Genomic DNA, 57,671 nt, shown 5'->3' with positions numbered 1-57,671 from the left:
CAGTACTGGTAATATCCCGGCGTCTCAAGATCCAGCTGCCCTTCCTGCATTTTGGACTCCTGGATACAGAAAATATCAGCATCCAGCTCTTTAAATACGTCCTGGAACCCTTTCTGCACGCAGGCCCGGATCCCGTTTACATTCCACGAAACAAACTTCATGATTCAGCGTCCTCCATCAATATCTAAGGTTCTGTATTCCTAATAATATACCTTCCTCAGGAACAGGCCTCTGGCCGGCGCCAGAAATCCTGCCAGGCTTCTGTCCTCTGCCGCTATCACGACCGGCAGCATGGAGCCGTCCCTCTTCCCGGCTCCCACTTCCAGAAGCGTCCCCGTCATGATCCTGACCATATGATACAAAAATCCGGTTCCATAATAGGTAATGCGGACTTTTTCTCCATTCCGGACGATCTTGATGTTTGTCACCCGGCGCACCGGATCTTTACAGTCTTTGTCATCCGTAAAGCTGGTAAAGTTCTTTGGTCCGATCAGATAATCAGCCGCATTCCGCATAGCTTCTATATCCAGCTTCACCGGATAGTGATAGCAGTGCCGTCTGGAAAACACATCCGGCTTTTCGCGGCAGTCAATATAATATTCGTACTTCTTTCCCTTTGCACTCTTTCTGGCATGGAACCCGTTCTTTACCAATTCTGCCTTTACGATACGGATATCCTCCGGCAGATACCGGTTCAGGGAATCTTTAAGTTCTTTCGTGTCATACAGCTTGGACAATTTCACAGACGCCACCTGGCCTCTGGCATGAACGCCGGCATCCGTCCGCCCCGCGCCGTCCACGTGTACCCGATAGCCTACCAGCTTCCCAATGCTCCATTCCAGCACAAACTGGATGGTATTGTCAGTCGTTGCCTGACGCTGCCACCCCTGATATCTGCTGCCATCATAAGAAATGGTCAATTTGTATGTTCTCATCTTCTATATCTCACCCAATCTTCGATCGTTTATTCCAAAATCTTCTTCAACTCATCCATAAAGGTATTTACATCCTTAAACTCCCTGTATACTGATGCAAATCTGACATATGCCACCTCATCCAGCCCTTTCAGTTCTTCCATAACAATCTCGCCGATCTTGCTGCTTGGAATCTCTTTTGCTTCCATACTGAAGATCTTCGTCTCAATGCGGTCCACGGCTGCCTGGATCTTCTCAGTCGGCACAGGCCTTTTGTAGCATGCGCGGAGCACACCGCTTTCAATCTTATCACGGTGATACTGCTCTCTGGTTGAGTCCTTTTTTATCACGATCAGCGGAATCGTCTCCACTTTCTCATAGGTTGTAAACCGCTTTCCGCACACATCGCAGGAACGGCGTCTGCGAATAGAGCAGCCGTCATCGGCAGGTCTGGAATCTATCACTCTGGTGTCCGGATGATTACAATATGGGCATTTCATTCTAGCATTCGTTCCTTTCTTTCTCAGACAAAACAATCCATTCAATATGCATCTGTATAATTACTAGTATATCTGCCCGTCATACAGAAGTCAAACTACTTTTTGCCATGTCCCTGTACTTTTTATCGCGGCTTTCCATTTCTTTCATGAATCTCTACCAGGATAATATCCGGTCCTATCTTTTTCACACAGGCATAGGGAATCACATACTCTTCCCCGTCACAGAAAAATCCGCAAAGTTTACCGCTTTTGGGCACGATCAATGCCTCAATCCTGCCCGTACATTCCTCAATGATCAGGTCTGCCACAAACCCGAGACGCTTGCAGTCGCAGGCATTGATCACCTCTTTTTCCTCCAGTTCACACAGCCGCATACCGCCACCGCCTTTCCTTATGGCCATAGCTCTTATGTTCTGCCGGAACGCTCCTTTTGACCATTCCGCAAAAATAAGCCGCATATACCGTTGCTTTAGTATATGCGGCCGCTTCTTGTCTGGTTATGCAGACATCACTTTTTCACTTTCAAATGCTTTTACGATGACTCCTGTCAGCACTCCGCCGATCACCAGTGTCTCTACAAGAGTTACTGCATACTGTGCAAGAGTTGTCTCCTGAGTCAGGATCCCCTGCAGCGTAAGTGCTGTATTATAAAGAGGTATCATATAGCTGGACGAATCTGTCTCTCCAAAATTAAACATTGTCACAAGCCCGATCACCAGGATCAACATATAAGCCGGCATCACATATGTACTGGCTTCTTTTACCGATTTGGCAAACACCGAGAAAAGTGCAATGATACTGGAATACAGGAATGAGATCGCCACCAGCAGGAAGGCCAGCATCAGGATCTGACGGATACTAAGCTGGATATTCAGATCTCCCGCACCTCCAAAGCTGTCCATCATCATCGGCGCACAGACTACCATGGCCGCCACGTAGATCAGCGAAGAAAGTCCGGAAATCACCATCAGGGAAAATACTTTTCCTAATACAATAGAGCTTCGTTTGATCGGAGAAACCAGCAGGCTTGCCATCGTTCCCCTTTCCTTTTCTCCGGCGATCATATCCGTACCGATCCCCATGGCTCCTGCAAACAAAAGGATGGTGATGAAATACGGGAGCATCATGCCGATGGCTCTGCCGCTTGCCTTCTCCTCATCCTGAATATACATCTCGTCATTGTCTGCGTTGACCTGGAAAACTACCAGGCTCTCCATATCGCCTACCCGCTGGGACAAAAGCGTCTGGCGGTAAGTTTCCAGCACCTGCGTCAGATTGTCTGCCGCCTGGGTGGAATACTCCTCTGACGGGTTCTGATAAGTCTTGATCTGTGGGATCTGATCTCCTTCCTGATAACCAGCTACTGCCTGCTCAAGATTTTCCGGAAATTCCACGATCAAATCCGCATCCCCGCTTAAAATCTCAGCTTTTGCATCCTCCATCTGCGCATCCGTGTCAATGGCCGTAATATTACACTTCACTCCGGAATTCTCCAGAATCTGCCGAAAGGATTCTGGCTCATTCATCATATATACATTTGATATGTGAGATTCAATATTGTTCTCCATGTTGGAAGCAAGCACATTAATGATCGACAAAATAGCAATCATGATGATCACCGGCAACAGGAATACGGAAAAGATCATTTTTTTATCCCTGAAAATCCTTGCCAGTTCTTTTCCAAATATCTGTCTGATCCCGCTCATACTTATGCCTCCCCCTTTCTGTCCTTGTAAAACTCAAAAAATGCGTCCTCCAGATCCGAGGCATTGGTCTGAGTCAGCAGCTCTTCAAGTGTACCTTCCGCCACCTTGGAGCCATCGATGATAATGCCGATCCGGTCACACAGCTTTTCCGCTTCTGACATGATATGGGTAGAAACGATCACCAGCTTTCCCTCGTCGCGCAGCTTTTTCAGATAGTCAGTCACACACCTGGCAGTAATGATATCCAGTCCGTTGGTAGGTTCATCAAATATAATGATATCCGGATCGTGTACCAGACTGACTGCAATGGCAGCCTTCTGTTTCATTCCTGTAGAAAGCTCCTTGATCTTTTTCCCTGCAAACTCCTGGATTCCAAAATATGTAAACAGTTCTTTTCTTCTTCTTTCGATCTCCTGTTCCGGCACCCGGTGAAGACGTCCGAAGAAACGGAACATGTAATCCACGTCAAACTGGTCGTCCAGCTTAATATCGCTGGTCAGAAATCCGATACAGTTACGCACCTCTTCCGGCTCTTTGCGCACCTCATGTCCATTGACATAGATTTCTCCCCCGGTGGGCCGGATCAGCGTGGAAATACAGCGGAGCGTTGTCGTCTTCCCGGCCCCGTTCGGTCCCAGAAGTCCATAGATTTCTCCTTCTTTGGCTGTCAGGTCCAGGTGGTCTACCGCCGTCTTCCTGGGATTTTTTGTCTTGGCCTCTGCCATCTGTTTTTTGCTCAGCTTAAATACCTTTGTCAGTTGTCTGATCTCAATCATAGCTCTCTCCTCTTAATCTTGAAATCAATTTGTATTATTATGTTGGTACAATCGTACTGCTTTCCGGTTCATTTGTCAAGAAAAAAGGATGGAAAATTTTTTCCCATCCTTTTACATCTTCTTTACAGTTTATCCTTCCAGGCTGATCACAGATACCGGGCAGGCATCCCTGGCCTCCTCAGCCGCATATTCATATTCCGGCGCCACCTCCGCATACGCTTCCGCTTCTCCGTCGTCATTAAACCGGAACACCTCAGGGCATGCGGCCACACAGGCTCCGCAGGCCACACATCCATCCTCTACCTGAGCTTTCATATGGGTCATTCCTCCTTGTTTTTCGGATAGTATGCCCTGTATGCCTTATTTTTAAACATTTACCTGCCAATCCAGGTTCCGGTCTTGCCCTTTAATGCATCATTCAATTTGTCAAAAGATGTGATCAGCGCAGTCCTTCCTTCACCCTTTTCGATAAATTCTGTAGACGCTCTGAACTTCGGCAGCATGTTGTAAACACCAAAATGCCCTTCTTCCATATACCGCTTTGCTTCCTCCAGCGTGATCTCGCCCAGCTCTTCCTCCTCCGGTCTTCCCATGTTGATCTTCACCTTCTCCACGCTGGTCAGGATAATCAGCATATCGGCTTCCACTTCTTCTGCCAGCTTGCCGGCCGTAAGATCCTTTTCAATAACCGCGCTGGCGCCTTTCAGATGATTATCCTGCTGCAGGACCGGAATTCCTCCGCCTCCGCAGGCAATCACCACCTGGTCTGCATCAAGAAGCGCCCGGATAGCATCGATTTCAACAATCTTTCCCGGATTCGGGGCCGACACGATCCGCCGGAATCCTTTTCCCGGCTCTTCCACTACATAATTCCCTTTTTTCCGTTCCTGGCCTGCCTCTTCTGCATTCATGTAACGTCCCAGCACCTTCGTAGGCGTATAAAACGCCTCGTCATAGGGATCTACTACCACCTGTGTCAGGATGGTGCTTACCGTCCGGTAGATGCCCTGATCAAGGAGTGCTTCCCTGATCCCGTTCTGTAAATCATAGCCGATATATCCCTGGCTCATGGCAGAGCACACAGACATAGGCGCCGCCGTATAGTCCTGATGTGCCTTCCCGAATTCATTCATCGCTGTATGGATCATCCCTACCTGCGGCGCGTTACTGTGGGTGATCGCCGCCTGATAACCGGCCGCTACCATATCCGCGATGACCTTCGCCGTCTTCTTCACTGCTTCCTTCTGTTCCGGCAGCGTCGTTCCAAGCGCCCGGTGCCCCAGCGCCACCACTACTCTTTTCTTCATAAGCAATACCTCTGTTTTCTCATACTGTTTTATTGGCCTTGATATGATTAAAATTATAGGATGGATCCGTTAAAATTGCAACTATTATCCCTTTTCTCTAAATATGTTCTTGCAATTTCTTTCCGCCATCCATATAATTGTATTATATCATTAATACAAACGGAGGAGTTATGAATTACGAAAAATTATCGCGACAGGCTCTCAAATGCATGTATGTCGCCACTGCCGCAGGCAGTATCCTGACTCTTGCGATCCTTGGAGCTGTCAACTATTTTATCTTTTTCCCAAAGGATCTTGATATTGCAAAATCGGCCTCTCTTGCCGCTGCCCTTCTGATACTGATAAACATGCTGGTCAGTCCTTATTTCCGCTATCACCGCTATCGGTACCGGATCGATAAAGAAAGCATCGATATCCACGAAGGCTACCTGTTTACCAAACGAAACATTGTGCCTATCGAACGGCTCCACAAGCTGCAGACCACAAAAGGTCCCATAGATCAGTTTTTTGGCGTTTCCACTGTAGTCGTAACTACTGCAGGCGGCGATGTGGCTATCCGTCTCCTGGACGAGAAAAAAGCAGAGGAAATCGCTGACAGCCTGAGGCACCGCATCAACCAGATCGTAACAGAACAAAGGAGCGATTATGGAAACACCTATTAAATTCCGAAATCACATATCCATCGTACCAGAGCGCATGGGCCGTATGCTGGTCTTTCTTGCAGCCCTTTTCTTTGGCAGTCTTGTGCAGAATCTTCCGGATCTCCTGGAGGAAGCCCGGAGCCTGTCGGAGGACCGAAACACCTTCCTTTTGACCCTCGGGGGAATCCTCCTGCTTTTTCTTTGCTTCCTGGGTTACCAGCTGCTGATCTGGGCAAAAACCTGGATCTACGTTTCCGAAGGCACCCTCGTTATCGAGCGCCGTACCCTGAACCGGAAAGTCCACACCATTGCGGTCCGGAACATTTCCAATATCAATACCGAGCAGAATCTTTTTGAGATGCTGATCGGCACCAGCAAGCTGAAGCTTGACACCAACAGCCTGTCCACGGCAGATAAGACCGACGTCAGGATCGTGCTGAAGACTTCCGATGCTGAAGCGTTCCGCTCCTATCTTCTATCCCTCCTTCATCCGGACCAGACAGATCCTGCGGAAGGGGAACACGGCCCGGAGCACTTACGCCCCGCCGGACCGGATACGTATGACATCCATGCCGGCCTTACAGATATCTGTGCCCATGGAATTTTTTCCATCAGCCTGCTTTCTGTTCTGGTACTGGCCGGCTGCGTCCTTGGAACCATCGGCGCCATTTCTGACACTGTCCAGACCGGATTTAGCGGAAACGGCCCTGTCGGCTTTCTGGTTTCTCTTCTTCTCGTCCTGGGGATCTTTTTTTCCGCACTCTGGGACATCCTGCGGGGATTTATCCAATACTATGACTTCAGGGCAACGCGTGCCGGAGACCGGATCCTGATTCAATACGGACTGCTCAAAAAGTCTTCCTATACAATCCCGGTGGATAAGATCCAGGCCCTGAAGCTTAACCAGTCACCGCTGGCCAGACTGACCGGACGCTATATGGCCGAGATCATTAATGTAGGCATGGGCGATGAAGCTTCAGAACGCAATTCCTTCCTGGTGCTCTATTGCAAAAAGGATATTCTTCGAAAGCGGCTTCTCAAACTCCTTCCAGAATTTTCCGGAGCCCTGGATGCAGATATTTCCCGTCAGCCCCGGTGTGTCTGGAGTGTGTGGCTGATCCCCGCCCTCCTTTTTGCGGCAGCAGCTTTTGCTTCCTGCCGGATCCTTCCACTATTTCTGCCGGTCCGGACACTCTTCTGCGTGGTTGCCGCAGCCGCAGCTGTCCTTTTCATGCTGCTCCTCCTGATCCTGCGTTATTACACGGCCGGAACAGATTTACAAAAAGACTATATTGTTCTCTGCAACGGATATTTCGGCCGTCATCTGATGATGACTGCTTACCGTCATATCCAGTATATCCAGCTGGAACAGAGCCCTCCTGCAAAATGGGGTCATATCAGCAAGGGAACCCTTTATCTCCTGGCATCCAGCGGAAACCAGGCGCAAAATATTCCTTTTTTCTCCGAAAAAAAGATTTCATTCCTCCGAGAAAGGCTCTTGCATCCGGAAGCTTCATCGGGGTATACTAATCCTATCGAAAAAAAATAGCTTACACAATGGAAAAGGGGAGAAAAAGAATGATCAAAACAGGCGTTGTACACGGAAGATTTCAGCCTCTTCATCTAAAACATATGGAATATATCCTGGCCGCAAAAATGCGCTGTCAGAAATTATACATCGGTATTACCAACCCGGACAGTCTCCACACCCGTGATTCCGTCCATGATATCCATCGTTCGGAACGTTCAGCCAACCCGCTGACTTACTTTGAGCGTTATGAGATGATCCGGGGCGCCATGGCAGAATTCCGGGTTCCGGAAACGGAATACGATATCCTTCCGTTCCCGATCAGCTGTCCGGAATACCTTCTTCAATATGTGCCAAAGGACGCCACTTATTATATGGGACTTTGCGACGAATGGGACGATGAGAAATATAAGATACTGAAGGACCTGGGCCTGAACATCGAAGTTCTCTGGCATAAGACCCTGGCCGAAAAGGGCGTGACTGCCTCCTGGATCCGAAGCTGCATTGCCACGGATCAGGAGTGGACACATCTGGTACCGAAAAGTGTCTCCCTCTATCTGACCGAACACGGACTGGACCAGCGCATCAAGCGCCTGGAACAGATGCGGATGGATGAAAAGAATACAGAATTGTTATAAACGTATATGATTTTAAAAGGCAGACTTTTATGAGTCTGCCTTCTTAAATCCCAGTACATCCTGGATCGTATAGAACCCGGCCGGCTTGTCCGCAAGATAGGCCGCACAGTCACAGGCTCCTCTGGCGAAGCACTCCCAGTTATAAGAGTGATGAGTGATCTCCAGTCTTTCTCCCATACCGCCGAAAAATACCGTATGGCTGCTCGGGATATTACCCGCGCGCAGAGAGTGATAGCCAATGGTCCCCGGAACTCTTGGGGACTCCCCCTTCTCTCTTCCATATACAGCAATATCGCCAATCTCTTTTCCCATGGCATGGGCCATGATCTCGCCCATTTCCCGCGAGGTCCCGCTGGGCACATCTTTCTTCCACTGATCATGCATTTCCAGGATCTCAATATCCACATCGTCCTTCAGGATCGATACTACAGTTTCCAAAAGCTTATTCATGACATTTACCATCTTAGACGTATTCGCCGCATAAAGCATAGGAATCTTTTCTGCCGCCTCTTTGAACTTTTGGATCTCTTCTTCTGTAAATCCGGTAGTACCGCAGACCAGAGCCTTTCCATGTGCCACAGCCTGTTCCAGCACGTCCATAGCCATTTCTTTGGTAGAAAAATCAATGATCACATCACAATTATCGATCACAGATTCCAGGTCGTCCGTTACCGGAACTCCCAGTTCCCGGCCAACCATAGCCACGGTCCCCAGATCCGCGCCAATATAGTCCCTCCCTTTGGGGCCTACGCCTGCCGTCAGCTCAAAATCCTCTCTTTCGGCCGCCACCTGGGTGATTAATTTCCCCATTTTCCCTTTTGGGCCTATTACGATTACTTTCATAGCATTTTACTCCCTTTCTGTAAAATATTTAATCCATTGAAATTATCATATCATAAATTTACCGGAAACTGGATAAAATAGATAAAAATACAAAAAACACTTGCAATATCCGACATAATTCGAGTATAATGTTATTTGTTATCGGGGTATGGCTCAGTTTGGTTAGAGCGCACGGCTGGGGGCCGTGAGGTCGCAGGTTCGAATCCTGTTACCCCGATTTTTCTTTATTCACAAGACTTTTGCATTATTTGCAGAATATGTAAATCTTAAACTGTCTTATCTTTTTGTTCTTTGTCCTTTCGACAAATTACCGAGGCGTAACAAAGTAATATATCTACCCAGGCAGCCGAGGGGCGTGCTGGTTCCCGATCCGAGTCTTGCGGAAAGGGGAAATACTTATGGATACATATGAAGAATTTATGATCATTCTGGCTGTAGCCAACTTAATCGTATCAATTCTGAATTTGAAAAATAAGTAAGCCGCCCTGCATCTTTGGTCGGATAGGACGGCTTACATAATGTAACTGTTTATTCGCCGGATCGGGTAGCTTGCACCTACCTGTCGGCTGTCTTGTTAGGTATATTATAGCAAATATGCTTTAAAAGTCAACTGCCCGATACTGCTGATACCGAGCGCCCAAAGAAGCAAAACCGCATATTTATAGGCCTTACAGCTGTTTGCCTAAATACGCGGTTCATAAAAAAATGGAGTATACGGGATTCGAACCCGTGACCTCCACACTGCCAGTGTGGCGCGCTCCCAACTGCGCTAATACCCCATCTCTGTTAGTATAGCACAGCGCACGCAAAAATCAAAGCACTATTTTAGTAAATCCAGCAGCTCGTCTTTCGGCTTATAGCCCATATCCCGCTTCACCATCTCGCCGTTTTTGAATACCAGGAAAGTAGGAATTGACATAACCTTATACTGTCTTGCCAGCTCCGGCTGCTGATCCACATCTACTTTGCAGATCTTTGCATCTGTCACCTCATCAGCAATTTCTTCTACGACAGGCCCCACCATCTGGCAGGGGCCGCACCAGGTTGCCCAGAAGTCTACCAATACCGGAACGTCTGCCTCCAGAACCTCCTTCTGAAAATTTTCCTTTGTCAAATGTAATACTGCCATTTTATTTCTCCTCTCTATATCTTCTTTCGCAGGAACCTCCGTTTATATTTCAGTTCCGCATAATCCGTGATTTTTTTGAGATAGACCGTATCGGCCGCACCGCCGGCAACCCCTACCACCGGGATTCCCTGCAGGAACTTCATATACAGAAGCGCCTCTGCCAATGCAGCAGCCGTCTCTTTACTTTGCTCCTTCCGTCCCTTTACAGTTTCCCCGATTCCGTTCTGGTCTATCCATGCATTCAGCAGGCTGTTATTTCGCTCCAGCTCCTCTCCTTTTTTAAGAGCTGTTTCAATCATTTTCAGGATAAACCATTGCTCCTTCTCGCTTTCATATTCAAAACCATAGCTTAATGCAATCTCGTACACACTTTTTAAAATAACCGCAGTAAACAGCGGTATATCCGGAAGGCCGATTCCCAGAAGTCCAAGCCCTACGCCTTCCACGCCGGAGATCATGAGATTTTTCATCCTGGTTCCCTGCGACTGTCTGCCAAAGGCTTTCACTGTTTTTCGGCTTTCTTTTAAGCCGGCGGCATATTCCCGGACCTGGTAGTCTGTCTTCTGCTGGTCTTTATTGTAAGTCTTTTCGATCAGTCCGGTTCCCTTTTCAAATACCAGATCAAATGCTTTTATAAACGCCGTATTCAAAGTTTCTTCCAGCTTTTCCGGGATCTTTTCCTCCAGCTTCTGCTGAAGGGCCGATGACGTCTTTTCTTCTCTTCGGCGCATCAGATAGCGGGCTTCTTTCTTTTTCAGCGCTGTCCATTCTTTTTCCCATCGGTTTTGACGAAACATCCTGCTTCCCCCTACGTTAACCTTTCAATCCTCTGCCCGGACCGGCTTTGCAGGTATTCCCCTACCATCCGGAACTCATCCAGGTAAATACAGTTTGCAAGCTCCCCGCTTTCCACCTGCTTCCGGCACTCCTCATAGTCCATCCAGATCACTTCCTCTACTTCGGATTCCTGGAGAGTCAGATCCTTGATCTCAACAGGCTCTGTATAAAGGTAGACCGAACTTAATTCATTGTCCCGGAACATTTTTCCATAAAACTCAGCCTCAAAAGCACCGTGATGTACACCGATAAATGTAAGGTCTTCTGCCTTCACCGTAAGCCCCAATTCTTCTTCCATTTCGCGCACGGCTGCCGGCAAAGGCTCGTCCCCAGCCATAATATGACCGGCCGAGGAAATGTCATAACAGCCCGGATTGGAATCTTTACAGGCGCTTCTTTTCTGAAGCAGCACGTCATATCCGCTTTCTTCATTTTCCCGAACGATCCACATATGGACGGTTCCATGAAGGCTGCCTTCCCGGTGAGCCACGCCCCGCTCTCTCACAATGCCGGTTTTGCTCCCGTCCGGATTCAGGATATCAAACAACTCCATGGATTCCCCGTTCAGAGCCGCATCCACCAGCTTGTCCTGCCCGTCATAGACCAGCTTTAAAGAAAAGAAATCCTGGTTCTCATCCAGCAGTCGGAAGAATATCTTATCCCCTTCCCAGATATTCAGCTTCCAGACCTTTTCGATATCCACCCATTCTAATTCCCCCTCATCACAGGGAACCGGCTCCCCTTCAAACCCATCTGCGGTAAACAACGACATATATTCTGTCACTCCGTTTCCGGAAACAAAGGTCACGATCCCTCGATATCGGTAGGAGGTCAGGGTATATCCGGTCTCCTCCTTCACCTCGCGGAGCACGCACTCTTCCGGGCTTTCATCTGCCTCAAAGTGTCCGCCCACTCCGATCCATTTATCCTTGTTGACATCATTCTTTTTCACCGTCCGGTGAAGCATCAGGTATTTCCCGTCTTTTTCGATATAACAAAGTGTACTTAATCCTGTCATTTTCTGCCTTCTTTGCTGTCTTCTTCCCTGTATTCGTTCCACTATCATACTACTGCATTTTAAGGGCATGCACAACTTAAAATTCTATGAAATCTTTTGACGGACAAATGCTATGTTTCTGTCTGTTTTGTGTTATACTTGCTTTACTGACATCATCAGGGAGGTATTTTCATGAATCGCACCATCAGCTATGACATTGACAGCCATTCCGAGGGGCTTCGGGTAGAACAGTTTCTCCGCCGCAAGGGATATTCTGCACAAAATCTTTCCACTATCAAGCGGATGCCGGAGAGCATCCTGGTAAACGGAGTGCATTATTATATGAAGCAGGCATTAAAATCCGGAGACCGCCTCCTCGTCAGGATCCAGGAAACAGAAAGTTCCAGGAATATTCCTCCAGTCTGCGCTCCTCTTTCCATCGTCTACGAGGATGAAGATCTGATCGTAGTCAACAAGCCCGCCGGGATGCCGATCCATCCTTCCCTGAACAACTATACCAACTCTCTGGCCAACGCCCTGGCCTGGTACTACCAGCAGCAGGGGAAACCTTTCATTTTCCGGTGCTGCAACCGGCTTGACCGGGATACCTCCGGCCTCACCGTCGTCGCAAAACATCTGGTCAGCGGAAACATTCTTTCCACTATGACAAAGAAAAAGGAGGTCCGCCGGGAATACCTTGCCGTTGTCCGGGGACATATCGCCCCGGAGTCCGGAACTATAAGTGCGCCGCTTACCCGCAAAGAAGGCACGATCATTGAACGGGTTGTGGATTTTGACCGGGGCGAACCTGCCGTCACTCATTACCACCTGATCCAGGAAGCCAATGGACACAGCCTGGTGTCTCTCCAGTTGGAGACCGGCCGAACCCATCAGATCCGGATCCACTTAAAGCACCTGGGCTTCCCACTTGTGGGAGACTACCTTTATAATCCTGACATGGAGTATATTAGCCGTCAGGCACTTCATTCTTTCCGGCTTTCCTTTCCGCATCCGATCACCGGAGAGGTCATGGATTTTACGGCCCCGCTGCCGGAAGATATGAGAAACATCCTGACAGAAAGGAGCAATCTTTAATGAAAAAACCGGACTTCTATTATATTATGGCCTTTAATACCACTACTGATGCCATACAGGCAGAAACCTATGCAAAGAACCGGATCTCTTCCACCATCATGCCGGTGCCCCGCGAAATCAGCAGCGGCTGCGGCCTGGCGCTCCGTTTTATGGAAACAGATGAACAGAGCATCCTTACATTCTGCAAGGATGCCCCACTAAATGGTTCACTGTATCGAATGGAAACAAGACGGGTCAATGGCCGTCATCCCATCAAAAAGATCCTGCCTACAGAGTGATCACCTGATCCACTCCCGCCGGCCCCAATGCCGCATATACATTTGGGAAGCAGCCAATCCCTGCCGGTGCGATCAGTTTGTCCGCAATATCCCTTTGATAACAGCATCTGTCACATGCCATCAAAAGCATACCGGTTTTCTCACTGAGTGCTTGAAGTCGGGCCGCAATGTCAGATCCTTCCACCAGCATATAGGCATTGTCAAAGAAGAACATCATTCCTGCAACCTCTGCTCCATGCCGATCCTCCTCCAGCTGAGGAATGATCATGTTTTCCAGAATCTCTCTTGCATACACCGATTCCAATAAATAAGCTACTTTCATATCAGTACCTCCTACATAATTGAAATTTTTTATACTTCAAATGTCGCCTTCGCCTCTTTTAAAGCTCTTTTTATATCTGCTTTGATGACTTTGTCTGGGTCCAGCTCCATATCCGTAACATATTGATCAAATTCTGCACTACTGCAGAAAAAATTCATTACGTTTCAGCAGGAACCCGCCCAGTTTGAAATCTCGCCAAGAGGGAATGTCAATGCCTGAAGTGTTTTGGGTTCGTAACTTTCCACTTCGCCACTTTTAATCTTTACATACACTGGTTTCCCACATCCTGCACATTCTGAAAAAATCTCCGTGTTCTGATGAAGCGTAAAGGCAGATCCAATAGCATCTATAGCACACATTGCAAAAAACTGCCGTCCGTCTTCCAGCACAACCCGATGGCTCGTCTCCAGTGCAGAAATCGGATAGATAAAATTTACATTTTTCTCTTCGTCGATTACCATGCCATCCCGTTCTATCAAACGTTCGATAATCTTCTCATATTCTTCATGGCTCATCTGCAATGCACAGACAGCTTCTTCCTCATCTCTTTCCAGATGAAACGCCCGTTGCCGGTCAATGGTAAACTGTATCACATACAGTCTCAGCTGGTTTTCTCTCTCCGTAAATTTTTGGTGCACATTCTGTGTCATTTGTTCCTTAACCTTTCTTCAGCCTTTCCGCTACTCCTTCTTCTATTTCTTCTGTCCGATGTATAAATTCCATGATATCCTTATCTTCCTGCGTATAAACCGCCCCATTCAATGCAGTTTTCAGGATATTTGTGAGTTCGTCCACATATTCATGATATTTCGGCGCCGTACGGTTCCTGGGCCTTGGCAGATCAATCTTCAGATCCTCCATGATCTTCCCATGATCCCTGGACATCACGATTACCCGGTCGCTTAAATATACAGATTCATCCACATCGTGAGTGACCATAAGAGACGTCACCTTTTTCTGCTGCAGGATACTTTCCAGCTGCACCTGCAAAAGCTGACGCATCTGGAAGTCCACAGCTCCCAAAGGCTCATCCATCAGAAGGATTCTCGGATCACATGCCAGCGCCCGCAGAAGAGCCACCCTCTGCTTCATACCGCCGGAGATTTCATGGATATAATAGTTCTCATATTCGGTCAACTGCGCCATAGCCAGAAGGTCATTCAGCCGTTTTCTTCTTTCTTCTTTATCCAGCTTCATTTTCTTCATAGGATATTCGATATTTTCTCCCACTTTCATCCATGGAAACAGTGCGTAATTCTGGAACATGAACGCCCGGTCTGGTCCTGGCTTTGTCACTTCTTCACCATTTACCTTGATAACTCCGCCGCTTGGCTTCTGAAAACCGGCAATGATGGTAAGTGTAGTAGTTTTCCCGCATCCGGAAGGCCCAAGAAGCGATACGAACTCTCCTTCCTGCACCTCAAATGAAACATCTTTTAATACCTGGTTCTCCGGTTCTGTCTTTCTTCTCCCTTTAAAGCTTTTTGATATCTTCTGTACTGAAATTGACATATAATTCGGCTCCTGTTTCTTTTAAAAATAATGTAAAACTACTGCGTTTCTCTTACTGTTCCCTTTTTCATCCATTTTACCAATGCATACCCTGCATACAGCACCAACACGGCACTGCATATACTCTGGGCCCACTCCGGCAGGGAAAGGGTCATCTGATTTGCATATGAAATCGTATGCTGCGCCGTATCATAATCCAACACCGGTTTCCAATCCGGCATCAGAAGCCGGTTCGTGATATATCCCACTGTATTGGACAGCACCAGTACCATTCCAAAATACATCCACATGGCACGTTTCCCGATTGTCTTATGGATTGTCAAAAGCTCTGGTATGTTTGTCCCTGCTCCCGCCATCAGAAATGTAATTGCAACTCCCGGGGCCGCACCGCTGGCAACCAGTGCAGCAATAAAGGGAATATGCCCTACTGCGCACACATACATCAGAGCCGCCACGATCGTAATCCCAAATAGGGACACATATCCCGGATTCCCCAGATAGTCCTGGATAAAGGACTGCGGGACAATGTTAAAAAGCAGTGCGGCAACCAACATTCCCGTCACGGTATATTTACTTACCATTACACTAAGCTCTGTAAAAGACCATCGAAGGCCTGCTTTTATCTTATCCAGGAATCCCGGTTCTTCGAATTCCAGCTGTATCGCAGAAGATGAGGTTTCTTCTTCCTCCCCCGCAAGAGAGATCTCCCTTTCTTCCTTTTTCTTCATGCGGATATGCAGTTCATCCCCTGCAAATCTATTTGCTATCACGCCAATGATCATGGGTACTACGATACCGGTGATCACGTAAATGATCGTGATTTCTTTTCCCAACAAGCCAACGCACAGAATCAGCGCAGCCGGGTTCAAAACCGGATTACTGATCATAAAGGCAAGCGTCGGCCCCAGATATGCCCCGCTGTAATACAAACTGATCCCCAGAGGGATTGTTCCGCAGCTACATATCGGGACAAGACTCCCGGAAAGCATCCCCCAGAACACGCCGCTGACTCTTTTGGATCCAATGGCAGTTTTCTGAATCTTTTCCGGCTTCATAAATTCATGCAGAAGCCCGGCAAGCATAAAACTGAAAATCATCCAGCCCGAAGAACCATTCAGCATGTCCCATGCCGAACGGAGTGTACTGATTATAAATTGTACAAAATCGCTGATCATAACTCCAGCGCCTCCTTAAATGCCGCGCGCACTGCCGGTTTCGTCAATTTGGTTATTGCTTTCTTTTCATTAATCACCAGCATACTTTTTGTGACTGCGCCGTATTTCGGAATATAGTCAAAGTCCTTTCCTGCTCTGTAAATCTTCACATGGACCTTTCCCTCATATTCCTTCCCAAGGACTTGAACCAAGTCCCCAAACACCTCACATCATGCGCAGGCGCTGATATATTCGATACACGGTTTTTCCATCTGTTTCACCCATTTCTTTCTCAATGTTCTGTATGCAGAGTTCATTATAGCCTGAACCTGGTCTTTTTTGTCTCTTTATCAAAAATCGCAATACTAATTTATACTGTTATTCTGATCTGTAATATTCTGGCAATACTGCCTGAACGCTTTGATGACACTGGATACCGGATGGGTCATAACCCGGTCTCTGTGATACATCAGATAAAGCTGCCTGGATGTTTTAACCTCCGGAAATTCAAATTTCAGCAATTTTCCCTGCTCTACTTCCTCAGCCACGGCAAAATTGCTGACAAAGGCAACACCCAGCCCCTGTTTCACTCCTCTTTTCACCATCTCTGAAGATTCTACCTGAACAGCAACCAGCGGTTTATCCTGGAGTCCCAGCGCCCGCTCAATACTTTCTGCAGCCAGCTTTGTACCACTTCCCGATTCACGCGCCACAAAGACTTCTTTTTTTAGTCTTTCTACCGGAAATTTCCCGTTAAGCCGCTGGTATTCCACCGTATTGGGTGTGACCAGGACGATTCGATCCTGAATCAGCGGAATACACATACATTTTTCATTGGTACTCATAATACTTCCAACTCCCAGATCCGCCTCAAAACGCAAGACAGACTGGATAACCTTATCGCTGTCTCCTTCGCAAAGCTTGTACAACAGATCCGGGTATATCTTCCTGGAATACTTCAGAAACTGCGGAAGGATATAATTACAAGGAACCGATGAAGCCGCCACCGTCACTGTTCCCTGCACTTTGCTTTCACTTTTGCCAAGCTGGGCAAGCGCTTCCTTTTCTGTCTCCAGAAGCCGAACAGCATAAGGATAAAAGATCAGCCCCGCTTCTGAAAGCACTACATCTTTGGTAGAACGTACCAAAAGCTGAACACCCAATTCGGATTCCAGATGCTTAATATGTGTACTGATCGTTGGCTGAGATAAAAAAGTCTGTTTTGCGGCCCCGGAAAAGCTTTTACAATTCACGACGCTGATAAAGCTTTCAATATATTCCAGTCGCATAGTATCCCTCTTTTCATTCCTGAAACTTACTAACTACTATAGCAATCATGATCGGATCATGTCTAATTGATTATCCATATGATGGTATTAAACATTTCTATCTTCGGCTAAATACTCTTCAAAACTTACAAAAAGCCTGAAGTCTAAAACCACAGGCTTTTTGATCGTCTATCTAATTACTCTTCCACATTTTCGTTCAGGTATGGTGTCGCAGTATCAGAGATGTCAACCGCATCCTCATCAGAAATACCATCAACTTCCTTCGCTGCATTGTACCAGTCTTCAAACGTCATGCCCAATGGGAATATATCATCAACCTCTTCAGCTATAAATTCATTAAAATCCTTTATTCCGGCATCCTCAAAAATCTGCCCGGAAAGTTCAAGTGAGCTCTGTGCGTCCGATGCATTGATAATGTCTTCTTCCGGTACAGACGGATTTGTCCACTGTCTTTCAAATTGCTCATCATTTATCATATTCTGCTCAGACCACTGCCATGTAATCGTCCGTCCTTCTGCCACCGTCTTCATATACACGGTACGAAGTCCTACATAAGGATCCACATCAAATCCATCTGCAAACATCATAGCCGCATTGTATGGATGAGTATACAAATATTCAACCGCAAGCATATGGGCGTAGATCATACGGCGAGACAGCTCTGGACACTTTTCTCTGAATTCTTTACTCATGGCATAACTACAGCAGGTGCCGGCATTTTCATCCGTGAGGAGTTCTCCATCTTCCAGGTTGGCCCCCCAGCTGATAGCCATGATCTTTCCAAATCCTTCAAACTCTGCAATTGATGCATAGGGATCACAGCAAGTAAATGCATCAATCTGTCCTGCTTTTAGTGCAAACATGGCATCCTGCTGTCCCATAGTCACCAGATCATAATCTGCCGACTGAAATGAGAATCCATATTCCTCAGACCATTTTCTCCATTCAGAATCTGTTTCCGGCTCTGTGAGACATCCAATCGTTTTCCCTTCGATAGATTTAGGATCATTTACGTCAATAACATCCGGGTTCACAACAAGGTACCTGGAGCCGCCGATATGATTGGCCGAGGCCTGAAATACCGGGGAATCCTCTGCCATGAGATTTTTACTGAAAAAAATGTAACCAACATCCATGGCTCCGCTCAGCAGCGCATTTACAGTTTCTGCCGACTTTGTAATATTCACATTCACTCCGAGTGCTTCATAAATCCCAGCCTCATCAGCAATAATTGAACAGCACATATGATCGCAGTTAAAATATCCCATTTCCACCACATAATCCTTTTCTGTGTCATTCAACTCTCCGAATTCGAAATCAGCAACAGCTTCCTCCGGATCATAATCTGTTTGTTCAACATCTACGGTGGCTGTTTCCGAGCTGCTGTCATGACATCCGGTGACGAGAGAAAACGACATTGCAGCAACTAATAACGCGGCAACAACTCTTTTTTTCATAACCTTTTCTCCTTCGTTCATTAATATTTTATAACAACATAAATAAATGATAGCAAACCGCAGAAAAAATCAAAAGCAGAGGAGAGAAATATTGGTATTTTAAATAAAATTGCGGATTATTATTCCGAAAACAAATAAGTTTTTACCTTTCCACTTCCTGTAGCGGTAAAAATTCCACTGCTGTTCCCTGCAGCCAATCTTCTTCCACCCCCAGCTTCTCGGCAAGATATTCCGGATCATTTAATTTTTCTACTGCTCTGTTATAGCTGACTACAAAATCAGCGAACGCTTCTGTCTCGACAAAATCCCTGTCTACGACCAATACATAAGAAATATAATCCCCGTCTGTCAATGGCTTGTACGGATATTCCGGAATGTCTGCCGCTTTAGTTAAATCCTGGATCACCGCATCAATCTGCTGGTTTTCTAACGTATAGAGGAGCCCTTTCTGTGTTACCTCCTGAAACTCCTGGATCTGTGGGTAACTCTGTTCTGCCAGTGTTTTCTCTGTCTGTCTCCCCTGGCTGATCCCCACTGTTTTCACATTTTCCCAGGAATCCTTATAAGAAATCACTTCTGCATTCATGACAACCGGTCCATAGATCATAACGTTTTCGTTTTCTTCCACCGTATGCCTGGCCACATGACTGCAGTAAAATGCCATATTGATTTCTTCCGCACTCAGTGCCCACTGAGCAATATTACTTCAACAGTCCTGAAAAGATGTACTTTCCAGTTCTTTATAAATGGCATATTCTTCGCCCAGATTCTCCACCGTTTCCTCCATCAAGATCCCGGAAACATCGTCTCCTGCACCGATACGAATCTGTGCTTCTGGATTTTTTTCTCTCTCTTTTGGAAACACTGCTGACACCAACAGACCTATAAAAACAAATCCTACAATAAAAATTGCAATCTTTTTGCTGCTCTTCATACATCATGCCTTCTATCCGGTAATTAGTCATTGATAATTATATCTTTATTTCCTATCCTCTTCTGTCTTTATAAAAAAACGCAATATTCGACAGTTTTTTTATTATTTTATCCAATATTTCTACTATAACAGTTCAATTTTTGCTATGCTTTTTTTGATTGTGCAAGCTTTAGACTATAATGATCGTGAAGGAGGTGAAATATTGGGAGACAACAAACAAGTGGATCGTATGATACATGCCACCCAGAATAAGGACCGACGGATCTGGAAAAAATTCGGCGGAAAAAATTACAATATAGGCGCTATTATTTCTCTGATCATCATCGCCCTGATATGGTTTTTTGCCGCACATGCTGTAAATTCCCCGTTTATTTTCCCGTATCTGGAAGATGTACTATATCAGATCGTATACTCACTTACAGATATGTACGTTCTGGAAAACCTGGGAATTACGATGCGCCGCGTTATAACCGGTTCGGTCTATGCATTCGTAATCGGTTTCCCACTTGGAATGATCATGGGATATTCGCCTCGGCTCCTGCAATGGATGTCCCCGTTTATCAATTCATTGAGACAGGTTCCGATCATGGCCTGGGTACCGCTTGCCATTGTATGGTTTGGTATCGGAGACGGACCTACACTTTTTTTGATCGCATTCAGCGGTGTCTTCACGATCATCCTAAATACGATCGCCGGTGTACAGGATATCAGCAAGGATTTTTACAATGCGGCAAGATCCATGGGTGCAGGCACGCTCAGTATCATCAAAGACATTGTGATCCCCGGCTCACTTCCAGGCGTGCTTACCGGCCTTAGACTAGCCATCGGCCTTGGCTGGATGTCCGTTATATGAGCGGAGTTCATTGCGACAAGTGCCGGGTTCGGTTACATAATGGTGGAAGCTCAGACACACCTTGAAACAGCAACCGTGATCGCATATATGATCATCGCCGCTGTAATCGGGTTCTTAATTGATACTCTTTTAGTTCTTTTTGAAAGAGTTCTGTTAAAGTGGAGAGCGCAAATATGAAAAACAAGGGCGGATACAGGGGCATGGCCACCAGGTTGCTCCCGCCTGAAATATAAAAAGCCACTGCTTAATACACAATCGTAAGCAGCGGCTTTCTTTTTTACCTGGATTAGAACCTCTAATCAAAAGGCCCTATCAGCAGTCTTCCATTCCTTCCCCAAAAAGATTTACCGGCGATCCGTCTACCACCCGGAAGATACCATATCCTACATTCGATCCTTTCTGTCCCTGAAGGATAAATTCTATCTCATCTTTCTGGTCAATGTCCTGGAACTTAATCCTCTGATTTTCTACCGGGGCCGGGATCGGATCCGAGCCTACATAGTTTTCGCCATCTCCGGAATCCACCATGACCACAAGCCGGATATGTCCTCCATCAACCAGCTGTGTACTGGCATCATGTTCATGATCCGCCTCTTCTTCCGGCTGATTAAATATCACAACCAGATCACTGCATCCATCGTTTGTCAGATCCTCCTCACAGGCCACCAGTACCTTCGCCTGTGGATACAGCTTTTTAAACTCCTGCAGTATTTTATTATCTTCCGGAACATTTTCCGCATAATCCAGATCACGTCCAACTCTTGAGCCATCTTCATATACGTTTACCTCTCCGTCTTCCGTTCTGGCCTGGTTATCTTCATATGTCCGCTCCAGCTTCTGTCGAACTCCAAATCCGGCAAACACTATCAGGGCAACTATAAGGGCTTTGCCTCCAAGGCCTTTCATAAATGATTTTACAGCTTTCACTCTGTTCCCTTTCGTATTGTTTGTCCATTTACAGTTTTAAAATTTAATCACGCATTACATTCTATCTGCCATCAAAACGAATGTAAAGTATTTAAATTATTTAAAAACGTAATATTTTATTTGAGAAATATTGACTTGTCAAGTATTACTCCCATTTCATTGCTTTTCATGATCCATGCATGCTATTTTATTTATTAAGAGTTATTTTATTTGAATTGGAGGAGGAAAACCGTGCCAAACGAATTACCAAAGAACTTTGAAGAATTTGCAGACGCCCGCCGTGCGGGCTTTCTGAAGATGAAAGAAGTAAAAGACCAGGGGAAACAGGTGTGCGGGATGTTCTGTCAGTATACCCCGGCAGAAATCATCCATGCAGCCGGCTTAAAGCAGGTCGCTCTGTGCGGGCGCAGCCATTTACCCATTAAAACCGCCGAAACAAGGCTTCCGGCTAACCTTTGCCCGCTCATTAAGGCAAGCTTTGGACATGTCATGGAGGACAGCTGTCCATTTGCATATTTTTCAGATATTGTTGTGGGAGAGACTACCTGCGACGGAAAGAAAAAAATGTATGAGCTTCTTGGAGAATATAAACCGATGCAGGTGATCCATCTGCCAAACATTCCTGATTATGACCGTTCTCTGGAAATGTGGGTTTCTGAGATTCGTAAATTTAAAGAAGGTTTGGAAGATCATTTCAATATCACAATCACGGATGATATGCTGAACGAATCGATTATCTGGAATAATAAGCTCCGGACCCAGCAGGCACATCTTTATGAATTAGGAAAGTATGATCCGCCTGCTGTCACCGGTGTCGCAATGAATGATGTTACCGATGGATTACAGTTTATGTTTGACGATGAAGCCAAATATGAAAAGATATCCAACATCATCGAAGAATGTGAAAAGAACTGGCACGAAGGAAAATATCCGGTTGAGCCGGACCCGACACGCCCCAGACTGATCGTTTCCGGAGGCGGATATGTGGCGACAAACGAAAAGACGATCAATGTTATGGAAGAACTGGGCGCATCTATCGTCTGCTACGAAGGATGCTGCGGGATCTCCTCTCTTCGCCGCACTGTAGATGAAGATACCAGCCGCGATCCGATTGTCCGTATTGCAGAAAAATATCTGGAGGTTCCCTGTGCGGTGGTCTCTCCCAACACAAGACGCATGGAGCAAGTCGCCGATACCATTGATGAATGGCATGCTGATGGGTATGTGAGTATCACGCTCCACTCCTGTAATCCGTTTGCCGTTGAGACAGAAAACCTGAGACGTGTATGCGAATCCAAGGGAATCCCCCTGTTACATATCCAGACAGACTTTACACCCGGTGATGAGGCTCAGATCCGTACCCGTATCGAGGCTTTCCTTGAAATGATCCGTGAAAACAAGAAGGAGGCGCTGGCTCATGAATAAACAAGAACTGCAGAATCTGATCTCCAGCTGCCATGCAGCCGGCAAAAAGACCGCAATCTCTTTTTGCTCACACGTTCCTCAGGAAATTCTGGAAGCAGCAGGCATCTGCTCTCTCCGGCTTCCTTATGTAGATGGCGTAAATGATTCCGCTTCGCAAATCCTAATAAGCAACGTCTGTCCGATCGTAAAAAATGTATGCAATGTCTGCGAAGATCCTGCTCTTGCCAAAGCAGATCTGATCTTTGCAGAAACCTCCTGCGATGGAAAGAAGAAGATGTATGAACTTCTTTCCGATCAGAAACGGCTTTATTTTTACCAGGTAGGACAGGGCGCTGACAGAGAATATGTCAGACCTTTGATCAAGTCAGAGGTAACATATCTGATCAAAGAGCTAAAAAAGCGCTTTGATATCGATATCACAGATGCCTCCATCCGCGAGGCCGCAAAGCTTGTCAATGCAGAAAGAGAAAGTATCCTGAACCTTATGGCTATCCAGAAATCAAATCCTCCCGCAGCATGGGGCGGAGAGATTTTCAAAGCTTTGGAAGAACACCGGATGCTTCCTGATATCAAAGATCGTATCGCTGCAAATAAGCGCACAAGAGAAGAGCTGCTTGCAAAAGAAAGCCCAGTACATAAAAGCGCAAGGCGGATCCTTGTTACCGGCTGTCCCATGAGCGGCGTTTATTCAAAAATCGTAAATACGATAGAATCAAACGGCGGTGTTGTAGTTGCTTTTGAAAACTGTGAGGTTTTAAAGTCGGCGATCCGTCACTTTGATACCGAAAACGAGGACGTTCTGGAAGCATTTGCCGACTGTTATCAGAATACCGCATGTGCGATCATGTCTCCGAATACCATTCGTTTTGACCTGATCCAACAGCTGGCAAAGGACTATCAGGCAGACGGCGTCCTGGACGTTACCCTCCAGACCTGTCACCCCTATACCGTTGAGCGTGACAAAATGATGCGTCTTTGCAAAGATACGATTAAAATCCCATATATGGCAGTAGAGACGGATGTGTCTGATTCTGACGTCGGACAGCTGGCGACCAGAATCACGGCATTCATGGAAATGATCTAAAACCCTGCTTCTACACCGGCAGGCTTGCCCGCACACACAGCGCCCCATACCCCACCTGGGGATTGGGATATTCCGTAAATCCGGGCAGGGGTCTTGCGCCTCTTTGCAGGTAAGCCTTCACTTTTTCTCCATACAGATAAGGATCATTGCCCCGGATAATGCCCCATTCCATCAAAAGCGCCGCCCCTCCAGTCACAAACGGCACCGCAAACGAAGTCCCGGTAAACTGTGCATATCCGCCCCCTGCCGCCACTGTAGTTACATCCACCCCCGGCGCCGCCAGATCTGGTTTTACATCCGGATTCTGCCAGATTCCTCCTCTTCCGGAAAAGTCCGCATAGGCAAATGTTCTGGAATTGTAAGCCCCAACGCTGATGACCCGGGCGGCGGTGGACGGGATCGTAAGTGTCGTCTGGCTGGATGGCAGCAAAAATCCGGTTCCCTGATTCAATACATTTTCACTGGGGAGCCAAAGGGAATAATTCCCGGACACAATCCGGACCGGCGTCAGGACAATTTCCCATACGCCAGCTCCAACATAGGCTTCCCGAGGAAGAAGCTCTACATAGATTTCCTGTGCAGTACTGTAGGGACTTGGCTCTCCGTAGTATAAAAGAATCTCTGTCTGCTCCACCGAAAATCTCTGCGGGCCAAGCCGTTCCTGAAATGGGCCAACCTTAATTCCCGACGGGCTGATCAGTGCGATTTCAGCTTTGTCTGTATAATTTTTCCAGATCTGGATGCTAAAACCTGTCTGCCGGTTTTCTACCGCCAGCCGGATCACCTCTTCTTTCCCTTCTGCGAGCACCCCCGCGGCATGGCCTGCACTGGCCGCTTCATTTCCGGTCCCGATACAGATCACGTTTTTCCAGATATTTGCCATGTCATCAATAAACCGTTCTAACAGGGATGTTCCGTCGTGAGATCCATAGGTATTTCCAAAACTGATATTAACCGCAACCGGCATCTTAAGCTCCATGGCCTTCCTGATCACAAAATCAATCCCCCGCATCAGCTCAGTGGTCCTCGGAAAGCCATCCTGCCTTGCCCTTCCCATCTTAACCACAATAAGCTCACTCTCAGGCGCCGCCCCGGCATACCTTCCTCCGCTTCCCCGGCCATTTCCGGCTGCGATTCCCGCAACCGCTGTGCCGTGTCCCGTGCTGTCCACGCTGGGAACGATACTGACACGCTCCCCAGGCTCCTGCTTTTCCAGAGCCTCATTTATCTCTTGCTTTGTATACACTTGTTCCAGCTGCTGATCCCAAAGTGCGATAATTCTGGTAGTGCCGTCTTCCTTTCGAAAATCCAGGTTCGCATAGTCAATTCCCGAATCAATCACTCCTATCAGGACTCCTTTCCCGAACAAAGAAAAACGAGAGTCCTGTACAGAATCAATACAGGAAACTCTCCTTCCATTTTCCACTTCAAAAAAAAGCCGTTTCGGCTTCTCTATATACTCCACTTCCGGCAATGCCGCTAATTCCCGAATCCTCTCCTCGCGGATCCTGACAATGGCATATTCATTTAAAAGCTCCGTAATCTCCTCCGCCAAAGGGGCAGCCGCTTCAAGACTCCCGGAATATTTGATGATCAGCTCCCAGGTCCCTGCCTCCTGGTCGTACCCTGTTTCCAGCTCCGGCGATCTTTCTCTTTCAGCCGGAGTCGCATCCATTGCCAGGTTTAAAATGTTCTCTATCTTCTGGTTTTCATATACCCTTTCCATAGCAACAGCCATGCACATACCTCTTCCATCTTTATCTGATGTATCGTATGCTGCATGGCTGCTGAAATATGTCTGATTTAGTTAAATCCTACCAGTCTTCTGGCCACACTGTATGCCAGGGAGGAAATTTTTCTGCCGGGTTTTCCCGGAATATTCATAGTCTGTCCAAGAATTCCATACCGGATTTTCAAAAATACCTTCAGATCTTTCTTTTTCAGATAAGTCCAGAGTTCCTTTTTCTTTGCCAGATTCTCCTGCTTTTTGGAACGGATCAGCAGGATAGATGAGACAGTCATCATGATTGCCAGATAGTTGATCATATAATTCTTAAGCTTCTTGCTGGAGATCTTATTCAGATCATACATATCGATCATCGTTTTTGTCACATATATCTGCTGGTCAACCCTGCTTATCATAACCTTTTCATTGACAGACTGGTCTTCCCTTCCAATATAATAGCGGTAAAAATCCACATCCAGATAGTACATCTTTCTAACATGCGGAAGGGGGTAATAAACATAAATGTTATCTACATAGAAGGTGTGCTTGGGAAGCCTTAACTGGATCAGCTTCAAGAGATCTGTCCGGTAGATTACCGAATGCATCAGTATATACTGATCGATACGGAAATGTCCGATATCCTGCCAGTGAAAAATCTCATCCTGCGGGAGCACATTCCGGTAGTGGATACATTTTTTGTGCTCCACTCCCACCTTTTCATATACATAGTTGGAAACCAGCATATCGATCTCTTCTCCCTCATCCTGGAACCGGCGCAGCAGAGCCAGGATTTTGTGAAGCGACTCTTCATCTACCCAGTCATCACTGTCCACTACTTTAAAATAGGAGCCCGACGCATGAGTAAGACCTGCGGTAACCGCATCTCCGTGACCGCCGTTTTCCTTGTCTACTACCCGGACAATATCCGGATATTTCCCTTCATACTCCCGGGCTATCTTCAGGGTATCGTCTTTGGAGCCATCATTGACGATGATGATCTCCACATCCTCGCCGCCCGGCAGGATACTTTCAATCGCATGTGCCATATAGTCCTGTGAGTTATAGCAAGGGATCGCAAATGATATATACTTCATCTCTCTTTCGTTCCTTTCTTCATCTGTGCTATATAGTATAAATCATTTTTCCCGATTTTCCAATGTAGAATTCCTCTATGTTCATAATTTGTTCATTTATCTTTCAAAAATCTTTCATTTCTATATCACCATTTCTTCACAGCTGTCGCTTATACTAAAACCATCAAAACAAACAAGACGTTTCGCAGTTTATGATTGAATAAACTTTTTCATAATACATGCCGGGGACCGAGCCGATCGGTCACCCGGCATCCTCCCTTTTTAGGAAGAATTCTATAGCTTTTGTTTTCTTTTCCTGAATACCCAGCCCGCACTTCCCGCAGCCAGGACTCCCACGCCTGCTCCCAACGCAATCTTCCAGCCTTTCATACTGTCGTTTCCCTTTGGCTCCGTTCCTTTATCGGTTACCGGCTCCCCTGATTTTGTTTCCATTCCCAGTGTCTCCTGAATTGGCTTTAAAATCTGCTCTGCAAGCGTAGCCTTTGGTACGATCTCAAAGCTGATCCTTTCCACGGTCTGATTGCCAGCCTGGTCAACTGCCTTTACAGATACTTCATAGCTTTTTTCTTCCTCTACCGTATATTGATATATTTTACTATGCCCGCTGGTCGCCTGCCGGATTCCATTAATCCGGATTTCCTGGATCGTGTCATTCTGATCGCTTACTGTTACCTGGAAAGTATGTGTTTCCTCATAAGCCTCCCCCTCTTTTAAATCTTTGAAAACGATCTCGGGCGCTGTATGGTCAATGACAAATTCCGCTTTCGCCGTGCCCACATTTCCGGCTGAATCTACAGCCTTCAATTCCAGGATATGCAGCCCTTCCCGAATCACATGTTTCCCCAGGGGATACAGCTGTCCATCCAGTGTCACAGTGCATGTAACGGTAGTAAAGTCCTGGATCAGCTCTCCATAGGTGTGATCCAGCCGAAAGCTTTTTTGATATGTGCCGTCCAGCTCGTCTATATAACGTATGACCGGATTGTGCCGGTCTATTGTAAACCTTCTTGCTGCAGACGCTATATGCCCTGCTCCGTCAGCAGCTTCCATCCGGACCTGATAGCTTCCGTCCTCCTCAAGCGCCACTGTCCCGGTTTTTCCCTCTGCCGTATCGGTCCAGCTCTCAACTGTTCTTTGTTTTACTCCTCCATCCGGAGCCTCCCAGTCAACAGTCCCCAAAACTGTACGAAACACATTTTCTTCCTTGGCAGCAAAGTGAAGTTCCACAGGCTGACTGGTAATCATATAATCCTGTACTCCTGTAATAGACACTTCCGGCGCTTCTCCGTCAATATAGAGGCTGCATTCTCTGAAAGCTCTGTTGCCTGCCAGATCTACGGCATATATCTCCACATCTACCGGACGTGCTCCGCTGGAAAAGGTTTCTATCCTAAACACTGCTCTGCTCTGGTCTGTCCATCCAACAGCTCCTCCGTTGGCATAACACGAGATCTCCGCCACCTGGCTTCCATCTTTTCCGTCATCCGCCGCCACAGACAGATCCGTACCGGCATCATACCACACCTCCGTCCCGTTTAAAGTATCCAGCGTTATTTCAGGCGCTGCCGTATCGATCCATAAAGTTCTTTGAAATCTATATTCCTCCAGTTCCGTTCCCTCTTCATCCGTCATCCATACCATCAGCTTGTTTTTCCCTTCTCGCAGCTGCTCCGGGCCTAATACTGCCGATGCGCCCTTTTCCTCCAGCACCTGCTCTATCACTTCTCCGCCGCCATTCTCCAGCCGGCACCAGGTTGCTCCCGCCTCGCTGATATGCCGGACTTCTATTTCCGGATATGAGACATAATATCCATTTTGCCCATCCTCCCCCAGCACCGACAGCTCATATTTCTCAACGACAGGCTTCTCCTCCGGATTTTCCTGCTCATTTCCGGTATTTCCCTCTTCTTCTGTTGCATAGCTGATCTGATCCTGCTGCCAGTACAAAAGACACAGCACCATCAATAAAGCCACAATGCTCTTCACTCTCCGACCCATACTTCTCCTCCTTCTACTCTGATTCCATATTCCTTCTGCAGCTTTTGAAATTCTTCACTGTCTTTCAGTGCCGGATCCTGCCCCAGGTACTCCCGGATCGTCTGTGCACAGACTGTTCTGTCAATGGATGTATCCTGGCAGAGCAGGCGGATATGAAGCAGCTTTAATATCCGTTCCTGCGGGAATTCCTCCACCGCCCGGATGCAGATTTCAAGCGCCATATCTCCCCTTCCACATTCTTCATAAAGTGCCGCTGCTTTTCCAAAATACTCCAATCTTTCCTCATCCTCCCCGGCAGTTTCCAGAAGCTGTGCATACATGTCCGCCGCCGCTTCGTATTCTTCAAGCTTTTCACGGGAAGCCGCCATCCCCGCCCTGATCCTTTTAATCTCCTGTTCCTCCAGCCTTTCATTCTCCAGACATTTTTCCCCCAGACGGATCGCCTCTTTTGCTCCATCCCTGGTATCCAAAAGCAGGTATCCCTGAAACGTGCAGCGGCGAAACTTCAGGGCTTCCTTGGACTTCCCATCTTTTTCTGCCCTGTCCGCCTCTCTCTCCAGCTTCTCAAGCTGCATCTGTAATGTCTCCTTTTCCCCGAAATGTTCCGGATCTGTAAATGCGGCTGCCACGGCTGCTAATGCTTCGGCTTCTGTGGAACTGTCCTGTATGGGCTTCAGGGTATCCAGCACCTTCTGATAATCCTCCAGTTCCAGAAAGTAGGCAAACGCCAGTTCCATGCGCTCATCCAAATGTTCTGCATCTGTCTCTTTTTCACTGTCTGCAGAGATTTTGCCGTTCCCCCTCTCTTCCGATTTCATCGAGGCATCCTGGGTGCGGCTTGCCGTAATCCCGACCCGGCAGGCCGCAGCCAGTACACACAGCAAAGCAGCCACGGCAAGGATTGCCCGGGATTTACCTGCTATATTTGGTTGTTTTTCCTGATAAATAGGGATATACTTCCGGATTTCCGAGATATTCTGGATTTGCTTTTTTGAGAATTGGTTCAGACAATGAGATGTCATTTTTCGGAGCCTTCCTGTCTCCTTCCAGTTTAGCTTGGGATCTGCTTCCGTCATTGCCAACAGATACTGTACGGTTTTTCCAAGTCCGTAGGCGTCAAGACTTACAGATGCCTTTCTATAGTAGGGCATTCCGGGCGGCAGAAAATGTTCCCGGATATTTTTCTTCCTCATAAGACGGAGCATCTCTTCATTAGAGCCAGCCTCCATGTCAGAAAAATATAATCCTCCCTCTTCCGACACGATAATACTATAAGGATTAACATACTGATAACAGGGATGATTTCTGCATTTATGAAGCATTTCAAGCTGACGCTCCAGGTGCAGGATCCACTCCAGCAGCAGTTTCTTTGGTATCCTGGGATGCTCCTTGATATACCATGCCAGCGGCCTTCCCCGCACATACTCGGAACTGATGTAGCATGTCTGTCCATGCTCGATCAGACGCAGGACATCATAACCTTCTTTGACTGCCAATCATATCACCTCATTTTGTTTAAAACTGATTATTGGATAAATACTGAAATAGTGAAATGGAACATTTCATGAACTCTGTTAGAATTTCGAAATTGATTTAGAGTAATTTATATATTACTGGATTTGGCGAAAAAATACAAGTAGAAATTTACAGGCGGCAAAGAAAAATCTGCCGCCTGTAAGCTTTGATTTTATTATTATCTGTGGCTTAATTCCTTTGGTGCATACAGGTGCCGCGGAATCCCGTCTACCATAACCGGAGATACATCTCCCTGGATCAGCGGGCGCACATAAGAGATAAACTCATTTGTAACATAGGTTCCATCTTCGTTTACCCACTCTCTTGGCACCAGTTTTTCGTCATTAGCAATCTTGTGTACGTCTTTTACCTCTGTTCCGCACTGATACGGATCATCGGATAATCTCTGCAAAACAACCATCTTTCCGGAGTCTCCTTCGTCTGCCGCTTTGACAGCCGCACCGCCTACCTGGTATGCCTCCAGTATATCTACACGGGAAGCCGCATGAGAAGCAGAACGCTGAAGTGTGCTCAACTCAATGGCCCGAGTCTTACATCCATGCTCACCCGCAATAAAGCTGGCAAGATAGGATGCTGTTCCAGACAGCTGTTTATGCCCGAATGCGTCTACAAAATCAATGCTGTTGCCAAGCTCGCATACATAGGTCCCGTCCGGAGTACGGATACCTTCGGATACGGCGATCACGATGGACGGCTTTTCTGCGATCAGTTTCTTTACCTTTTCGCTGAATTCCTGTATATCAAATGGGATCTCCGGAAGATAGATCAGATCCGGTCCTTCGCAGTCCTCTCCTCTGGAAAGGGCGGCAGCGCCTGTCAGCCATCCGGCATTTCTTCCCATAATCTCTACAATCGTTACAATTCCCTTTTCGTACTCCAGGCAGAAGCTATCCCGGATGATCTCTTTCATAGATGTGCCGATATACTTTGCAGCACTTCCGTATCCCGGCGTATGATCTGTCAGCGCCAGGTCATTATCAATAGTCTTCGGACAGCCGATAAATCTGGTGGTATGGCCGGTAATGATCGCATAATCTGATAATTTCTTGATCGTATCCATAGAGTCATTTCCACCGATATAGATAAATGCCTCGATATCTAATTTATTTAAAATATCAAAAATTTTCTCATATACTTCTCTGTCTTCATGGATCTCCGGCAGTTTAAAACGGCATGACCCAAGAAAAGCGGCCGGTGTTCTCTTCAGGAGCTCCGCATCCAGCTCAGTCTTGATATGGTCGGAAAGGTCAATATATTTTTCCTCCAAAAGTCCCTGAATACCATGGAGCATCCCGTATACTTTATTGGCTCCGCGATCCTTTGCGGTACGGTAAACTCCTGCAAGGCTTGAATTAATAGCGGCAGTCGGTCCGCCTGACTGTCCTACGATTACATTTCTCTTCATAATGATTCGTTCCCTTCTTTCCTTCAAATTGCGTCGATAGTACTATTTTAGTATATTCCAACAGAAATGTCCACAAAAACCATGAATATTTCGTCAATTTTACAAATCATTTACTCTGTTCTTCCGGCTGATTTTCCGGATGTGACACCTTCCTCTGTGCATAGGCATAGCCTCTCATACATCCGTTGCCATCCACATCCAGTACCTCTCCATCTTCCGTCTCCACCGTCATAAGACAGCCATTTCTGCATCCGGTACATGTCATTTTTAAAATTTTCATTATTCCTACTCCTCGTCCTTTGCCCAGTGATATGCACAGCGGACGGCTTTGTTCCATCCTCTGATCTTATTTGTCCGTTCTTCTTCTTTCATTTCAGGCTCGAAGATCCTGTCTATGGCCCAGTTTTCTCTGACTTCCTCCCGGCTTTTCCAGTACCCTGCTGCAAGACCGGCCAGATACGCTGCACCCATGGCAGTGGTCTCGATACATCTAGGCCGTTTTACCGGCGCATTTATGATATCCGCCTGCGTCTGCATCAGGAAATTATTGGCGCTTGCTCCACCGTCTACCCTTAACGATGTCAGCCTGATGCCGGAGTCTGCTTCCATAGCTCCCAGCACATCGTTCACCTGATAAGCCAGGGATTCCAGTGTCGCCCGTATGATGTGATATTTGTTGACCCCCCGGGTAAGCCCGACGATCGTGCCGCGGGCGTAGGGATCCCAGTGCGGTGCGCCCAGACCGGTAAATGCCGGCACTACATAGCATCCGCCTGTATCCTTTACCTTCTGTGCCATATATTCCGAATCCATAGCGGAATCTATCAGCCTCATCTCATCTCTCAGCCATTGGATAGCGGCTCCCGCCACAAAGATAGAACCTTCCAGCGCATATTCTACCTTTCCGTCCAGCCCCCATGCGATGGTAGTCACCAGCCCGTTTTCCGAAAACACAGGCTTTTCCCCGGTATTCATCAAAAGGAAGCAGCCTGTCCCGTACGTATTTTTCGCCGCTCCCGGATGGAAACAGACCTGCCCGAACAGTGCGGACTGCTGGTCTCCTGCCGCTCCGCCAATCGGAATCGGCCCGCCAAAATAGGAGCTGTCTGTCATTCCATAAATATAGCTGGACGGCATAGCCTTGGGAAGCATAGAAGACGGAATACCCAAAAGCTTCAGGATTTCCTCGTCCCACTCCAGAGTATTGATATTAAACAGCATGGTCCGGGAGGCGTTTGAATAGTCCGTCACATGGACTTTTCCCTTTGTCAGCTTCCAGATCAGCCAGGTCTCAACCGTCCCAAATAACAGTTCGCCTCTTTCGGCCCTCTCCCTTGCGCCTTCCACATGATCCAGAATCCACTTAATCTTAGTCGCCGAAAAGTATGCATCTATGATAAGCCCTGTCTTTTTCCGGATCATCTCCGTATAGCCCTTCTCTTTCAGCTGATCACAGTATTCTGCCGTACGCCTGCACTGCCATACGATAGCATTGCATACCGGCTCTCCGGTCTTCTTATCCCATACGATGGCCGTCTCCCTCTGATTGGTAATACCCAGCGCGGCAATATCCTCTGACGAAGCGCCAATCTTAGTCATTGCCTCTACCGCTACTCCAAGCTGCGTAGACCAGATTTCATCCGCATTATGCTCTACCCATCCAGGTTTTGGAAAATACTGGGTAAATTCCTTCTGCGCTACGCTTACGATTTCCCCCTTTTTATTAAATAATATACATCGGTTGCTGGTTGTTCCCGCATCCAACGCCATTACATATTTTCCCATTGTACCACCTCTTTTTATTTTTCTTCCAGTCCAAGACTTACCTTTCGCCCGATTCCCTTAAGTTCTTCCGGACTTGCAGGTACGGTACGCTTTGTCTCCAGCCGCTTCCTCTTTCTGTACGCAGTGGGCGTCATACCATTTTCCTTTTTAAACGCTTTGGAAAACACAAGGCAGCTGTGATATCCACAGACCTCCGCCACTTCCTCGATAGACAGATCTGTAAGCGCAAGTTGCTCCCTTGCCTGTGAAATCTGAAACTTAGTCAGAAAATCTTTCGGTGACATTCCCAGATTATCCTTAAACAATGTATATAAGTAACTGCGGTTTACATTCATATGCTTTGCAATATCCGCTACGTTCAGCCCCCGGGAATAGTGATTGCGGATAAATGTCACGGCTTCCTGTATATAAACGCTCTCTTTTGAGATATCTACACAGGAATCAATGACATCATCTTCTGTCAACGCCGAAAAGAAATCATAAAGCTGGCCCTGGAGATAATAAAGATTTGCCACCGTCACCCGGGTATGCTTCAGCATTTCCAGAACGATCTTCTTCAGCCTTTCGCCCTGTTCATACTGGAAGATCAGCTGGCTGCTGTTAAGCCCTATATCCTGGATATATTTTTCGGCCTCTGTTCCTCCAACACCGACCCAGAGATAACTCCATGGTTCATCCTTGTCCGCCTGATAAAATGTCAGCGTCTCCGGCTCGATTAAAAATCCCTGTCCGGCGGAAAGCTGATACTTCCGCCCACCCACCTGATATACACCCTTCCCCTCCAGGATATAGTGGATGATATAGTTTGGACGGGTCGCCGGCCCGTAGCTGTGTCTGGCCTCACACTGCGCATATCCGCAGTATACCAGATGAAAATCCTTGAACTTAGGCTCCAGCAGTTCTAATACATATGAATCCTCCATGCTCGTTCCTCTCATGTTACAAAATCGATATTTATATCTATCATACCGGGATTCCCGGCAAGAATCAAGGAAGTATCAGTTTTTCATTATGATTTCTTAATATCAGTTTAAGAAATTTTCGTTTTCTTTTAGGGAATCAACATACTTTGGACATATTTCTCTTTTATAATAAGACTCAGATAGTTGAACAAGACATCAACTATCTCCCCCTCATAAAGTAAATGCACTTGAAATTGATTCGAGTGCTGCACTTTCTCTCTCATTCCTTTAGATAACTATAACGACAACGGTGAAAGCCCCGGATAATCTCCGGGGCTTTCGCTTGTCTTCATTTCTAATTCCAGAAATCCGTTTTGTCTGCCAGCTGGATATCAGCCGCTTTAAATACCGGATTCTTTCCCGCCTTTTTCTGCTTTCTGTAATCATTCAGGCACTTCACTGCCGGACCTCCCAGCAGAATGATCACCGGAAGGTTAATAAGAGCCAGGAATCCCATGATCACGTCTGCCGTACTCCAGGCAACACTGAATTCCATAAGCGCTCCGCCGAACACCACTACAGTTGCAAAAATCCTGAAGGCAATGAGCATCCTTTTGCCCGGCTTTTTATCGCACAAATATCCAAGCCCCATCTCTGCATAAAAGTAGTTTCCGATCAAAGTCGTAAACGCAAACATGAACAATGCAATGGTAATAAATGTGGTTCCAAAACCGCCCAGCGACTCCGCCGCCGCAGCCTGCACCCAGGGCATCCCTTTTAATGTATCACTGGGAGCCACACCGGAGCACAGCAGCATAAAAGCCGTGGCAGAGCAGATCACAATGGTATCAATAAATACGGACAGCATCTGTACCAGCCCCTGTTTGGCCGGGTGAGACACAGACGCACTGGCAGCCGCATTGGGCGCCGACCCGACACCCGCCTCGTTGGAAAAAAGCCCTCTTTTAATTCCCTGCAAAATACAGGAACCCGTGAATCCGCCAAAGATAGCCTGAAAATCAAATGCATTCGTAAAAATGTCTGCAAACATCTTCGGAATCAGTTCAAAATGAGTCACTACAATAAAAAGAGCTACTGCCAGATAAAAAATACCCATTAGCGGAACCAGAATCCCTGTGATCTTGGAAATTTGTGTGCTGCCTCCAAAGATACAAATACAGAAAATAACAGCAAGCACGCCTCCGACAATCATCGGTGTGCTGCCTTCCTGAAAGAAGCTGTAGGCACGGAAGGAATCGGTGATATTAAAAGATGCCACCATATTGAAGCCCACCATATATGTCATGATAAGAAATACTGCAAACACGGCTCCCAGCCAGCGTTTTTTCAATGCAGCCTGAATATAGTACGCCGGTCCGCCATAGCAGGTACCATCCTGGGCTTTTCTCTTGTAAATCTGTGCCAGTGTACTTTCGATAAATGCAGACGCACTTCCCAGAAGCGCTGTCAGCCACATCCAGAAAACGGCTCCCGGCCCCCCGATACAGATAGCCGTAGAAATACCGGCAATATTCCCCGTCCCTACTCTGGACGCGGTAGAAACCATCAGTGCCTGGAAGGATGATAACCCTTCCTCATTGTCCTTAGGCTCCATAACAACGCGTATAGCTTCCCGCAGGAAACGGAACTGGACAAAACGGGTTTTTACCGTAAAATAGATTCCAGTCCCCAGCAGAAGTACGATCAGGACATAGGTATACAGCAGGTCACTTAAACTGTTGATAATTTGTGCAAACATAAGTCGGCCTCTCTTTCATTCTCTTTTTCTTTTGCTTATGCGGTGATTATTAGTCAGACATCTGTCTGGGGCGCCGGGAATCCGGCTGATCTGAAAATCTACAGACAGTTTCATATATCATACATGAAGAAAACAGAGATGTCCAGAAATTTCTTTAGAAAAAAGCACAAACTTTCCCGCTTTTGTGGTATGATGGATAAAAATTGTTTTTACATCGTAGGAGGTTCTTTATGAAATATTGTCCAAAATGCGGAGCAACAAATGCAGACAGCGCTTCCTCCTGTCAGGAATGTGGAAGTCCTCTTCCGGACATTCATTATTCCGGCCAGAATAACGGTTCATACTCTGATCCCAACGGAAGCCAGCAGCAACAGCAGTATCATCAGCAATATCACTATCAGAATCAGCAGGCATACGGCTACAGCGGGCAGCCGGTGCCCGGGCAAAACTTTGGCATACAGCCAAGGAATATCGTTCTTTGTATTATCTTTTCCATTATCACCTGTGGTATTTACGGCATCTACTGGATGATCAAGATGAATGATGAAGTCAATGCCCTGGCGGGCGAACCAGGCGCTACTACCGGCGGAATGGTATTTTTATTCACATTGATCACCTGTGGTATTTACGGGTGGTACTGGCTCTACAAAATGGGCGAGCGCTGTGACCGGATCAAAAATATGAACGGCAGCTCTAATGTTTTATACCTGATTCTTGGTATTGTAGGCCTTAGCATTGTCTCCTACTGCCTGATTCAGGATACAATTAACAAACGGGTTTCTCAGGCATAAAAAGTACCGCATCGGACCAGGTTTTCCCTTTTCCGATGCGGTTTTTTATATTCCTTCTTCCATGATCTGACAGAGCAGGCCCTCACAGCCTTCCCTTACATCCCGGTAGGTGACGTCAAAATTGCCTGTATACCAGGGATCTGCGATGTCCTGGCCCGCCCGGGATGTAAAGTCCAGAAGCCTGGCCACTTTTCCTTCCGGGTCTCCATTCCCGATGATGCCAAGAATATTACGGATATTCCAGGAATCCATCCCAATCAGATAGTCATAGTTTTCATAATCTTTTTTTGTCATCTGCACAGCACGGTGGGGAAGCACTGGAATCCCTACCTCCTTCATTTTCCTCACTGTTCCGTGGTGGGGCGGATTGCCGATCTCCTCCCGGCTGGTGGCTGCGGAGTCGATGTGGAAATTGCCGGAAAGTCCGGCCTTATTTACCATGTCCTGAAAAACAAATTGAGCCATGGTGCTGCGGCAGATATTGCCGTGGCAGATGAATAATACTTTTATCATATATCTAAAACTCCTTGAAAATACTGATTTTTCTTGATTTTACGCCACTTTTCGGCATTTCTACGACAGAGGCATCACAACCATAACTTGGTATAACTACGCTTATTTTGGCTTGTTTTTGTCATTATTTGTCGTAAATTCTATCGTAAATTCAAAAGATTTACGACACGCACCTTTTACGGTGCGTTGTCGATTTCATAGAAGCTGTACCCACTACTTTCTGCATTTCTTCCTCTGCATCATCGTAGTTTAGATGCGTGTAAACATTCAGTGTTACACTGATGTCACTATGACCCATGATATATTGAAGCGTTTTTGGATTCATACCGGACTTCGCCATATTGGAACAGAAAGTGTGTCTGCAAACATGAGGAGTAACTTTCGGCATCTGTACTCTGTAAATCTTGTTGTACTTCTCACGGATATGCTGGAAATATTTCTCCCAGTGAAGTGCCACCATCGGTCTGCCGTTCTTATCCAAAAACAAGAATCCACTGTACCCATCTACCATAGGCTCAACCTTTGGATTCTTTCTGTTGGCAAGGATACGCTGAAACGCTTCCTTCACTTCCGGTGTCATAGGCACCATGCGCTCGCCACTTTCTGTCTTGGTATCTTCAATAATATATTTCATATCTCTGGTTCTCTGAAGCTGATGATCTACGATAATTCTGCTGTTCTCAAAATCAAGGTTCTTCTTTGTCAATCCAACAAACTCAGAAATACGAAGTCCTGTCTTAAACAGGATATAGATACCGTCATAGTACTTACAGAAATGCTTGTCGTTCTTCACAAACTCCAAGAAATCTCTTTCCTGCTGTCGTGTGATAGCTTCTCTTGTGACACTATCGTTCACAACAACGGTGTTCAGCTGAAATTCAAACGGATTCTTTACCAGCAAATCATCATCCACCGCCATCTGAAAGGCAGGTCTTACGACACCTCGGATCGTGTGAATGGAACTGTAACCACGCCCATCAATCTGCTGCATTTTTATCAGCCATTCTTTGGCATCGGACACCTTAATCTTGTCAATGCGCTTCTGCCCAAAGTCTTCCTTTTTGATTACATTGACCACAAAGTTGTAATTTGACCTTGTGTTATGACGAACACCAGTTTTCTGTGAAATATATTTTTCCACCAGTTCCAGAACTGTAAAATTACCGCCATCCGGTGTGATATTGCTGTTTAAATTCTTTTGAATCTGCTTAATTTTTTCTCTCAGGGAAATATCATCACGTTTTCCTGCCGGAACTCGATCAGCCGGAGTCAGTTTCCAACTGTACACCGTCTTTCTCTTGCCCCATGCATCCTGATACTTGTATTCGTATTTCCCGTCTTTGCGCTGGCTCTCTCCATTAAATAACTTGCGACCTTTGTTGTCTCGTCTTACTTCTGACATTCAGTTCTCCTTTCTATCAACCTAACTGTCATAGAAAAGAGCCAAGCTATGATACTCATATATTACCATAAACTTGGCTCCGAATCTATCGTGTATTTGCCGTTTTTATATGGCAGATAATTTTTCATCAATAAACTGTTCAAACACTCTGCGCTTGATCTGAGGTCTTGATCCATTCCAGAGGATAAATTCTGCATCCGGATTCTCGTCAATCAGCTTTCGCAGCTTCTTATCTCCGATGTGAAAATATTTTGCCGCTTCCTGCACGCTCAGAGTGTACTTTCTCCAGACCGGAATATCATACTTATCTACATTCTGATTCTGTTCTTTCACCATAGGCACTTACCCTCTCTTTTTCCATACAATCTCGTATCCCAGCACATCTGCCAGTTCCACAGCTTCCTTATATCGCAGCGTTTCTCGGTGGAGCTTTCCCGACAGATTGGAAATGCTCCTGCTCCATCCATACTGCTGTTCCAATTTTTCCAACACCTCCTGCATGGTCACTCCCTCGCACACAAGATGTGATTTTACTTCATTTCGTACATTCATTTTCGCTTACCTCCATAAAAAGTGCCTTGCGAGGGAAATGACAACGAAGTTCGACAACCGACCTTAACAAACTGTCAAATCCTAATACAAAGCTCTGCTAATATAATTCTATTCTTTTTATAATTATGGGTTGTTTTGGTGGTCAGAGTAGAAAATCCCTTAGAAAATAAGAATTATTCCATACAACCGAATCGACAACCCGATGGCATTTTAACCGACAATTCACAACTCATTTTAAAACGGTAACTCCATCTGTTTGATTTCTTCCTCTGTCAACTCCGTAAAACCACCCAGAGTATTCGTGCCAGTTGCCACAGGCTGGTTGTCACGCTCCCAGCCTTTCTGTCTGCCATATCCGGCAAAGTGCCTTGGGTTCGTAAACTGCTTCCATCCTACAACAGAATTGTTCATAATATCGTTGATTTCACGAATTTCCCATTGCTTTGGCTCATCAAACGGATGATTCAACGCTTCCTTATACAACATCTTGGAGCAAACCATATTTCTGCTGTATCCATCCAAAAATCCCTGAATCATGCCTGCTTTGGTATCTTCCGGCATGAACTGCTTCTGAAATTCTTTCAGATATTGCTCCATTTCTTTTGAAAGAGCAAGCTGATATTTCTTGCTGTTGTAGATTACCATAGCTTCTGCCCACATCTGTTCGATATAGGATCTGGAAGCCTTTTCATCTGACATAATGTGTACCTCTGCATTTTTAGGATAAACCATAATAGGAAGAAATCTTCTGTTCCCAGTGCGGTCAAGTGGCAGAAAATCCAAAGTATTGGAAGTTCCTCCGAACACGCACTGGCGAAGCCTGTCATCCGGTTGTTTATCATAGGGAACTTTATAAGTTTCCTTCTGACGGCTGAGAAAGGACTTAATATCCTCAATGCTCTTTGCATTGGCTGTGGCAATCATTTCCGACATCTCCACAATCCAATGCCCCTGCATCTTACGGAACACATTATCATCATCCAGCTTTTTCAGATCATCTGTGAACCATTCGTCCTTTATTGCAAGGAATCGAAAAAATGTGGATTTTCCAGCACCTTGACCTCCAACAAGGCATAGCATCATTTCAAATTTGCATCCAGGCTGAAATGCTCGTTGAATGGCTCCCAACATAAACAACTGCATGGCTGCACAGGTGTATTCATTCTTTTCCACTCCAAGAAAGTGGGGCAAGGCATTTTCAATGCGCTTTTCGCCATCCCATACCAGATTTTTCAATTTTTCCTGAATCGGATGGTATTTATTTTTGTCTGCAATGACCGAAATTGCCCTTGCTATTTTTGTTTCCACGCTCAGCCCGTAAGTTTCTTCCAAATAAAGCATCAGATAATTCACGTCTGTTTCATTCAGAACGGGACTTCTTTTATGCCACCATAACGGCTTCACAATCTCTATTTTTTCCGTAAACAGGTTGTAACAGATACTTTTATGAAGCACCTCATCTAATCGGAATACTGTCAGACAGTTTTTGATACTGTTCTTCACACCGCCATTCTCCGTTCGATCTAAGCGCTCTCTGACCTCGGCAGGAGAACACGGCTTTTCCATATCACTGACTGCCTCCAGTGCCATCTTCTGCGTCTGGGCAGGTAAATTCTGAAATTCGTTCTTCAAGCGATGCCACCTCCTTCCCGTATTCCATCACAAGCAATGCTTTTTCCTCTATTTCTCCAAACACCAGAATATCCAAGAGATATTCCAGATGTGTTTTTCTCTGCAAGGCTTCCACAAACAACGGATGGCATGTTTCATCATCTATGTTGGGAGCATAATCAATCTCCCATTTTTTCAAAAGATGATAATAGTCTGACAGAACTCGAAAGCACCTCTGTTCAGCTTCTGCGTAAATCTGTGCATCCGTTTTTCTACAGATTATTTTCTTCGGTTTTGTTACCGCAGACTTCACATCATAAGATATTCCAAAGTCTGAAGCTATCTTTTGTGCCGCTTCCAGGCTGCTGATACCGAAAATCCTCGATACAAAATCAATCACATCGCCATCAGCTCCGCACCCAAAACAATGAAAGCGATTGTCCACTTTCATGCTCGGAGTTCTGTCATTGTGGAAAGGGCAGGATACCATGTTGTTTCTACGTATCTTTAATCCATACATTTCCGCAGCCTGTCTTGCAGTGACAGACTGCTTGACTGTATCAAATACATTCATAGCACAGCCCTCCCATAGAAAAAGCACCTGACATTTCCAATAAAAATGACAAGTGCCTGTTATCGTTCCATATTCTTTTGCTTGATTTTCTTATCCGAATCACCATCCTTTTTCACAAGTTCTTTATTACGCTGCAATTTTGCAAGCAGCGATTCTTTTGCTTTTTCCTTTACCACAGCCTTATTCTTTTCTTTGACCGTTGGCAGCTTCAATGCGGTCAAAACTTTGTTCAAAAGCTTGTCCGCCGTTTTCTTCATTTTGCTTTGCAAAGCATCCAGAGATTTACTGATAGCAGATTTTTTATCAGACGGAACATTGCTTTCTTCTGTGATCCACTTCTGATAATTTGCTACAATCTCCAAATCCTGCTTCTGAGTTTCTGCAAAAACAGTTTCCGCAATCACCTCACAAGCTTTTTCATAAGCGGTATCTGCAATTTCCTCCACCAGAGACTCTGCATCCTCCAGCTTCATTGTAATTTCCGAAAGTGCCTGTTCTTTTTCTGCCATGACTTGTTTCTGCTTCTCAATGATAAAATCATTCTTCTCCAGATATGATTTCCCACCATAGATTGGCTCACGCTCCAGCTGCAAACCATAACGCTCACAAATTTCAAACAATAATTCCCTGCATATTGCATCGAACGTCTGCTTACGATTGTTGTGCCTGCCTTTCGGCTTTGTTGGATCAGGAAGTGGTATTCCCAATTCCTCTAATGCCTTTTCCTGTTGGGGACAAAGCTCGCCATATTGATTTTTACAATCAAATACATGGCGTTCCTGAATGTGAGGTGTACCTTCATCCAGATGCAAAGCCCAGTTCAGAATGTGAACGTGAGTACCGAACCGACTCTCCATTTCTCCGAAAAAATCATTTGCAATCTGCAACAGAATTTCCGGCGGTGCAGATTCTTCTATCGTGCCGATCTGGTAAATGGTTTCTTCTGGACAGGTCTTTTTATTTTTCAGCAAGTCCTCCACGGTTCTGTTTCTCTCCGGATGTCTGTTTTTTATATTTCTCTCATTCTGAAAGAAAACGAAATCGCCATACTTGGCGTTGTAATACATCTGCTCAACTTTTTCAAAAGAAAAATCCTGTTCGGCATCTGCATTACGGTTATCGGAAGTTGTAATCCCACGATAACAGTCCCAATAAATATTTCTTTTGGCTCGCTCCGCATCAATGTGTTCACTGTTTTCCAAATCAAACCTACGGTCATTATGCTTTGGATTGTAAGTGCCATTTTTACCGGAACGACCATTGTGTCGTGTCAACCTCAAAGGCTTTTCCTCCATTTCTTTTTAAGTGTTGCCAAGGAAATCGAAGCAGCTTTGCTGCTGTCCTGCTTCATTTATGCGCAGGTAATACCCAGTACTAAGTGGCGAAACGCCACTGACTGGGCAAGGCTGCCGCCCTTGACCCGCACAGGGATATTGCATTCCCTGTACCCATGCACAAAGGGTTGCACCCTCTGTACTCCTGCCGGAGAACCTGTTTCAAACCATTGGCCAGTTGGTTCTCACCGCTTCTCCGTTTTCTCAGAATGCTCCACCGGAGCCTTCTGAGAAAGTTTCAGGCGATGAACATTCACATATATTGTGAAACATCACCGCCTGTTCTCGTATGCCGGTACCTGCATACTCGATTTGTAAATTGCCATGGCAATTTATCTTTGCAAATGAGCAAAACAAAAGCGACCAACTTTTTACGGTTGATCGCCTTTGCCTTGGTCATTTATTGTGCTTGATTTTCTACCAAATCAATTTCTGTCGGAGATAACTTATATGCTGCATAAAGAATATGATCAATTTCTGATTCCATCATACTTGTATCGGCATTCGGTTCATCTCTCTTAACATATGTAATTTTCTTTGCAAGTTCAGAAACTCTTCCTCGTTCTTCTTCTGGTAGTTCTATCACAGGAATTTCTGACAAAGGTACTTGGAATAATTCTAACACTTCACCTTTACGCTTTCCACGATTATAAAGCCATACAAAATTAAGTTTGGAATTTAGTAATCCCAATAGATAGAATAAATCAACATCTTTTGTCTTCGGAGTAATAACATACGCATCCGAACGGCAAAACCATTCTACATTGTTATAAGCAAATGCATTAGTTCTTGTACGATAAGGTACAACTATTTTTTCACCAATAAATATTGATTCTTTTCTTGCTCTATGAAGTGCTGTCCAATGGTAATGCTCATTGTATGCTTCTAATCGATGTTCCAATAATTCCCTAAAGTCATTTAAGTGTTTCAAAATATCTGGATATTTCTTTTCCTCAAGTGCATCCGGATAATATAATAACTTTTTTGTTGCACTCAAGCTACACCAATATTTAGTTATATCTGAATTTTTGTAGAAATCTCTAAGTAGTTCTTTGCCTTCGTTAAAACTCTCTACCATATCAACATCTCTGGCATTTGTAAGGTCGAAAACATAGATTCCATCATTTTTTACTTTCCCAGAGCCACTTGGAATATACTTCATATTTCTTGTTGCAACAGTATCACACCCGCTTACAACTCCCTGATTAACCTCTGCAATATGACCAATGCGAAGTTTTTGTGCCGCCATCTTATCTAAAACACTACCAATAGAATCTTTACTTTCAGATGAGACACCTTGCTGTCTGATATAAAAATCTTTTCCGTCATATAAGTTGTCTTGTGCAACATATACTGTTGCAGATTTATCATCTTTTGCAAAAAGAATCTGATTAATTTTATTTGCATCTGCGGGAACTGATTCTGAACAAATGGTGCTTTTACACATAATATCGTTCTGCTTATTGCGAGTAAGAATAGTAATCATGTTGTGCTGTCCCAATGCGGATTCAAACACCCTTACCTCATTGAAATTTATAAGCTGTCGAATATATGTCCTATCTGCAAAATCTTTTCTTAACGTTTTGGCACCCGTTGCTGTAGGATAATAATTAGTAGTTATAAATGCCAAATCGCCTTTACCATGAAGAACGTCGATACCCTTATGAAAAAAGAAATAGAAAAAGTCCATCTTACCCTGATATGTTCTTTTCCCAAAGTTTGTTTCCGCTACTTCTCTAAAAATTTCTTTGTGTCCACTTTCTCCGATATAAGGCGGATTACCAATTACAATATCAAAACCACCTTTTTCACGGAACACCCTTGCAAAATCCAACTGCCAAAGAACATACGGCTTAGATGCCATGCGTTTGCTCTCATTATACCTCTGAATTTTGTCCGGAGCACATCCCTCCAACTGTGACATGATAACCATATCACGCAGAGATTCAATTTCATCTTTCAACTGTTTTTTCTTTTCCGTGTTATCGCAATGAAACAACTCATTCTGTTTATCAATCAATGCACTGACAATGGATTCAAAACGGGAATGGTTCATATCCAACTGATAAGTGCTATCACCAAACAATTCACTTTCCTTAACCAGTCTGGTTTCCTCGAACTCATCAATCAAGCTGTTACCACAAAGAATATTGCTTTCCAAGTTCGGAAGTGGAAGTGGATTTTTATGACCATCCAGCGCACTCTGTGCATTCGGATTGATTTCATCATCAATTACCAGTGACAACCACAAACGAAGCTGTGCAATATCTACTGCTGACGGCTCAATATCAGCTGCGAAAATACAGTTCTTAATGGTTTCATATTTCAGATTGTGCGGTGAACGTTCCATCTGATACATTAATCTGGTATCGTATGCATTCATTGTGATTGCCATGTAAGCGGAGATGTTCTGTCTTGCACGGACAATCTCATTCAGCATACCGAGAGGGAACGCACCGGAACCTACCGCCGGATCTGCAACACGGACATTCTTCAATGCTTCATCAACATCTTTCAATCTGTCTACAACAACATTTCCGTCTGCATCCAGCTTGAACAGGCTTTCGGAGATATACATACCGCCATTTCCCTGACGTTTTTCTTTTACGGTGTCTTCATCTTTCATAAAGTCACCGTACAGAATAAATTCACGGATTGCTTCTTCTTCAATCTGCAATGTATTGGTCAGATAATTGATTAAACTTTCCTGACACATATAATGCACAATTTCACGAGGTGTGTAGAAAGCACCTTTGGACTTTCTATCGTTGACTTCCAGCAGATTTTCAAATACCTTACCCAGCATTTCAGGGTCGATAGCCACTTCTCGTTCCATCGGCTCATCTTCGCTCATGGTAAAGTTGTATCTATCGAAAATATCCAGAATACCATCTGCTTCACGACCTTTGGTCGCAGCATTGGAAAATACATCGTTTGGAATATTAAAATTATTGTGTTCCCAATCATATCCGTCAATCGGCTCAAACAGACCACCGGACAGGAATGGGATTCTGCAATGCAGAGCAGGGCAATACCCCTGTTCTCCACGGTTTACATTCAACGCATCGTAGAACAACGGCTCCAGTAATTCATCAAAGAAATTCTGGTTCTTCTTTTCTGCAATTTCAAAGAGCCTACGCATGAAATTGTGTGGACCACTGCCCCAAGGCTTTCCTTTCACACACATGGCAAGGACTGCTTCATCCTCATCACTTATGCTGTTTAATCCAGTACCAGAAATACGATATGTACCATCACCTACAGGACGATATACAATCGGAATCAATTCTCTGGATTTTGCTCCACGGGCATAATAAGCGTTCTTGTATTCTTTTTCGGTCAAAGTGTTAGGCCATGCGCCTACTCCCAGCCAACCTTTTTTCTGTAAGAAATACAAGAATACAATCTGACCCATCAGCTTCTTAGCAAACTGCGCAGAGGTGAAATTATGCTGTTGTGCTTCAATACGGAAATCTTCGTTTTCTTCCAGCTTTTCACGCAGCTGATGGAATTTTTCACAATACAGCTTGAAAAACTCATCTGTAACCTTTTCAACACTGAACGCATTTTCCAGATCATCCAGTGTAGGATGTTCCGGATCTGCCATACTATCAATGATAAATCTTTCAAATCGACTGATTGCTGTATGGCATGGTTCATTTTCACCTACCAGATAGGAATATCTCTTTGCCGGAGTCAGGTTTTCCGTGGTTTTCAAACGTCCGTTTTCGATCTTCATTTCATAATCGAGACGAACAAAAGACAATCTCCATTTTGGCTCGCCTTCTGTATAGAAAGCAATAAACGCAGCATCTGCATTGGCGTTTTCAATCAGCTTTTTGGCATAGCTACGCTGAGTGCTTCTGGAATTTTCAACATATCCTGCATTCTTCAGCTGCACTGCCATAATGATGATATTCTTTTTGTCTGGCGTTTTATAATTTCCCACATGAACGGAACCTTCAATATGGGATGAAAAATTAGTAAATTCTTTTCTGAACCTGTCCGGTGACACCATGCTGACCTTCGGGAAAATTTCTCGAATCAAATCAACATAATTCTTTGTACCATAGGGACTTTTCAGTATTGCTTCTATCTTTTTAACAACGGCATTCATTTATCGTGTACCTCCCGTTTTCAGATAGCAGGAAAGAATAATCTGTTTTTCTCCGTCTACCTGTGCTTTTTGGCTCTTGCGTTCCTCGAAGTATGTTGGAGGCACTAATTTCAGGATTTCATAGTAAAGTTCCAGAACATCTCCAACAACTTTGCTCTTTTTCATGACATCCTTAGAAACCTTTGCCGGAATCTCACCGTTTTCCCAAAGTGCAATCAGCTTCTCAATCGTCTGCTCTTGGTCATCGGTAAGACGTGGCTCTGTTTTCATTGCTTTCAGCAAACGAATAATTTTTGCATCATTTCCGGCAACCATTACTTTTTCCGTAGACACTTCTTCCTCTGCTACAAGCATCTGGTCAAAGGCGGTGCTGTTACTGTCGAAGTGTTCATAAAATTTGCTTGAAACACTGACTTTTGCATCGTCCGGTTCTGCCTTAATCAAATCAATCGCCTGCATAAAGGACAGTTGCTTTGTTTCAGCTTCAGAACTGATAAAAAATGTTTTTAATGCGCCCTGACGGATAAAAGTAACTGTAGAATCTTCTGATACTTTTTCAGAAAACTTACCAGCCTTTGCCTTTTTCGGTAAACGCTTAATCATTGAAAACAGTTTTGGATCATTGTCACGAATCTGACGGATAATCGCCAAATAAGCCAACTCAGGGTTGGTACTTTCTTCCTCACCATCCAGATCTGATGTCAGATCCGAGAACAGTTTCTTGGAAGATACTTCTTCATCATCAGACAGATATTTAAAGTCCTCGCCAAGGGTGTCGTGGAACGCCTGCAATTTTTCCAGAATTCGTTCCTCCAATGGCATCTGCTTCTTACTTTGTGCAGTCGGGAAGAAGTTAAATACATAAATGCGGTCAAACTCCGTACCAACACGGTTGATACGACCGACACGCTGCATGATACGGGTAGGATTCCAAGGAAGGTCATAGTTCACAAGGACATTCGCACGATGCAGGTTGATACCTTCTGCCAGCACATCGGTAGTGATGAGAAGGTCATATTTATCATTGTTTTTATTTTTAAATTTCGGATTGAAGCTATCTTCAATCTCAACTTTCAGTGCAGCACTGCTCTGACCGCTGAAATAGATAGTTCTTTCACCATAGATTGACTTCAATTCTTCATACAGATACTGTGCTGTTTCCGTAGATTCAGTAAAGACAATCGCCTTTTTACCTTTAATTAACGGATTCGCTGTAAGATTCCGCTTAAACTCATCCAGCTTTGGATCATTGCCAATCAACGACCAAATGAACTGCATGGATTTCAGCTGTGCCAAATCTGCCTGTAAGTCACGGAAGAACTGGGAAGAAAATTCCTTCGTCTCAAACTCCATGACATCCTGCTGTTCAATCAGATACATCAGCTTCTGTGTGTTGCCATCATCCAGAAGGTCATACACATTTACTTTCTTGCTGATATAGATTTTTCCGGTCTTAGACATTTCTATGAACTTTTCATAAGATTCAATGAAACGCTCCAAAGTCTTACGGAAAGCATAAAAGCTACTTTCCAGACGTTTTACAAGGATACCTTTCATAAATCCGCCCATGTTACGCTGTGCAGCAAGCATGGTTGCATATTTCTTTTTATCTTTCAGGTATAACAGCGGTGTATAACGGGCATATTTGAAATCCTTGATGATATTGATAGTCTGGGAGAACGCATCATCCGTTTCCTCATCAAAGGAATAAATGATTTTCTCCGGACTGCCTGCTTTCGGGAAAGTCAACCCCTGTTTTGCAAGGTCATCGGCATAATACTGCTGAATTTCACTTCTGGTACGACGAATCATAACCTCACGAATCAGCTTGTCACGGATTACTTCCGAATTTTCTCTAAGCTGCTCCATATATGCTGCTGAGCCTTTCGGCTTCTTCGCAAGTTTCGCATTCAGACCACGGAAAAATCCTTCGATGTTTTTAATACCGTTGATTGTGCCACTCTGCTTTGCCTGGAACAGATAAATCTGATTTTCCACATCACTGGTATAGTTGTTGATTGGTGTTGCAGAAATCAGAATTACTTTCTTATCACGACAAATCTGGTGTAATTCTGTAAATGCTTCAGTGCCACTATTACGGAAACGATGCGCTTCGTCAACAAACACATACGAATACTTATCCGTTCCTTTTGCAATAATCTTATCTAACTTACCAAGGGATTCCACATCACAACGGGCAACGTCAAATTCCTGCAAAACGCTTCTCCAGTAATCTACCAATACCGGAGGACACACAATCAACTTGTACGCATTTCTGTTGAAACTGTTTGCAAGCATAGCACAGATATAGGTTTTACCAAGACCTACAACGTCCGAAATGAAGACTCCATTATACGCATCCAGCTTCTGCCTTGCCTGTGTTACAGCATCAATCTGATACTGTAAGCGCATATATCCCTCTGGAAGCAATGTTTCAAAATTTTCTTTATCTGCATTGATTTCTTCCTTAAAGAACTCATACAGTGTTTTCAAATACAGCTGATAAGGGGTGATATCATCTCTCATCCATGTATGTTTTTCCACTGCTTCGATATAGGTGTCACGAATATCTATGCCTTGTGCCCAAAGCTCTTCAAACTTATCAAGCGCAAACTTTACATCTGCATAATCCTTTAATTCCACGTTAAACTCGAGGTTATTTACCAAACCTGCTTCAGAAAAATTACTTGAACCAGTAATTACGCTTCCAAATGTATCAGGAACCTTCTCCTGATCTTTGCGCATAATATAAACTTTTGCATGAATCGGTGCTTCGGTGTACATGCGCATCTCAAGTTTTCCGGATTTAAGCCAATCCATAAAAACACGAACACCTTTTTCCACCTGTGCAGAGCTTGCTGCTGTTTCAAACTCTTTTTCAATTTCATCTGCGATAATCTCTTTGCCATCGGCAGTTGAGATAGCAGCATACATTGTTTCAGCATTTATACGGTCAATGATTTTAACCGTATATCTATCGACATTCAAACCGACTAATATTCTGATTTTTTCTACTTGCTCCAGAGCTTCGTACATTTTGAAAAAGCCGCTGGCTCTGAAATAACCAACCAGAACATCAAAGAATTGTGTATTGCTTTTTAAAATGGCAGCAAAGCGGCTGTATAAGTCTCTTTCCGGCTCATTCGTAAAAAATTTCAAATCTGTGTGAACCATGATGTTTCCTCCTGTGTTATCTCAAACGGCACTTTCCAAAATGTGTACCTTTCTGTAAAATGCCTGTTTTTTTCATTAACTTAAATCATACCACAAAAACGAGCGTTATTCCAGATGTTTAAAGGCTTTCTATCGTGCGTCAAAGCAGATATTTCTCTGTATCGAAAAGGTACACATTCCTGTAAAAATACCTGTTTACAATAACTTGGCTTTTTCGTAAATTTCCGCTCGGTAGCGAAATGTGGACATTGGCATTCCACACGCTTTAGCAGCAGCCAGACCGGTAATTTTACCATTTTTCCATTGCTGATATATCTCATGGAAATTCTCCGGCAACGGGCTTGGAGGTCTTCCAAAGCGAACACCTCTCATTTTCGCAGCTACAATACCTTCTGCCTGTCTCTGCCTAATATTGGTTCGTTCATTTTCCGCAACAAAAGATAACACCTGCAAAACAATATCACTGAGGAACGTTCCCATAAGGTCTTTCCCACGGCGTGTGTCCAAAAGGGGCATATCCAGAACTACAATATCAATTCCTTTTTCTTTCGTGAGTATTCGCCATTGTTCTAAAATTTCAGCATAATTTCTTCCAAGGCGATCTATGCTTTTTACATAAAGCAAATCGTCTTTTTTTATTTTTCTTAACATTCGTTTGTACATCGGACGCTTGAAGTCCTTGCCGGATTGTTTATCTACAAAGATATTTTTCTCAGGAATAGACATTTCTTGTAATGCGATAAGCTGTCTGTCTTCGTTCTGATCCTTGGTACTGACACGAACATAACCATATACATTTCCCATTGTTCCTCCTTCGTATAGGCAATCTTCCAATTCCAGACCGCACTATTTGATTTGTCGAATTACACCTGATATTTTACCTTGCTATCACATAAGCATTTCAAAATGCCAGCTTTGAAACTGGCATTTTGATCACATACTGCCTGTAAAATGGCATTAAGTAGCAACCTGCTTCAAAAGTCTTCTGCCGGCATTCATACCGTACTTTTTGCCACAATCGCTAAAGACTTTCCGCCTTTCCTCAGTGAGCGGCGGGAGCAAGCGGATAGACACTCTGGATTTTTTCAGAACATAAGTCACACTGTCTTCGGCTGTCCTTCTGTCCAATCTTGCAACTTCTGGATACTTTTTGGCATATTCAGCAAGTCTGCGCTTCAGCGATGCGTTAAAAGTATAAATCTTAATGGTGTCTTCTCCCTCACTGGTCAAAATAATTGTTTCTTTCTCATACTTAGATAATCTCATTTGTTTTCTCCTTCGATTTCGATTTAGAGATCGTCAAAATCTCTATGTAATGTGGAATTGCAATGTTAGCTGCAATTCCACAAACAGGCTTTTTGCCGTTCTACCCTCGATGTTTCCTTGGAGGCATATCCCCTGTGCGGTGCTGTCCAGTCTCCCTTGCGGAAGCGCTCCCTTTATGATCGTGGCGGTTTATCTCATCTCGGACGGTCATTCAATTTTACGTTCATTTCTGAACTGGCTACATCATACACCGAAAAATCGAAATTCAAGGATTATTTCCATGGTCGAAAATTCACGCAAAAATGCCCCGTTTTTTCCGATTGGAAAACACGAGGCACATTGTAACTTTATGCTGAAATATGGTAGAATATCTGCATCAGGAGGATGCTTATGAAAAATCAATTATCAATCCAAGAAAAACTGTGGGATCTTAGACGAGACCATGACTATAAACTGGAAGAAGTTGCATCCGCAGTAAATGTAGTGCCTGCAACTATCAGCAAATACGAAAACAAAGAGAACAAGGAATACAATATTGTTACTCTCAACAAGCTGGCAGAATTTTATGGTGTCTCTTTGGAATGGCTTGTCGGCAATACCGAAGTAAGAACATCTTCTCTTACTGAAATAGACGATTTGATGTTAGACGATGAAACCATAGAATTTTTGAAAAGCGGGCGTTTCAATAATAGGCTTTTATGCGAAATCATCAAACATCCGGATTTTATAAAACTGATGGCAGATACCGAAATCTATGTTGATGGTATCGCTACCATGCAGATCAAAAACATGAATGACTGGTTAGATGCCGTTCGTCTCCAGATTATTCAGCAGAAAAATCCTGATGCCAACGACCTGTACCTGAAAGTTCTGGAAAGCTCACATATTCAGGAAGAAGAATATTTCTTCCATACCATTCACAGCGATTGGAACAATATTATCCGCACCATTCGTGAGAACCACGAACACGCTGCCGAATCTGCGCCTATCGAGAGACCGATGTCTAATGACAAAAAGGTGCAGCGTTTCTTGCAAACACTCAAATTCAAAAGCAACCCTATTGAGGAATTCTGGCGCTTCTTCTGCGATGAAATGCAGATTCCGTTTGACCACCTTTCCGTGGACGAGCATAAGGTTATGAAAGATGTGTTCAAGAGGTCAAAGCTGTTAAAGGCTCTGCCGAATCGTAAAAAAAGTAAAAAGTAAAATATAGGGTATGTTGAAATATAACTCTTCAACATACCCTACCTTATTTAAACCATTGTTTTGTTCAAATTTCGTTTTAACTATCTATCTTAATATCGCAATTTCTTCTTGAGAGAGATTTTCGATTATTTCAAGAAGTGTTTTTGCATAATCAAATGCATTTCTTTTTACCGTCTTTTTTGTCACGATTGAACAAAAAAGACAAATCCATATTAATAATCCCACTAAAACAACATACTTCGGAAATGGAGCGATAAGTATTTCCTTCAAGCTAAAGGAATCTATGACTACAAGTTCTCTAAGTAACAGAATAGCATATGACACAGTAGCCAAAATTTTACATCCATATAAATTTCTCCAGAAATTGTATTTTTTTAATTCTTGATATACTCTTGGGAACCTATCTCTATTTGAATTAGCATAAGTGCGTAAAAATGTCATTGCACTAATATACTTTTCATCAGATGTTGAATCTACCGTTTCTTCTGTTAAAGACATAGGTAACGAAACATCCGCCAAATTATTATTAAACCATTGATGATATTTCACTTTAGAAACACCATCAATTTTATTGTCAGAAAAACGCAGAATTATCGTTGTTGGAATTCCACCTAATTCCTCGAACATCTTTCCTTCGTAATTTTTTCCCCATTCACGAGCAATATAGGCCGAGAATGCAATAAGTATTATTGCCAACACAAAGGAAGTACTTGCCTCTGACCAACTGTTAGCTACTATTCCGTTATATACCGCTACAATTAGCAGCGGTAAGCCAGCTGTCATAGCTGGCATTACTCTTGCCGCAAAAACAAAATCATCAAAATATTTCTTTACTGATTCCATCAATCTTCCCACTCCTCTACTTTCTGTTCGAACTCAAGCGGTTTAATAGCGGTCCATCCCTGTCTGTCTGGCATATTTCTGTGATGGTGAATTATATTACCTTTTGTTTTATATACACTCACACCTCTTCTTGTAAATGCATTAACTACCATTTGAAGCGGGTGATCCGAACCACTTGCAACAGAAACAAATGCAGTTTTTCCAGTGGTTTCGCCTTCTTCCACAATATCCCCAATCAGACGATTAAGGATGGACGGACTAACATTGTGGCGACCTCCATGATGTGGCACTTGTATAAAACCTACATTGTCTTTAATCTTTTTTCCGATGGTTTCGGAATATGTAATGCTTTTATCCAAAGCACGTATTCCAGCATCACCTGTCAATAAGAAATTATCATCCATTTCTCCATAGATAACAACACTCATTTCATTTTCCGCTGTGGTAGACACGTTCTCACGTAATTTTTCACTACTCCATGTTTCGATAAGATTCTTCACATATTGAAAAGCATTCTTAAAAAATCTGGAAAACGCATTGTCGGCACTTTCATTTATCAAAGGCGTTTTACTTGATTCAACCAACAACTCAAGGTAAAACTCCTTGCTTGGAGATAATATTCTTAACTTACCATCAATAACAGTTCCTTGAAACGCTTCATAAATTGGAATCCCTTTGTCTTGCGCAATTTCTTCCAAGTCATTGATATACGGATATTCATCTCTCAAACGTCTAATGAGGCTGCCTTTTGTAATGCGACCATCCTTTACTTTATCCCAGATATCATCTACATATAACCACGGACGATTCATATACAATGCTTGGACCTCAAATTTGTCCAATATATTTTTCAAACCAGAAGTGTGGTCAGAATCCGAATGGGAACAGATGACATAATCGATAACCTTTTCAGTATCCTCATCAAAATAATACTGATTTAGATGCTGTTCCAATTTTTCTCCGTGGGCTTGCAACCCACCATCGTACACGGCAATTTTATAATTGCCAAATAAATCCTTCCAACGTAAGGCGATGGCATCAGCATCTTTTTTACACTCATCGCCCACACCAACAAAATCAATTTCGTAAGCCATTTTGCCTTCTTTCTGCAAATGCACATGACTTCTCTGGCCATTCCGAATCATGTCATTTGCTTGTCTTATAGTAATCAGTTACGCTCCTGGAGCTGTTAGCAAACAGTATGGTTGAGTGCTAACGATTTTATATTATCATAATTTCTTCTAACTTTCAAGTGTTTTGATCGTATTTTCGTAATTTTTACGAATGTATTCATAAAACATTCTTTACTTTATTTATTTTTTGTGTTATAGTAAATAAGTAAAATTATATTTTTACTTATTTACTATTTAGGAAACGGAGAAACTAAAATGTTTGAATATGTTAAACTCAAAAATTACAAATCTTTCGGCGATGTAGAATTCAATCTATTAGACAAGAATGGGGCGCCCAAAAAACTACTATTAATTTACGGAAAAAATGGTGTTGGAAAATCCAATTTAGCCTCCGCTTTTTTTATGCTCTCGGAAACTCTTCGCACTATGGATGTTCGTGATATTATGCAATCCATATTATCTGATCCAGACAATCTTAAAGATGAAGATTTTTCTCGTTACTTAAAAATGAGATATAAGGACATCGAAACATTGATTCAAGAAAACAAAATGGTGGGAAGCGAAGAACCCATGTATCTTGAATTTGGTTTCCAATTGCACGGAAAAAGTGGGCGTTATATTTTAGAAACCAACGACTCTCAAATCATACACGAACGATTGGAATACACTCTTACAAGAAATCGTGGTGCTTATTTCGATATCACACCAGAGAAAGCCACAATCAGTCCTAAGATTTTTCTGGAAAATACAGCCTATCAAGAAATCAAAAAAGCTTGTAGCAAATATTGGGGGAAACATTCTTTATTAGCAATATTGATGCACGAATCCGATGACAAAGCTGATATGTATATAAAGGAGCAAATTAGTGACCATTTTGATTCGGTTCTCGAATTTTTCTCCCGTACTTCATGTAAAGTAAAATTCGGTAGCCGCCAAGAACGAGGTATTATCGGACTTCCTCCTGAAATATTCGGTCACTATGATGAGGGAAATATTCGCCTTGATGAAGAAAATCTTTTAGATCGAACTGAAAGCATGTTAAATACCTTTTTCCAAAACACCTATACCGACATTCAAAGGGTATATTATAAAAGAGTCCATAAAGAAAATCGTATTAATTACACATTGATGGTTACCAAATATATCGCAGGCATGGAACGAGATATTGAATTTTCTTTGGAATCCACAGGAACACAATCTCTTCTTCAGCTATTACCATTTATGCTCGTAGTTGTAAAAGGATCCGTTGCCATCATTGACGAATTTGACACAGCTCTCCATGATATTCTGGTCGAAAGCTTAGTTTCGGCTCTAAACAAAGACTCTGAAGGCCAACTTATCCTTACAACTCATAATACACTGTTAATGGAATCAGATATTCCTAAAGAAAGCATTTATGTCATTGATGAAACCGAAAATGGAAACAAAGAAATACAATGCATTACACATTACGATAGCAAAATCCATAAAAACACTAACCTTAGAAATCAGTATATCCATGGAAACTACCATGGCATTCCTGTTAGAGCCTCTATCGACTTCAATTCTTTATTAGAAACATTAGAGAATGATTTAAACTAATTTTAAAGAGCTGGATTCCTCAAACACTGGGATCCAGCTCTTGTTTATACACAGATCAATTCCATCAAAATAGAAATGGCGAAGTGCTTATCGTAACACTCCGCCGAAAGCCTAACCGGTTTGAGCATAAAAATGCTTGGTTAGGTCTGCTTTACTATTTTATGCAGTTCTGCTGCGTTTATACACTTAGATGTGCTTTCCAATCTACCGGAAGATTCATCGCTGTAAGACTAATTACACCAATATTATTTTGAATCAGCTTATCAAAGGCATCCACAAATACTGTCCATTCCTCATCTGATGAACGCAGATACTTCATCGCCAGTAAAATTTGATACAAACCGTTATGTACCGGTGGTGGTGTAACTTTATCTGCATCCAGAATTTCCGGTGTCGTATGTATTGTTCGGTTGTAAATTCTGGAATTATGAGCACACATATTACGCAATACCGAAGCACCTTGTATCCATGAAGCAAGCATTTTCTGGGAGGGCTTTACCCAATTTCCTTTTTTCGATTTATACTGGTAATTAGCCGCCAATATAGAATATGAACTTCCAGCACCGGTTTTCAAATTCTTAATTATCTTCGATAACGTACCAAAAGAAAGAACTTCAACAACTGCCCATACAGGCACCTCTCCATCATGATTATCAAAATTATGTTTGATAAACACATCATTAGAGCGAGCAATTTCTGACGCTACTGTAGACATATTCTGCCAATACAGTTTTTTCTCTTTAAAAATCGATGAATCCTGCAAAACAAGTGGTTCTCCGTTTATAAGTAACGATTCCACTAATCGTACTCTCAAAGCCACCTCAATCTTAGAAATCATTGAAAAAATCAAAGCAGATAATTCCTGGTCAAATTGATACAACTTTAAAATATCTTCAAACCTTGTTCCCGGAACATACTTCTTTGTAGCATTATCATATAAGTGGAACGAATATCCACGCAAACGATAAAATCCAACTGACTTTAATGCTTTTTCTACGTCCGCACGAGAAGTAATTACCATTCCTGCATCAATATATGATTGTACCTGCTGTGTTATTGTTAATATTTGTTTTGGATATTGATACATAAAACACCCCATAAATGAAAAAGTCCCACCGGGTTGCGCATGAAAATCAGAGGCGTGGTGGGTTCTGTTACTATCATTATACAACTTTTATTGCGACTGTCAAGATTCCTTTTTGCTTGAGTTTCCGCAGAATTAT

55 protein-coding genes and 2 tRNA genes (1 of these 57 running past the window's edge) are annotated in these 57,671 nt (G+C 44.3%); 12 read left to right on the top strand and 45 right to left on the bottom strand.

Features of this window, described 5'->3' with window-relative positions; genetic code table 11:
• From xth to arcC, 8 genes are all read right to left on the bottom strand, one after another.
• Positions 1-161 carry the start of an exodeoxyribonuclease III gene (xth, locus tag BKD12_RS05785; protein ID WP_070088366.1) on the bottom strand. It extends 601 nt beyond the left edge of the window, so only the first 161 of its 762 coding nucleotides appear in the window; its start codon is at positions 159-161; its stop codon lies beyond the left edge, outside the window.
• Between the two features lie 39 nt (positions 162-200).
• Positions 201-935: a tRNA pseudouridine(38-40) synthase TruA gene (gene truA, locus BKD12_RS05780; protein WP_070088365.1), complete on the bottom strand. Its 735-nt coding sequence runs from the start codon at positions 933-935 to the stop codon at positions 201-203.
• Positions 936-964: 29 nt separating this feature from the next.
• Entirely contained in the window at positions 965-1,414 is a 450-nt protein-coding gene (gene nrdR / locus BKD12_RS05775; protein WP_070088364.1) for a transcriptional regulator NrdR, read from the bottom strand.
• Positions 1,415-1,536: 122 nt separating this feature from the next.
• Positions 1,537-1,788, bottom strand: coding sequence for a YlmC/YmxH family sporulation protein (locus BKD12_RS05770; RefSeq protein WP_070088377.1), 252 nt, complete (start codon positions 1,786-1,788; stop codon positions 1,537-1,539).
• A 123-nt stretch (positions 1,789-1,911) separates the two neighbouring features.
• Complete coding sequence (locus tag BKD12_RS05765; protein WP_070088363.1) at positions 1,912-3,120, bottom strand: ABC transporter permease subunit; 1,209 nt, start codon at positions 3,118-3,120, stop codon at positions 1,912-1,914.
• Between the two features lie 2 nt (positions 3,121-3,122).
• The gene (locus tag BKD12_RS05760) at positions 3,123-3,896 is read right to left on the bottom strand and encodes an ABC transporter ATP-binding protein (RefSeq protein ID WP_070088362.1); all 774 of its coding nucleotides are present in this window, start codon (positions 3,894-3,896) and stop codon (positions 3,123-3,125) included.
• Between the two features lie 129 nt (positions 3,897-4,025).
• Entirely contained in the window at positions 4,026-4,211 is a 186-nt protein-coding gene (locus BKD12_RS05755) for a ferredoxin (protein WP_070088361.1), read from the bottom strand.
• 59 nt (positions 4,212-4,270) lie between these two features.
• Positions 4,271-5,203 (bottom strand): carbamate kinase, encoded by a 933-nt coding sequence (gene arcC / locus BKD12_RS05750; protein WP_070088360.1) that lies wholly within the window; start codon positions 5,201-5,203, stop codon positions 4,271-4,273.
• A 170-nt stretch (positions 5,204-5,373) separates the two neighbouring features.
• On the opposite strand from arcC, the gene BKD12_RS05745 reads away from it, so the two are divergent.
• Genes BKD12_RS05745 through BKD12_RS05735 form a run of 3 tightly spaced genes read left to right on the top strand, consistent with a single transcriptional unit; the run spans position 5,374 to position 8,010 of the window.
• Entirely contained in the window at positions 5,374-5,865 is a 492-nt protein-coding gene (locus BKD12_RS05745) for a PH domain-containing protein (protein WP_070088359.1), read from the top strand.
• On the top strand, positions 5,849-7,393 hold the full coding sequence (locus BKD12_RS05740) for a PH domain-containing protein (RefSeq protein ID WP_070088358.1): 1,545 nt from the start codon (positions 5,849-5,851) through the stop codon (positions 7,391-7,393). Before BKD12_RS05745 ends, BKD12_RS05740 begins: the two co-directional genes overlap by 17 nt.
• A gap of 29 nt (positions 7,394-7,422) precedes the next feature.
• Positions 7,423-8,010 (top strand): nucleotidyl transferase family protein, encoded by a 588-nt coding sequence (locus BKD12_RS05735; RefSeq protein WP_070088357.1) that lies wholly within the window; start codon positions 7,423-7,425, stop codon positions 8,008-8,010.
• 27 nt (positions 8,011-8,037) lie between these two features.
• Here BKD12_RS05735 and dapB read toward each other — a convergent pair whose 3' ends face one another.
• Complete coding sequence (dapB, locus tag BKD12_RS05730) at positions 8,038-8,853, bottom strand: 4-hydroxy-tetrahydrodipicolinate reductase (protein ID WP_070088356.1); 816 nt, start codon at positions 8,851-8,853, stop codon at positions 8,038-8,040.
• A 142-nt stretch (positions 8,854-8,995) separates the two neighbouring features.
• Between dapB and BKD12_RS05725 the strand changes: the two genes are divergently transcribed.
• Positions 8,996-9,070, top strand: a tRNA-Pro gene (locus BKD12_RS05725).
• A 489-nt stretch (positions 9,071-9,559) separates the two neighbouring features.
• Here the strand turns inward: BKD12_RS05725 and BKD12_RS05720 are convergent.
• The 4 genes from BKD12_RS05720 to BKD12_RS16425 form a co-directional block, all read right to left on the bottom strand.
• A tRNA-Ala gene (locus BKD12_RS05720) sits at positions 9,560-9,632 on the bottom strand.
• 41 nt (positions 9,633-9,673) lie between these two features.
• Entirely contained in the window at positions 9,674-9,982 is a 309-nt protein-coding gene (gene trxA, locus BKD12_RS05715) for a thioredoxin (RefSeq protein ID WP_070088355.1), read from the bottom strand.
• A gap of 14 nt (positions 9,983-9,996) precedes the next feature.
• On the bottom strand, positions 9,997-10,779 hold the full coding sequence (locus BKD12_RS05710) for an EcsC family protein (protein ID WP_070088354.1): 783 nt from the start codon (positions 10,777-10,779) through the stop codon (positions 9,997-9,999).
• Positions 10,780-10,790: 11 nt separating this feature from the next.
• Positions 10,791-11,837 carry an NUDIX domain-containing protein gene (locus BKD12_RS16425; RefSeq protein WP_083262852.1) on the bottom strand — a complete coding sequence of 349 codons (1,047 nt, stop codon included), beginning with the start codon at positions 11,835-11,837 and terminating at the stop codon, positions 10,791-10,793.
• Positions 11,838-12,008: 171 nt separating this feature from the next.
• On the opposite strand from BKD12_RS16425, the gene BKD12_RS05700 reads away from it, so the two are divergent.
• A complete protein-coding gene (locus BKD12_RS05700) occupies positions 12,009-12,911 on the top strand; it encodes an RluA family pseudouridine synthase (protein ID WP_070088353.1) in 903 nt (300 codons plus the stop codon).
• Positions 12,911-13,189, top strand: coding sequence for a putative Se/S carrier protein (locus tag BKD12_RS05695; RefSeq protein ID WP_070088352.1), 279 nt, complete (start codon positions 12,911-12,913; stop codon positions 13,187-13,189). Before BKD12_RS05700 ends, BKD12_RS05695 begins: the two co-directional genes overlap by 1 nt.
• On the opposite strand, the gene saoD is transcribed toward BKD12_RS05695, so the two are convergent.
• The 8 genes from saoD to saoB form a co-directional block, all read right to left on the bottom strand.
• Positions 13,179-13,511: a DsrE-related protein SaoD gene (gene saoD, locus BKD12_RS05690; RefSeq protein ID WP_070088351.1), complete on the bottom strand. Its 333-nt coding sequence runs from the start codon at positions 13,509-13,511 to the stop codon at positions 13,179-13,181. The two genes, BKD12_RS05695 and saoD, sit on opposite strands and share 11 nt — an antisense overlap.
• A gap of 29 nt (positions 13,512-13,540) precedes the next feature.
• A complete protein-coding gene (saoL, locus tag BKD12_RS05685) occupies positions 13,541-14,161 on the bottom strand; it encodes a MerB-like organometallic lyase SaoL (protein ID WP_242872719.1) in 621 nt (206 codons plus the stop codon).
• A 7-nt stretch (positions 14,162-14,168) separates the two neighbouring features.
• Positions 14,169-15,023, bottom strand: a complete 855-nt coding sequence (gene saoA, locus BKD12_RS05680; RefSeq protein WP_070088349.1) for an ABC transporter ATP-binding protein SaoA — start codon at positions 15,021-15,023, stop codon at positions 14,169-14,171.
• A 38-nt stretch (positions 15,024-15,061) separates the two neighbouring features.
• Positions 15,062-16,198 (bottom strand): efflux transporter SaoE, encoded by a 1,137-nt coding sequence (gene saoE / locus BKD12_RS05675; protein WP_070088348.1) that lies wholly within the window; start codon positions 16,196-16,198, stop codon positions 15,062-15,064.
• Positions 16,195-16,449: a thioredoxin-like (seleno)protein SaoT gene (gene saoT / locus BKD12_RS17390; protein WP_278308588.1), complete on the bottom strand. Its 255-nt coding sequence runs from the start codon at positions 16,447-16,449 to the stop codon at positions 16,195-16,197. Before saoT ends, saoE begins: the two co-directional genes overlap by 4 nt.
• A gap of 93 nt (positions 16,450-16,542) precedes the next feature.
• The gene (locus BKD12_RS05665; protein WP_070088346.1) at positions 16,543-17,466 is read right to left on the bottom strand and encodes a selenium metabolism-associated LysR family transcriptional regulator; all 924 of its coding nucleotides are present in this window, start codon (positions 17,464-17,466) and stop codon (positions 16,543-16,545) included.
• Positions 17,467-17,642: 176 nt separating this feature from the next.
• Positions 17,643-18,923, bottom strand: a complete 1,281-nt coding sequence (gene saoX / locus BKD12_RS05660; protein WP_070088345.1) for an ABC transporter substrate-binding subunit SaoX — start codon at positions 18,921-18,923, stop codon at positions 17,643-17,645.
• Between the two features lie 142 nt (positions 18,924-19,065).
• On the bottom strand, positions 19,066-19,857 hold the full coding sequence (gene saoB / locus BKD12_RS05655; RefSeq protein WP_311144033.1) for an ABC transporter substrate-binding (seleno)protein SaoB: 792 nt from the start codon (positions 19,855-19,857) through the stop codon (positions 19,066-19,068).
• Between the two features lie 229 nt (positions 19,858-20,086).
• Here saoB and saoP point away from each other — a divergent pair, with 229 nt between their 5' ends.
• Positions 20,087-20,887 carry an ABC transporter permease subunit SaoP gene (gene saoP / locus BKD12_RS05650; RefSeq protein ID WP_408606939.1) on the top strand — a complete coding sequence of 267 codons (801 nt, stop codon included), beginning with the start codon at positions 20,087-20,089 and terminating at the stop codon, positions 20,885-20,887.
• Between the two features lie 135 nt (positions 20,888-21,022).
• Here the strand turns inward: saoP and saoC are convergent, their stop codons facing one another.
• Entirely contained in the window at positions 21,023-21,637 is a 615-nt protein-coding gene (gene saoC, locus BKD12_RS05640; protein WP_094078734.1) for a Cys-Cys-COOH (seleno)protein SaoC, read from the bottom strand.
• Between the two features lie 231 nt (positions 21,638-21,868).
• Between saoC and BKD12_RS05635 the strand changes: the two genes are divergently transcribed.
• Positions 21,869-23,062 carry a double-cubane-cluster-containing anaerobic reductase gene (locus BKD12_RS05635; RefSeq protein WP_070088343.1) on the top strand — a complete coding sequence of 398 codons (1,194 nt, stop codon included), beginning with the start codon at positions 21,869-21,871 and terminating at the stop codon, positions 23,060-23,062.
• Positions 23,055-24,146 carry a 2-hydroxyacyl-CoA dehydratase family protein gene (locus BKD12_RS05630; protein WP_070088342.1) on the top strand — a complete coding sequence of 364 codons (1,092 nt, stop codon included), beginning with the start codon at positions 23,055-23,057 and terminating at the stop codon, positions 24,144-24,146. Before BKD12_RS05635 ends, BKD12_RS05630 begins: the two co-directional genes overlap by 8 nt.
• 10 nt (positions 24,147-24,156) lie before the next feature.
• On the opposite strand, the gene BKD12_RS05625 is transcribed toward BKD12_RS05630, so the two are convergent.
• From BKD12_RS05625 to BKD12_RS05590, 9 genes are all read right to left on the bottom strand, one after another.
• On the bottom strand, positions 24,157-25,884 hold the full coding sequence (locus tag BKD12_RS05625) for a S8 family peptidase (RefSeq protein WP_242872715.1): 1,728 nt from the start codon (positions 25,882-25,884) through the stop codon (positions 24,157-24,159).
• Positions 25,885-25,949: 65 nt separating this feature from the next.
• Entirely contained in the window at positions 25,950-26,966 is a 1,017-nt protein-coding gene (locus BKD12_RS05620) for a glycosyltransferase family 2 protein (RefSeq protein ID WP_070088341.1), read from the bottom strand.
• A gap of 273 nt (positions 26,967-27,239) precedes the next feature.
• Entirely contained in the window at positions 27,240-28,964 is a 1,725-nt protein-coding gene (locus BKD12_RS05615; RefSeq protein ID WP_070088340.1) for an Ig-like domain-containing protein, read from the bottom strand.
• Entirely contained in the window at positions 28,949-30,460 is a 1,512-nt protein-coding gene (locus BKD12_RS05610; protein WP_070088339.1) for a hypothetical protein, read from the bottom strand. Before BKD12_RS05610 ends, BKD12_RS05615 begins: the two co-directional genes overlap by 16 nt.
• A 197-nt stretch (positions 30,461-30,657) precedes the next feature.
• Positions 30,658-31,905: a 6-phosphofructokinase gene (locus tag BKD12_RS05605; RefSeq protein WP_070088338.1), complete on the bottom strand. Its 1,248-nt coding sequence runs from the start codon at positions 31,903-31,905 to the stop codon at positions 30,658-30,660.
• A gap of 106 nt (positions 31,906-32,011) precedes the next feature.
• Positions 32,012-32,185 carry a hypothetical protein gene (locus tag BKD12_RS16880; protein ID WP_176730928.1) on the bottom strand — a complete coding sequence of 58 codons (174 nt, stop codon included), beginning with the start codon at positions 32,183-32,185 and terminating at the stop codon, positions 32,012-32,014.
• Between the two features lie 5 nt (positions 32,186-32,190).
• Positions 32,191-33,690: a glycerol kinase GlpK gene (glpK, locus tag BKD12_RS05600; RefSeq protein ID WP_070088337.1), complete on the bottom strand. Its 1,500-nt coding sequence runs from the start codon at positions 33,688-33,690 to the stop codon at positions 32,191-32,193.
• Positions 33,691-33,704: 14 nt separating this feature from the next.
• Positions 33,705-34,613 (bottom strand): AraC family transcriptional regulator, encoded by a 909-nt coding sequence (locus BKD12_RS05595; protein WP_070088336.1) that lies wholly within the window; start codon positions 34,611-34,613, stop codon positions 33,705-33,707.
• A gap of 334 nt (positions 34,614-34,947) precedes the next feature.
• The gene (locus tag BKD12_RS05590) at positions 34,948-36,351 is read right to left on the bottom strand and encodes an alanine/glycine:cation symporter family protein (RefSeq protein ID WP_070088335.1); all 1,404 of its coding nucleotides are present in this window, start codon (positions 36,349-36,351) and stop codon (positions 34,948-34,950) included.
• Positions 36,352-36,581: 230 nt separating this feature from the next.
• On the opposite strand from BKD12_RS05590, the gene BKD12_RS16420 reads away from it, so the two are divergent.
• Complete coding sequence (locus BKD12_RS16420; protein WP_083262851.1) at positions 36,582-37,142, top strand: DUF4234 domain-containing protein; 561 nt, start codon at positions 36,582-36,584, stop codon at positions 37,140-37,142.
• Between the two features lie 45 nt (positions 37,143-37,187).
• Here BKD12_RS16420 and BKD12_RS05575 read toward each other — a convergent pair whose 3' ends face one another.
• The 11 genes from BKD12_RS05575 to BKD12_RS05525 all read right to left on the bottom strand — a co-directional run bounded on the left by BKD12_RS05575 (position 37,188) and on the right by BKD12_RS05525 (position 51,685).
• Positions 37,188-37,655: a low molecular weight protein-tyrosine-phosphatase gene (locus BKD12_RS05575; protein WP_070088333.1), complete on the bottom strand. Its 468-nt coding sequence runs from the start codon at positions 37,653-37,655 to the stop codon at positions 37,188-37,190.
• A gap of 160 nt (positions 37,656-37,815) precedes the next feature.
• Positions 37,816-39,057 (bottom strand): site-specific integrase, encoded by a 1,242-nt coding sequence (locus BKD12_RS05570; RefSeq protein WP_015573232.1) that lies wholly within the window; start codon positions 39,055-39,057, stop codon positions 37,816-37,818.
• A gap of 105 nt (positions 39,058-39,162) precedes the next feature.
• On the bottom strand, positions 39,163-39,393 hold the full coding sequence (locus BKD12_RS05565; protein ID WP_015573231.1) for an excisionase: 231 nt from the start codon (positions 39,391-39,393) through the stop codon (positions 39,163-39,165).
• 6 nt (positions 39,394-39,399) lie between these two features.
• Complete coding sequence (locus BKD12_RS05560; protein ID WP_015573230.1) at positions 39,400-39,609, bottom strand: ubiquitin family protein; 210 nt, start codon at positions 39,607-39,609, stop codon at positions 39,400-39,402.
• 234 nt (positions 39,610-39,843) lie between these two features.
• Positions 39,844-41,175, bottom strand: coding sequence for a virulence-associated E family protein (locus BKD12_RS05555; protein ID WP_070088332.1), 1,332 nt, complete (start codon positions 41,173-41,175; stop codon positions 39,844-39,846).
• A 1-nt stretch (position 41,176) separates the two neighbouring features.
• Positions 41,177-41,794, bottom strand: coding sequence for a CHC2 zinc finger domain-containing protein (locus tag BKD12_RS05550; RefSeq protein ID WP_070088331.1), 618 nt, complete (start codon positions 41,792-41,794; stop codon positions 41,177-41,179).
• Positions 41,795-41,853: 59 nt separating this feature from the next.
• The gene (locus BKD12_RS05545) at positions 41,854-43,074 is read right to left on the bottom strand and encodes a plasmid recombination protein (protein WP_070088330.1); all 1,221 of its coding nucleotides are present in this window, start codon (positions 43,072-43,074) and stop codon (positions 41,854-41,856) included.
• Between the two features lie 454 nt (positions 43,075-43,528).
• Complete coding sequence (locus BKD12_RS05540) at positions 43,529-47,245, bottom strand: Eco57I restriction-modification methylase domain-containing protein (protein ID WP_070088329.1); 3,717 nt, start codon at positions 47,243-47,245, stop codon at positions 43,529-43,531.
• The gene (locus tag BKD12_RS05535) at positions 47,246-50,419 is read right to left on the bottom strand and encodes a helicase-related protein (RefSeq protein ID WP_070088328.1); all 3,174 of its coding nucleotides are present in this window, start codon (positions 50,417-50,419) and stop codon (positions 47,246-47,248) included.
• Positions 50,420-50,614: 195 nt separating this feature from the next.
• Positions 50,615-51,223 (bottom strand): recombinase family protein, encoded by a 609-nt coding sequence (locus BKD12_RS05530; protein WP_015573227.1) that lies wholly within the window; start codon positions 51,221-51,223, stop codon positions 50,615-50,617.
• A 153-nt stretch (positions 51,224-51,376) separates the two neighbouring features.
• Complete coding sequence (locus tag BKD12_RS05525) at positions 51,377-51,685, bottom strand: hypothetical protein (protein ID WP_015573226.1); 309 nt, start codon at positions 51,683-51,685, stop codon at positions 51,377-51,379.
• Between the two features lie 390 nt (positions 51,686-52,075).
• On the opposite strand from BKD12_RS05525, the gene BKD12_RS05520 reads away from it, so the two are divergent.
• Entirely contained in the window at positions 52,076-52,891 is an 816-nt protein-coding gene (locus BKD12_RS05520; protein WP_015573225.1) for a helix-turn-helix domain-containing protein, read from the top strand.
• A gap of 84 nt (positions 52,892-52,975) precedes the next feature.
• Here BKD12_RS05520 and BKD12_RS05515 read toward each other — a convergent pair whose 3' ends face one another.
• Together BKD12_RS05515 and BKD12_RS05510 are read right to left on the bottom strand one after the other, a co-directional pair.
• Entirely contained in the window at positions 52,976-53,734 is a 759-nt protein-coding gene (locus BKD12_RS05515; protein WP_015573224.1) for a hypothetical protein, read from the bottom strand.
• Positions 53,734-54,828 carry an MBL fold metallo-hydrolase gene (locus tag BKD12_RS05510; protein WP_070088371.1) on the bottom strand — a complete coding sequence of 365 codons (1,095 nt, stop codon included), beginning with the start codon at positions 54,826-54,828 and terminating at the stop codon, positions 53,734-53,736. The genes BKD12_RS05515 and BKD12_RS05510 overlap by 1 nt, the downstream gene beginning before the upstream one ends.
• Before the next feature lie 294 nt (positions 54,829-55,122).
• Here BKD12_RS05510 and BKD12_RS05505 point away from each other — a divergent pair, with 294 nt between their 5' ends.
• Entirely contained in the window at positions 55,123-56,448 is a 1,326-nt protein-coding gene (locus BKD12_RS05505; protein WP_015573223.1) for an AAA family ATPase, read from the top strand.
• A 178-nt stretch (positions 56,449-56,626) separates the two neighbouring features.
• Here BKD12_RS05505 and BKD12_RS05500 read toward each other — a convergent pair whose 3' ends face one another.
• Positions 56,627-57,535 carry an Abi family protein gene (locus tag BKD12_RS05500; protein WP_070088327.1) on the bottom strand — a complete coding sequence of 303 codons (909 nt, stop codon included), beginning with the start codon at positions 57,533-57,535 and terminating at the stop codon, positions 56,627-56,629.
• Between the last annotated feature and the right edge of the window lie 136 nt (positions 57,536-57,671).

This window comes from Merdimonas faecis, assembly GCF_001754075.1.
GTDB lineage: Bacteria > Bacillota > Clostridia > Lachnospirales > Lachnospiraceae > Merdimonas > Merdimonas faecis.
The sequence above is the reverse complement of the archived record's forward strand: the minus strand, read 5'-3'. Positions and strand labels throughout refer to the sequence as shown.

Coding starts and splice junctions, on each gene's coding strand:
- BKD12_RS05500 (WP_070088327.1), bottom strand. CDS start 57,535: ATGTATCAATATCCAAAACAAATATTAACAATAACACAGCAGGTACAA.
- saoD (WP_070088351.1), bottom strand. CDS start 13,511: ATGAAAGTAGCTTATTTATTGGAATCGGTGTATGCAAGAGAGATTCTG.
- BKD12_RS05620 (WP_070088341.1), bottom strand. CDS start 26,966: ATGAAGTATATATCATTTGCGATCCCTTGCTATAACTCACAGGACTAT.
- BKD12_RS05760 (WP_070088362.1), bottom strand. CDS start 3,896: ATGATTGAGATCAGACAACTGACAAAGGTATTTAAGCTGAGCAAAAAA.
- BKD12_RS05515 (WP_015573224.1), bottom strand. CDS start 53,734: ATGGAATCAGTAAAGAAATATTTTGATGATTTTGTTTTTGCGGCAAGA.
- BKD12_RS05710 (WP_070088354.1), bottom strand. CDS start 10,779: ATGTTTCGTCAAAACCGATGGGAAAAAGAATGGACAGCGCTGAAAAAG.
- BKD12_RS05615 (WP_070088340.1), bottom strand. CDS start 28,964: ATGGGTCGGAGAGTGAAGAGCATTGTGGCTTTATTGATGGTGCTGTGT.
- BKD12_RS05755 (WP_070088361.1), bottom strand. CDS start 4,211: ATGAAAGCTCAGGTAGAGGATGGATGTGTGGCCTGCGGAGCCTGTGTG.
- BKD12_RS05695 (WP_070088352.1), top strand. CDS start 12,911: ATGAAAAAACCGGACTTCTATTATATTATGGCCTTTAATACCACTACT.
- BKD12_RS05595 (WP_070088336.1), bottom strand. CDS start 34,613: ATGGAGGATTCATATGTATTAGAACTGCTGGAGCCTAAGTTCAAGGAT.
- BKD12_RS05630 (WP_070088342.1), top strand. CDS start 23,055: ATGAATAAACAAGAACTGCAGAATCTGATCTCCAGCTGCCATGCAGCC.
- BKD12_RS05540 (WP_070088329.1), bottom strand. CDS start 47,245: ATGAATGCCGTTGTTAAAAAGATAGAAGCAATACTGAAAAGTCCCTAT.
- BKD12_RS05550 (WP_070088331.1), bottom strand. CDS start 41,794: ATGAATGTATTTGATACAGTCAAGCAGTCTGTCACTGCAAGACAGGCT.
- BKD12_RS05570 (WP_015573232.1), bottom strand. CDS start 39,057: ATGTCAGAAGTAAGACGAGACAACAAAGGTCGCAAGTTATTTAATGGA.
- BKD12_RS05625 (WP_242872715.1), bottom strand. CDS start 25,884: ATGGCTGTTGCTATGGAAAGGGTATATGAAAACCAGAAGATAGAGAAC.
- BKD12_RS05565 (WP_015573231.1), bottom strand. CDS start 39,393: ATGGTGAAAGAACAGAATCAGAATGTAGATAAGTATGATATTCCGGTC.
- BKD12_RS05770 (WP_070088377.1), bottom strand. CDS start 1,788: ATGCGGCTGTGTGAACTGGAGGAAAAAGAGGTGATCAATGCCTGCGAC.
- BKD12_RS05575 (WP_070088333.1), bottom strand. CDS start 37,655: ATGATAAAAGTATTATTCATCTGCCACGGCAATATCTGCCGCAGCACC.
- BKD12_RS05560 (WP_015573230.1), bottom strand. CDS start 39,609: ATGAATGTACGAAATGAAGTAAAATCACATCTTGTGTGCGAGGGAGTG.
- BKD12_RS05555 (WP_070088332.1), bottom strand. CDS start 41,175: ATGGAAAAGCCGTGTTCTCCTGCCGAGGTCAGAGAGCGCTTAGATCGA.
- truA (WP_070088365.1), bottom strand. CDS start 935: ATGAGAACATACAAATTGACCATTTCTTATGATGGCAGCAGATATCAG.
- saoA (WP_070088349.1), bottom strand. CDS start 15,023: ATGTCAATTTCAGTACAGAAGATATCAAAAAGCTTTAAAGGGAGAAGA.
- trxA (WP_070088355.1), bottom strand. CDS start 9,982: ATGGCAGTATTACATTTGACAAAGGAAAATTTTCAGAAGGAGGTTCTG.
- saoX (WP_070088345.1), bottom strand. CDS start 18,923: ATGAAAAAAAGAGTTGTTGCCGCGTTATTAGTTGCTGCAATGTCGTTT.
- BKD12_RS16425 (WP_083262852.1), bottom strand. CDS start 11,837: ATGACAGGATTAAGTACACTTTGTTATATCGAAAAAGACGGGAAATAC.
- BKD12_RS05535 (WP_070088328.1), bottom strand. CDS start 50,419: ATGGTTCACACAGATTTGAAATTTTTTACGAATGAGCCGGAAAGAGAC.
- BKD12_RS05745 (WP_070088359.1), top strand. CDS start 5,374: ATGAATTACGAAAAATTATCGCGACAGGCTCTCAAATGCATGTATGTC.
- BKD12_RS16420 (WP_083262851.1), top strand. CDS start 36,582: ATGAAATATTGTCCAAAATGCGGAGCAACAAATGCAGACAGCGCTTCC.
- BKD12_RS05665 (WP_070088346.1), bottom strand. CDS start 17,466: ATGCGACTGGAATATATTGAAAGCTTTATCAGCGTCGTGAATTGTAAA.
- saoE (WP_070088348.1), bottom strand. CDS start 16,198: ATGATCAGCGATTTTGTACAATTTATAATCAGTACACTCCGTTCGGCA.
- BKD12_RS05520 (WP_015573225.1), top strand. CDS start 52,076: ATGAAAAATCAATTATCAATCCAAGAAAAACTGTGGGATCTTAGACGA.
- dapB (WP_070088356.1), bottom strand. CDS start 8,853: ATGAAAGTAATCGTAATAGGCCCAAAAGGGAAAATGGGGAAATTAATC.
- BKD12_RS05605 (WP_070088338.1), bottom strand. CDS start 31,905: ATGAAGAGAAATGTAATCGTAGGACAGTCAGGCGGACCGACTGCCGCT.
- BKD12_RS05700 (WP_070088353.1), top strand. CDS start 12,009: ATGAATCGCACCATCAGCTATGACATTGACAGCCATTCCGAGGGGCTT.
- BKD12_RS05505 (WP_015573223.1), top strand. CDS start 55,123: ATGTTTGAATATGTTAAACTCAAAAATTACAAATCTTTCGGCGATGTA.
- BKD12_RS05590 (WP_070088335.1), bottom strand. CDS start 36,351: ATGTTTGCACAAATTATCAACAGTTTAAGTGACCTGCTGTATACCTAT.
- BKD12_RS16880 (WP_176730928.1), bottom strand. CDS start 32,185: ATGAAAATTTTAAAAATGACATGTACCGGATGCAGAAATGGCTGTCTT.
- BKD12_RS05740 (WP_070088358.1), top strand. CDS start 5,849: ATGGAAACACCTATTAAATTCCGAAATCACATATCCATCGTACCAGAG.
- BKD12_RS05530 (WP_015573227.1), bottom strand. CDS start 51,223: ATGGGAAATGTATATGGTTATGTTCGTGTCAGTACCAAGGATCAGAAC.
- nrdR (WP_070088364.1), bottom strand. CDS start 1,414: ATGAAATGCCCATATTGTAATCATCCGGACACCAGAGTGATAGATTCC.
- arcC (WP_070088360.1), bottom strand. CDS start 5,203: ATGAAGAAAAGAGTAGTGGTGGCGCTGGGGCACCGGGCGCTTGGAACG.
- BKD12_RS05765 (WP_070088363.1), bottom strand. CDS start 3,120: ATGAGCGGGATCAGACAGATATTTGGAAAAGAACTGGCAAGGATTTTC.
- BKD12_RS05735 (WP_070088357.1), top strand. CDS start 7,423: ATGATCAAAACAGGCGTTGTACACGGAAGATTTCAGCCTCTTCATCTA.
- BKD12_RS05510 (WP_070088371.1), bottom strand. CDS start 54,828: ATGGCTTACGAAATTGATTTTGTTGGTGTGGGCGATGAGTGTAAAAAA.
- BKD12_RS05525 (WP_015573226.1), bottom strand. CDS start 51,685: ATGAGATTATCTAAGTATGAGAAAGAAACAATTATTTTGACCAGTGAG.
- glpK (WP_070088337.1), bottom strand. CDS start 33,690: ATGGGAAAATATGTAATGGCGTTGGATGCGGGAACAACCAGCAACCGA.